Raw genomic sequence first — 57,162 nt, forward strand, 5'->3', positions numbered from 1 at the left:
GGGGGGGGGGGGGGGGGGGCGGGCGCCCCGCCCCCCCCCCACCGGCGCCTCCGTGCCCGGGCCGGGGAACCGCCCCTTGACGGCATTCGCCCAACGCCCGCCTCCGGGACGACCAGGACCCGGCCGACGGTCTCGGCCGGGGGAACGGCCGGCACAGGACGTGATCGCCGCCCCCGGTCCCGCCGGCCCGGCGGAATCCACGGCCGGGCGGTCGACCGCCCGCCCGGCATCCACCCGGACCCGCACCGGGTCGTACGTCCTTGTCGAACTCCCCGCTCCACTCACATCCCGATCCCGAGCGGCCCTCTACCGAAGCCAGGGCTCCGGCTGTGCGCGTTTTCCACACGGGCACCAAAGAGCCGGTGCGGCTACGCACCGCACCACCGGGTGCAAGGGCCCGGCCTTCATCCACAGCGGCACAGTCGATGGCGGACTCCCGGGAGGCCGGATGTACCCGACCGGCACCACGCCTCGGATCCGAGCGGCCGTGCCCGAAGAGCCCTCGGGCACGGCAACGGATCAGGAGGCGCGACGGGCCGCACTCCAGAGGACCCGGCGGACGTCCCACACGTCCTCAGTCCAGGTGGCTGCGCACCGCGGCACGGATCGCGTCGGCGTGGAGGTAGATCTCGTCCAACGATCCCAGGAGGTGGCGGGTCTCGTTCTTGTCCGCGTCGAAGGTGCCCAGGTACTTCTTGGACCTCGCGTTGAAGTGCAGGCGTGCGATCGGCCTGCGGTTGTTGTCGTCGAGCAGGATGGCGAAGTAGCTCTTGGAGTCACGGTGCGTGATCCGCTGGGGCTTGACCTCGCTGCACGCGATCGCCTTGACGACCTGGTATCCCTCCAGCTCCTCCAGAGTGGTCTCGATCCCCGTCCCCCGCTCCAAGTCCTCTTCGGCCACCTCTCCGCTGTCGACCAGGGCTTCCTCCTCCGTCCGGGGCCGGGTGGTCTCCAGGGCCTTCTTCAGCCGGATGTTGACCTGGTCGTCGAGGAAGGCGGAGGCGGCCTCGCGCACGAGCGGGGTGAACTGCTCACGCGCGCGCTTGCTGAAGGTGCCGTCGTAGACGCGGCCTGCGAGGGACTTGACCCATGCCTCGTCGGGCTCGGCGAACTGCTCGGCGAGCACGCGTTTGATGGCGCCGAGGTACTTGAGCTTCTCTGCGGCGCTGATGACGGAGTCGAGGTTGAAGGCGTCCTTGGTGAGCTTGCGGAGCTCGGGCAGCAGGCTCTCGTCGACGTCCCCCAGGTCGAGCACCATGAACGGCTTGGAGTCCATGAGGTTGGGGGCTTCCAGGTCGGTGAAGAACTGGTATTCCACGCCGTTGGTGAGGACGGCGATCCGCGCGTTGGTGACGGAGAAGTACCGGAAGAGCTGGGAGGCGTGCTCGACCTTCAGCGGACCGTTGGCCTTCTTGCACTCGATGAGGATCTGCACCTCGTTGTCGCGCATGATGGCGTAGTCGACCTTCTCGCCCTTCTTCACCCCGACGTCGGCGGTGAACTCGGGGACGACCTCGCGCGGGTCGAAGACGTCGTATCCCAGGACCGTGGCGATGAAGGGCATCACGAAGGCGTTCTTGGCCGCCTCCTCGGTCTGGGTCAGGTCGCGCTGCTTCTGCGCCTTGGAGCTGAGCGCTGCCACCTTCTCCGTGAACTCCATACCGGGGGGCCTCCTCCATCACCTGGGCAGGGAGTTCCGACCGAGGGTCCTCCCCGCACTTCTTCCAGCGGTTCTCTCGTCGCGGCTCGGAGCGCGCGGACTGTGAGGTCAGCCCATCGCACCGCACTCGCCCATGCCCTGACATTCGCCTAATCGGATGACGAATCGTGACACGGCCTCACACGCCCCGCGAATAGGAACGAAGTCCTCCACACGGCGGTCCTCTCCGCGGTAAACCCGGAGAGAGCCCCTGCCGTCTCCTTTGAAGAGGACGCAGTTCCGATTCTGAAACAACCATACACAGAAGGCCGTGAATCCAGTTAACAATTAAATCTCGCCTTCCGAGACCCGCCAGGACAAGCCTGAGGAGGCCGTGCCCGAGCGGCTGGAAGCTGTGTGGACCCTCGGCATCAGAAGCCGCCGACCGCTTGCGGGCGCGGGCATCGGGCGAGTACCCCGAACGAGACCGCCAAGCCGAATGCCCCGTCCACGCGAGCGCAGCGCACCGGTCCAGGTCTGGAGAGGGGAATACGGAGAAGGCAGGCGCAGGGCAATGCCGGGTACGCACCACCGGAACCCGTGAAGGTCGGTGGGCGCTGTGCGTCGAGCACGCCGGTCAGGGACAAGGCCGACAGGATGGACCTGCTGGAAGCGGGTGTGGGCGGTTTATCGACGACGTCCTTCTCGACCGGGGAAACGAGCAGCGGCCAAGAAGTGCGGGGACCGCCTTCGGCGAGCGGGGCATGGAGACACTGCGTCCCGAAAGGCTCTCCGCCCTGTGTGCGCTCCGTCAGCCGCGGGCGTCCCTTTCGATCTGGCCCAAGGCCCCGTCCCACACGTCCTTTCCCTCCACCCAGGTCCACAGCCAATGGCGCAGGGACGGCGCCGCGTAGCGCAGGCCGTCGTGGGGGCTCTGGCCCCGGTCCGGTTCCCAGCCATCGGCGTCCCAGAGGAGCACCGGGTGGTCGACCGCGATCAGGGAGACGTACCACTCCATGGTGCAGCCGCCGCAGATCAGGAAGAACCACGACGCCGGTGGTGCCCATCCCGGGCGCTGTTCCCGGATGGAGGTCGCGCAAGGCCACTCCCGCACGTGCCGGGACGGAACACCGCGCGGTGTCAATGAGGCGAGACCTCCCTCCGGCCCGAACCCTCCGTCACCGATCTCGGTGTACATGCGCCGGAGCAGCGCGGGCAGCCTGTACCCCAGCCTGCGTTCCGCCTGTTCGACCGCGGCCATCGTGAGAGGCGGAAAGGGTTCGTCCGGGAGGTGCCCGGGAGAAGGAATCGTGCCTCCCCTGCCCCACGCACATGCGTGCAGCCTCTCCAGGAGCTCCTCATCGTCCGCGGCGGTGTGATGGGGGGAGTCCGTCATGGGTCGGAACTGTAGTGAGGGGCGCGGCGGGACCGCGCTCCGGGGCGAGAGGCAGCGCAGGACCACAGGCGGGGCGGATCGCCCCCACCGGAGTGGGAATGGCCATAGGGGCCATGGCGGGGACGCGGCCAGGTGGTGGGCGGGGGCGCAGGCGGTACGGCTGCGCCTTCGGGGTCCCCGGGGGCTGTGCGGACACCGGGGACGGCACGGCAGCGGTGGGGGCTCCGGGCGCGGGTGTGGCCGGGCCGGCCCTCCGTCCGGGGCATGGGACCGGGGCGGTCGGACCTGACGGAGGAGGAGCCGGGGCGGGCGCGGGGGCGGCTGGAGCAGTTCGGGTACCGGTTCTCGGGTGAGTAGGCGCGGGCGCCCCCTCCCGGACCCCACCCCCCATAGACCGGTTGCCGGGCGGGTAGGGGGCGGGCCGGCCCCGGCGGGGTCCGCCGCCGGGGCCGGCGGCCCGCCCGGCCGTGGGGCGGCAGGACACGGCCGGGCGGGGGTCGGGGCGGGGTCAGGGCCAGTTCTTGTGGTCGATGTCCCAGTCGGTGTCGCACAGGCCGCAGTCGGCGCCGAGGAACTCGGCGCGGGCGGCGGCGTCGTCCTTGAGGTGCCAGCGCAGCCAGGCGGTGCCGACGCGGCCGTACTCGCCGCCGTTGGGTTCGGCGAAGGTGCCGTAGTGGCCGACGTCGAGGTGGCCGATGAAGGCGGGCAGCCCGGCGGGGAGCTTGGAGTAGTCGTCCAGGGCGTTGGGGTGGGCGATGTCGCTCGGGCCGCCGGTGAAGTAGGCGATCGGGGCGTGCAGGTCGTCGAGGAGGTCGTCGTCGCGGTCGGTCAGCAGGCCGCTGTTCCAGAGCACGGTGGTGGTGACGCGGGGGTCGTCGGCGACCTCGTAGGCCTCCAGGCCGCCGCAGGACTGGCCCATGACGGCGATGCGGTCGGTGTCGATGTGCCCGCGGTACTCGCTGAACAGGCGGGTGTTCTCGTCGACCGCCCAGTCGACGGCCTCCGTCAGCATCTCCGGGTCGGTGCTTCCGCTGCCGCCGGGGCGGCCGTTGGCGATGACGAGGAAGCCGTGGGAGGCGAACTCGGTGAGGATGTTCTCGAACCAGGTGCCGTCGGCGCGGCAGGCGCCGTTGCCCCACACGACGATGGGCAGGGGCTCGTCGTCGGGCAGGTCGACGGGGCGGTAGATCGTGTGGTCGCGCAGGCGCCAGGTGGTGGTGTACTCCGCGTCGTAGGGGCCGGTACCGCCCGCGGCACCGGCGGTGTCGGCGGTGTCGGCGGTGGCGGGCGCAGCGGGGGCGAGGGCGAGGACGGTGAGCACTCCCAGGAGCAGGGCGGTGGGGCGGGCCGATCGTCGTCGGTGCATGGGGGGTTCCTCTGGGGGTGGAGTGACCTTCGTTCAGCGCGCTGCACCCGAATATCGGCCCCTGGTGAGGAGCCGTCAACGGGGTGTGACCGAGGACGGGTCGTTTCCCTGATCCGGCGGGCGGCGGCATCCGCGGGGAGGCGGGGCGGGGCCGGTGGTCTCCCCGATGGGAAGGGGCGGCGGGAGGGGAACCGGGCGGACGCCGGAAGGATCGGAGTCCGGTGGAGGTGGCCGGATGGGCGGGCGTGGGCGGCGGAACGTGCGAAGGCGGCGGGCGGAGCACCGGGGGGCGCCGGGGGCGCCTCGGCCGGAGTCCTCCGGGCGGGTTCCGAGGGCTCCGGTCGGGTCGCCGGCCCGGCGGCTGGGGCTGGTGGCGGTGAGCGGCCTGCTCGCGTACTTCTTCCTCGCGGTGGGGGTGCAGTTCGGCGGTCACGAGGTGCGGGCGCTCGGGGCCGCCTACGGGTGGGCCGGGGAGGCCGGCCGGGTGACCGTGACCCACGAGGCCCAGGTGCGCCGGGAGATGCGGTGTTACGGGACCTTCGACCCCGGCGACGGCCCCGCGCGGGAGGGGGTGTGGTTCCACTCCTCGCACGGGTGCACGCCCGGCAGGGTCGTCGGCGCCCGTCTCGTGGACGGTGAGGAGACATGGGTGTCGACGACCCTGGAGGACCGGGCCTACGAGGTCGGGGCGCCCGGGGGTGTGTTCGGCTCGGTGCTGTTGCTGCTGGTCATCGGGCTGCTGTGTTTCGGCTTGGGCGGGCTGTTCGGGCTGGGGGCGGCGGCCGTGGGAGGCGGGCTCGCGCTGGAGGCGGTGCGCCGCCTCCGCGGGGGTCAGTCGAAGTGACAGCGGGGGTGGGGGACGCGCCGCCGGCGCGGGCGGCGGGCATGGGGCACCGCGACCGGGGCGGACGGGAGCGCCGGGGCGGGCGGCGGGGGCGGGGTGAGGAGGAGGTGTGCGCCGGTCGTGGTCAGGGACAGGGCGAGGAGGCCGGAGAGGATGCGTGCCATGGCCACAGCCTGACAAGCATCACTCTCCGGCGCGACACGATCACACGAAGAAGAGTGTCCGGTTTCGGACCCCGAATGCGTGTGTGGGTCCGGTCGTGCCCGGGTAGCCGGTTCTCCCGTCAGGGGGTCGGAGCGGACTCGTCCTTCGGGGCGCGGCGGGCCCAGTAGGTGGCCAGCGCCGAGCCGGACAGGTTGTGCCAGACGGAGAAGAGGGCGCCCGGCAGCGCGGCGAGCGGGGAGAAGTGGGCGGTGGCCAGGGCGACGGCCAGGCCGGAGTTCTGCATCCCGACCTCGACGCTGACGGCGCGGCGGGCGCTGTCGGGAAGGCGGCCGACGACGCCGACCAGGTAGCCCAGCCCCAGGCCCAGGCCGTTGTGCAGGACGACGGCGAGAGCCAGCAGCAGGCCGGTGCCCAGGACGGCGTCGGCGTTGGCGCCGACGATCCCCGCGACGACGACCACGATGCCGGTCACCGAGACGAGCGGCAGCGCCGGCAGCAGGCGTTCGACCAGGTTCGGGGCGGCCATGCGCAGCAGGAGGCCGGCGATGACCGGCCCCAGGACGATCTGCAGGATCGACAGGAACAGGTCGCCGGCGGCCACCGGCAGGGTGGACCCGGCCAGGCCCAGGACGAGCAGGGGTGTCAGGACGGGGGCGAGCATCGTGGAGATGGAGGTCATCGCCACCGACAGGGCGACGTCGCCGCGGGCCAGGTAGACGATCACGTTGGAGGCGGTGCCGCCCGGGGAGGCGCCGACCAGGATCATGCCGACGACGAGCAGCGGCGGCAGGCCGAGCAGGTGGGCGATGCCCCAGCCCAGGACGGGCATGACCGTGTACTGCGCCAGGACGCCGAGCAGGACGGCCCTGGGGTGGCGGACGACGATCGTGAAGTCGGCCGGGCGCATGGTCAGGCCCATTCCGAACATGATGATGCCGAGCAGCAGCGAGATGTACGGGGTGACGGGCGCGGTGGCCGCGGGCAGCAGGAGGCCGAGCACGGCTCCGCCCAGGACCAGGAGCGCGAACCACCGGCCGGTGAAGTCCGCGATGTTCTTGATGGTGTTCATCTGGTTATTGGGTGTGGAGACCCCGTCCTTCAGGACGAGAAGGACACACCCGCCTCCTCCTACAGCTCGTGTTCTCGTTCATGTTTTCGATGACTTCCCCGGTTTTCCCACATTGGGGTGACCGGCTCGCTACAGTGCGGAGCATGGCCAGGAGAACCGTGAAGCGGGCGTTCAAGTACCGCTTCCATCCCACCGGTGCGCAGGCGGCGGAGCTGTCGCGCACGTTCGGGTGCGTCCGCCTGGTCTACAACAAGGCACTGGCCGCCCGTACCGAGGCCTGGGACCGGCGCCGGGAGCGGGTGAACTACAACGCGACCTCGGCGATGCTCACCGGCTGGAAGAAGACCGACGACCTCGCCTTCCTGACAGAGGTGTCCTCGGTGCCGTTGCAGCAGACCCTGCGGCATTTGCAGCAGGGGTTCGCCAACTTCTTCGCCGGACGGGCGAAGTACCCGCGCTTCAAGTCGCGCAAAAAGTCCCGCGCCTCGGCGGAGTACACCCGGTCGGGGTTCACGTACCGCGACGGGAAACTCACCCTGGCGAAGATGTCCGAGCCGTTGGACATCGTCTGGTCGCGTCCGCTCCCGGCAGGTGCGGTCCCGTCCACGGTCACGGTGTCCCGGGACGGTGCGGGGCGGTGGTTCGTGTCGCTGCTGTGCGAGGACACCGTCGAATCCTCCCCGGCACCGAACGACGTCGTGGGGATCGACGCGGGGATCACGTCGCTGGTCACCCTGTCCACGGGTGAGAAGGTCACCAACCCCCGGCACGAGCGGGCCGACCGGGCCCGGCTTGCCCGGGCGCAGCGGGCGCTGTCGCGCAAGCGGACGGGGTCGGCCAACCGGGCCAGGGCCCGCACCAGGGTCGCCCGGGTGCACGCCCGGATCGCCGACCGGCGCAAGGATTTCCTGCACAAGCTCACCACTCGTCTCGTCCGCGAAAACCAAGTGGTCGTGATCGAGGACCTGACCGTGCGCACCATGGTCAGGAACCGCAGCCTGGCCCGCGCCATCTCCGACGCCGCGTGGTCGGAGCTGCGGGCGATGCTGGAGTACAAGGCCGCCTGGTACGGGCGGGAGCTGGTCGTAGTGGACCGGTTCTTCCCCTCCACCCGGCTGTGCTCGGTGCCCGGGTGCGGGCACGTGCACGAGCGGCTGCCGCTGGACGTGCGGGAGTGGACCTGCCCCGAGTGCGGGAGCGTCCACGACCGCGACGTGAACGCGGCGAACAACCTCAGGGCCGCCGGGCTGGCGGTGTCCGCCTGTGGAGCCGGTGTGAGACCTCAACGGGAGTCCTCCCGGACGGGGCGGTCGGTGTCGAAGCAGGAAGGCCGCGGGGCGACCCGCGACGGGGCGAACGCCCCGAACCACCGGTAGGTGGTTCCGCAATCCCCCTCTTTCAGGCGGGGGAGGAAGTCAACCGTGGCTTTCCCGAAGAGTTCCCCCCGGGCGGTCACCGCCCTGTGGGGGTCGACGCCGCCCGGCCAGGGTAGTCCTTCCGCCTCGGCGCGGAAGCGGCCGGGTGTACGTCCGTGCCGTGCTCCCGGGGTGCGCCGCTCGGGAGGTCGGGCCCGGACTGGTCACTCCGCGTCCCCCGGGCGGGACGGGGTCGCGGCCGGGTCGGGGGCCAGGTCCCGCAAGAGGTCCTCGTCGACGGACTCCTCGTGGACGGCGCGCCCGTGCCGGGCCATGGCCTCGGCGAGCTCCGGGTCCCACGGGGTGGGGCCGGTGCCGGTGAGCGCAGGGAACGCGTCGTCGACGTGGGCGGTGTAGTCGGCTGCCGACATGCGCCACGGTGAGGCACCGTGGCGGTCGATCGCGTACCGGGCCATCGCCACCCCGGCGGCGTCGAAGTCACCGTGGTAGCGCAGTCGGCCCCCGCCCGCGCGGACCGCGGTGGCCAGGCGGTGGAAGGCCGCCGAGGGCCAGCCCTCGGTGCACAGCAGCGGGGCGCAGGCCGCACCGAGCCCGGCGGCGGCGCGGCGCAGGACAGCGGGATTCTCGCAGACGTGCACGACCGGGGCGGTCACGGTGATCGGCAGGGTGACGAGCTGGTGCAGCGTGACCTGGAAGGGGATGCCCCGGGCGGCGGCGTCGGTGAGCCACTCCCCCAGTCCGGCTCCGGCGGCGGGCAGGCCCAGGACCAGGACGCGGCTGGCCAGGTCGTCGCCGATGACGCCGTGTGCCTCCCACAGGGCGCGGGCAGCCTCGGCGGTGTCGGCCCGGGGCAGGCCGGTGCGTTCGGTGAGGGCGCCTAGGACGAGGGTGGCCAGCGGGGTGCGGTGTTCCAGGGCCTTGGTGTCCCCGGTGGTCGTGGCGGCCAGGGACGGCAGGGGCAGCGGCGGCGCCGTGTCGGTGCGGGGGTCGACGATCTCCAGGATCCGCACGGCCCGGCGCAGCCGGTCGGTGTCGCCCAGGTTCACGAGTTTGGTGACGGTGCCGTTGCCGCCGATGCGCTCCAGCCAGGTCCGGTACCAGGCGTCGGCGGTCAGGGGGCTGTCCCGGGCGGGGGCGAGGATGTCCTCGCGGAGCCGCCGCCGGGCCGACTCCTCGTCGCGGGGGCGGCGCAGGGGCGGGCCGAGGGTCTCCAGGAGCTCGATGAGCCCCTGGCCGGTGGACCGGCGCACGCAGGCGTCCAGGCGGTCCAGCTGCACGCTGATGCTCCGGGCGCCGGGCAGGTGGTCGCTGCCCAGGAGGCCGCTGACGGCCGCGCACTCGTCGTCGGTGGGGGCGGGGACGGTGGCCCTGCCGCCGAGCACGGCGTTGCGGCGTTCCAGGGTACGCCGGGCCGACTCCAGGAGGCGGGCGTACCCGGGGCGGCCCAGGGGGTGGGACGGCATGGGGCTCCTCGGGGTCAGACGGGGTCGAGGACGTCGGAGGCGTCGTCGGTGCCGACGGGGAGGGTGCCCTCGGTGGCCAGGGGGACGAACCGGCTCGGGGTGATGCCGAGCAGGTGGGAGGACAGGGCGTCGTTGCCGGAGAACCCGGCGTCGGCGTCGACGACCTGGGCGCCGTCCCACAGCATGAACATGGCGGAGACGGTGTGGGACGCCTTGTCGTGGTGCATGTCGTAGTGGGCGGCCATGGGGACGCTGTCGTAGTGCACCCACAGGTCGTGCCCGGTCATGAACACGTCGAGGTCGAAGGTGACGGTGAGCCCCATCAGCTCGGGCTTGTAGCGGTCGTCGATGCCGGCGAACGCCTCGTCCAGGGCGATCAGGCGCGGGCAGGTGGCGCGCGCGGAGGAGTACAGGGCGTTGGCGGCGGCGAACAGGGGCAGGTGGATGGCGGCGGACTTCTCGCCGCCGGACATCTCCTCGTGCTTGGCCTTGGTGAGGCGGACCTCGTCCTGGCCGGGGACGGCCTTGCGCAGCTCGAACCGGTACCACTCGCGGTAGTCCAGGACGGCGGCCAGGACCTGCTTGTAGGTGGCGCGCGGGTGGGCGGCGTGGTACTCGCGGATCAGGTCGCGCAGCAGGCCGCGCAGTTCGGTCAGGCCGTCCTGCCCCAGGCCGGCGGAGTCGCGGCGCAGCAGGTCGGCGACGGCGCGGCGGCGGTCGGTGAGGTGGTCGGCGCGGGTCCAGCGGATGCCGATCCGGGTGCCGGAGGTCATCGGCCGCGAGCGGGTGTCGGAGTCCATGCTGCGGACCAGGTCGCGGGCGGTGCGGACGCGTTCGTGGATCTGCTGGGCGACGGCGGAGAGGAGCTCGTCCTCCAGGACGCCGCGCTCCTCGCGGCGGAGCAGGGCGTCCTGCTCCTCGACGCGTTCGGCGACCAGGCGCGCGAAGGCCGGGAGGGGGTTGCGCCCGGCCTCGTCGTTGACGTGGACGACGACGAGGCCGCTGGGGTCGGCCTCGTGGTCCACCTGGTGGCCGTCGGCGGTGGCGGCGAGGGCGTCGGTGAACACCCGCAGCGCCTCGGACATGCGGGTGCCCGCGGTCTTGAGGGCGGACTCGGTGACGGGTGCGGTGCCGACGGTCGCGGTGAAGGCGTCCAGGGTGTCGGCCGCGCCCGGTGGCAGGACCGAGCGCAGGGCCTCGGCGGGGTCGGTGCCGCCGGTGACGGCGGCGGTCACCCGGTCGGCGGCCTCCTCGGCGCCGGGCCACAGGGCCGGGGCGGGCCAGGCGCGGTCGCCGTCGATGCCCAGCAGGGTCCGGGTGCCGGGGCGGGTGAGCGGGGCCAGTCCCGCGCAGTGCTCGAACACGGCCTCCAGGGCGAGCAGGAGGGAGGAGCGGCCGTTCTCGATCCCGGCCTCGGCACGGACGGCGTCCTCGCGGGCGGAGGTGGCGCGCCGGCGCAGGTCGGCGAGGACCGAGCGGGTGCGGGCGAGGTCCTCCTCGGTGCGGCGCAGCCGGTCGATGACCTCGCGGGCGGGGGCGTCGACGCTCTCCTGGCGGACCTGGAGCCGCGTGACGGTCTCGGCGTGCTCGGCGGCGCGCTCCTCGTGGGAGCGGGTGTCGGCGGTGTGGGCCCGGGTAAGGCGTTCGATGGTGGCGGTGCGCTCGGCGAGGTCGTGCTCGGCGCGGTCGACGTCGGCGCGGGTCTGGACCAGGGCGCGGTGGGCGGCGCGGAACGCCTCCAGGGCCGCGGCCACGGCGTCGAGGTCGGCGGGAGCGGTGGGCAGGGAGCGCTCGGCGGCGGCCGCGCGCAGCCGGGTGCGGTGGGCGTCGACGTCGGCGGTGGCGGAGTCCAGGCGCAGGCGGGCCCGGTCGAGGGCGGCGCGGGCCCCGGCGACGAGGGTGGCGTGGTGCTCGACGGTCTTGAGGGCGCGGGCGACGGGCGCGGTGTCGGGCAGGTCGGTGCGGGCCAGCGCGAACGCCTTGACCCGGTCGGCCGCGGCCGCCAGGCGCTCCTCCAGGTCGGAGAGTTCGGCGGTGAACGCCTGGATGCGGGCGTCGAGGTCGGCCAGGCGCTCGCGTCGGCGGGCGGCGCGGTTGGTGGCGCCGATGAACTCTGGGGCGGCCTTGGGTCCGGCGCCCGCCAGCACCCCGAGGGAGAAGTGGCCCGCGGTGCTGATGTGGGCAGCGGGGAGATCGGAGCTGCCCGGAGTGGTGGAGGCTCCCGGTGCCGCGGTGCCGCCAGAGGAGGCGGCGACCGCGGAGATCCCAGGTGCAGTGGTGCCGCCGGAGACCATGGGGATTCCAGAGGCCACGGGGTCGTCGGGGGCGTCCGCCAGGGCGACGGAGGCGAGGAGGCGGTCGATCACGTCCGCGGGGACGTGGTCCTGCTCCTCGGCGACCAGGACGTCGGCCAGGGTGGGGCCCGCGGGGGCGTCCTCCCGCGGGGTCGGGACCAGGTGGGCGTCGGCGGCGCGGCCGTCCAGGGCGGCGCGGGCGGCGTCCGGGTCGGGGTGGACCCAGGCGGTGAGCAGCCCGGCGGCGTCCAGGGCGCCCTCGATCCCGGCGGCGCGGGCCGGGTCCAGGCCGTCGGCGAACCGGACCAGCCGCCACAGCGGGGCGCCCGGCCGCCCCTCCCGCGGGGCGGTCCGCGCCCGGTCGGCGGGCGGGGCGTCGTCGCGCTCGGCGGCGACCTCGGCGCGTTCGGCGCGCGCCGCCGCCAGGTCGGCGGTGATCCGCTCGCGGTCGGCGGCCAGGCGGTGCTCGTGGCGGATCGCGTCGGTGCGCGCGGGGTCGGTGAGGTCGGTGAAGACCTCCGGGAGGGTGGGCGCGCCGGGCTGGCCGCAGGTGTCCAGGGCGGCGTCGAGCGCGGGCAGGGACGCCCGGTCGCAGACCGCGCCCGGCCCCCGGGCCCAGCGGCCGGACCAGGCCGCGAGCGCGTCGGCGACGTCGGCGCGGGCGGCCTCCAGGCCGGCCTCGGCGCCGGCGCAGGCCTCCTCGGCCTCCGTCAGGGCGGTCAGGGCGCGGGCGGCGTCGGCGTCGGCGCGGGCGCGCTCGGCCTCGACCCGGTGCAGGTCGGCCAGGTGCGCGCGGACCCCGTCGAGGTCGGCGGCGCGGGCGGCGGCCCGGGCCCGGGCGGTCTCGGGGTCGGTGTCGGCGGGGCCCTCGCCGTCGCCGGTGATCCCGGCCAGGTCGGCGGACTCCTCCAGTTCGGCGAGCAGGTCGGCGATGGCGGACCGCCGCTGCTCCAGGTGCCGGGCGACCCCCTCGGCCTCCTCGCGCAGGCGGGCGATCTCCTCGCCCTGGCGGTGCAGGCGGCGCTCGGTCTCGGCGAGTTCGCGGCCGCGGTCGTCGCTGTGCCGCAGCTCGACCTCCAGGGCCCGGGCGTCGCGCAGCGCCTCGCTCTCGGACAGGCCCCGGCGGACCGCGTCCAGCCCGGCGGCCTCCTCGTCGGCCCGGGCGACCTCCGCGGCCAGGCGCTCCCCCTCGGCGGTGGCGTCGGCCAGCGCGGCGGTGTGCCCGGCGAGGGCGGAGATGTACTCCTGGGCCCGGGCCAGGGAGGCGGCGACGCCGGAGGTCCGGTGGCGGGCGTGGGCGGTGAGGTAGGCGGTGTAGGAGGCGGTGAAGGCCCCGACGGCGGCGTGGGCGGCGGTGGCGTCGTCGAACCGGCGCTGGACCGCGGACAGGTTGGCGAAGTCGCGGGCGGCCTGGTCGATGAGCTCCTCGTCCACGGGGCTGAGCCCGGCGGTGAGGGTGTCGGAGACCTTCTCGGGGTCCAGGTCCTTGGCCAGCAGCGGGCGGCGCAGGGCCAGCAGCAGGTCGAGGAGCTGGATGTAGCGGTCTCCCAGGCCGAACAGGCGGGCGTCGACCGCGGCCCGGTAGTCGGCCGCGGAGGTGTGGTGGGCGCCCTCGCCCAGGGCCGCCTTGAGCTGGCGCTCGGTGAGGGGGCGGTTGTCGGTGGCCAGCAGGCCGAAGTCGACGCCCAGGCGCTTGTCGGTGACGAAGAAGGAGGTGGCGACGCCGTCGCGGTGCTGCTGGGCGCGCAGGCCGATGACGAGGGTGACGGTCTCGGGCCGGGGCCCCTCGCCCGGGCGGGCGAACTCCATCCACACGAACCCGTACTCGGCGTCCTGCCCCCGGTAGAGGAGGTTGGACTTCATGGTGCGGTTCTGGCCGCTGAAGGGGTCCAGGCGGCGCGGGTCGGTGTGGCCGTCCAGGATGAACGGGAACAGCACCTCCAGGGCCTTGGTCTTGCCGGAACCGTTGTGGCCGCGCAGGACCAGGCGCCCGTCGGCGAAGGTGAACTCCTCGTCGACGTAGTCCCAGACGTTGATCACCCCGGCCCGGGTGGGCTTGAAGCGGGCGGCGGACATCAGGTTCCTTCCGGTTCGAGGCCCAGGGGCAGCATGCCGGTGTCGGGGCGCTGGGGCAGCGCGCCCTGGATGTTGCGGTAGCGCAGGGCGGCGGGCAGGACGAGGACGCCGCCGGGGACGGGGCGCAGCAGGGACAGGTCGGTGAGCAGCTCGAGGGCGGCGTCGAGCAGACCGCGGGGATCGCGCTGCCAGGCGGCGGTGAAGGAGGCGGCGCCGAACTCGGCGAACAGGTCCTCGACCATCGCCTCCAGGCGGCCCTGCTCGATCAGCGGCGCGGTCGCGGGCTCGGGGGCCGCGGCGGCGGTGGCGGGAGGGGTCCAGGCCAGGGCGCCGACGACGCCCTCGCGCGGCAGGGCGGAGTCGATGCGGGCGACGAGGTCGGCGTGGGCGTCCGGGGCCGCGGGCAGCGGCAGGTGGGTGAGAGCGGCCCGGGCGGTCTCCATGCGGTCGGCGATCTTGGCCAGCAGGAGTCCGGCGGTGCGGTTGACGGCGCTGCCGCGCCCGGGGAAGGGGCGGTCGGTGAACAGCCCCCCGGAGTCGGCGAGCAGGACGCCCTCGGCACGGCGCTCGACGGTCAGGCCGGTGAGGCGGGCGACCTCCTCGGCGACGCCGGGGGTGCGCAGGGCGTCGGCGACGTCGGGGGTGACGTCGGCGTAGTGGACGACGGGGTGTTCGACGAGGAGCCGGCGGGCACGGCGGGCGGTCTGCTCGCGGGTGGGCTCGTCGGGGTGGTGGACGAGCAGGCCGGTGACGCCGGTGACGTGCTGGACGGGGCGCACGGGGCGGAACAGCACCTCGCACACCTCGTGGTCGATGTCGAAGAGGGCGTCGGCCTGGCCGTGGCCGCCGGCCCACGCCTCCAGGGAGCCGTCGGAGACGTGCAGGGCTCCGTGGTCGACCAGCCAGGAGCAGACGTCGACGAGGGCGGCCTTGTGGGTGCCGTCGGTGGGGTCGTAGCCCAGGCCGTCGACGGCGTTGGCGGAGGGGGTGAAGTGGCGGATGAGGTCGGCGAGGCTCACCTCGACCTGGGAGCGCTGGAAGGAGGCGAGCAGCAGGCAGAGGTAGGCCAGGCGGCGCCGGTCGAAGGGGCGGCCGGCGCGCGCGAAGACCTGGCGCTGGGTGGGGTCCAGGGTGTCGGGGGCGCGGACCAGGCGGACGTGTTCGGTGGTGGCGATGAGGGTGTGGCCGAACAGCTCGCGCAGGTCCTCGGACAGCTCGTCGGCCCAGCGCAGGACGTTGGCGAGCACGCCGGGGCGGGGCCGGTCGCGGGTGATGATGTCGCAGGTCAGGACACGGCGCATCGCCTGCTGGTAGGCCCCCAGGTCGGCGGGGTCGATCCGCTGCGCGGGGCGGCGCCGGCGGCTCATCGCCCCTCCCCCGGGCAGGCGGCCGGGCCGGGTGCGACGGGGCGGGGCGGGCGGCTCATCGGGCGGCTCCACGGGCGCGGGGGGCCAGCTCCAGGCGCATGCCGGGCAGGTGGAGCAGGCCACGGGTGGTGCGGACGGTGCTGCCGGTGTCGCTGGGGACCAGCCGGACCAGGGTGCCCTCGTCGGTGCCGGTGGCCGAGGACAGCCGCCCGGCGACGACGGCGCGCGACTCCAGGGCCCGGGTGATCAGGCGCAGCAGTACGCGGGTGTCGACCTCGTCCAGGACCCGGTCGTGGGCCCCCTCCTCGGCCAGGCGGGCGGCGGCCTGGCGGTCGGCGGAGCGGTCGGCCGCCTGGCGGCGGCGCAGCTCGGCGCGGGCGTTCGGGTTGCGGCGCACCGGCTTGGGCACCCCGGCGGTGGGCGCCTTGCCGCTGCGGAACAGCGTCACCGACACCTCCACTCCGGGGGCGTCCCACCAGGTGGCGTTCGGGGAGATCTGCTCGTCGTCCTCGTGGGCGACGCCCAGGTGGCGGGCGGAGCGGACGTTGAACGCGGCGCCCATGAGGGCGTGCGCGGCCCCCTCGTCGGGGGTGTCGAAGACCCACTGCGCCAGGTGGCGCAGCTGGGTGGCCCGGTTGACCCCGCCGCGCCGGGCCTCGGTGAGCTGGCGCAGCAGCGCGATGACCCCGGAGGTCGCAGAGCGGGTGGCGGCGTGCAGTTCGGCGGCGCGGGTGGGCGCGCCGCCCTCGGTGGTGAACCAGCCGCGCAGCGCCGACCAGCGCCGGCGCCAGTCGTCGAGGCGCTCGTCGCGGTCCATGAAGAGCCGCTCGTCGGTGTCGGCGGCGCGGGCCAGCAGCGTGGTCAGGCCGGTGTCCTCCACCTCGCGCACCGCGCGCTCCAGGCGGGGCTGGTGGCGGTCGAGCTCGGCCATGAACTCGGTCATGTGGACCAGCAGGGCGTTCTTGTACCTGAGGAAGGTGTCCGGGGAGGCGTCGGTGGAGCGCAGGATCTCGCCCAGGGTGACGTGGAACTGGGCGGAGCGGCGGCCCATGTCCTCCATCACGGTGTCCAGGCGCGACAGCCGGCGGTAGACGTGCTCGGCGCGGCCGGTGCGGTTGGCGTCGGCCAGGGCGCGCAGGTCCTCCAGGACGTCGGAGAAGACCAGGCGGGACAGGTTGACGTCCTCGCTGCGGGCACCCAGGACGCCCTCGACCGCCCGGTAGGCGCGGTAGCCGAGCTCGCTGAACTGGTAGACGGACTGGCGGTTGCGGTAGCGGGCGAGGTTCCCGGCCCGGGAGGCGTCGTCGAAGCGGTGGACGACCCGGTCGGCGTACAGCTCGTCGAGGCGGTAGCGCAGGTCGGCGGTGTCCAGGGCGGGCACCCCGTCGTGGGCGGCGGCCAGCTCGCGCAGGGTGGCGGCCAGGTCCTCGGCGCCGGCCTGCACCCGGTGGACCTCGCGCAGCCGGTCCAGGGCGCGCAGGATCCACAGGTAGGTGACGTGGTCGTCGCGGCGGGTGAAGTTGAACAGCTGGAAGCGGTCGCTGATCGTGAGCGCGTCCAGGTCGAGAGCGCTGCGCTCGGCCACCCGTGGTTCCCCGTTCCCCTGTGTGCTGCCGGTACGTCGCGGCCGCGCGGCGGCGGCCCTCCCCCGCGGCCGCCCGTCTCCCCCGTCCGGCCGTCGGGCACTGGCCATTATCGCAGCGCGCGACGACGGTCCGTCCCGGAACGGCGACGCCTGTGGACGGCGGTACCGGAAGCGGCGCGCACGCGGGCGGGGCGGAAGCGGACCACGGCCCGGGGGCGAACGGCACGGTGACCGGCCGTACCCGAACGGACGGTGCGGGCGGGCGGGGCCGGGGCGGATCACGGCACGGAGGCGGGCGGCCGCGGGGCGAAAACCCGTTGCCGGGCGGTTCGGGGGCGTGGCAGCCTGCCGGGAGGCGCGCGGGCCGGGCCGGGCGCCCGGACCTGTCGCCGACCCCGGTGGAGTACGGCCGTGGGCCACATCGATGTCAACCGGGTGTCCCACACCCTGCCGGACGGGCGGGTGCTGCTGGACGAGGTGTCCTTCCGGGTCGGCGAGGGCTCGGTCACGGCCCTGATCGGGGCGAACGGCGCGGGCAAGAGCACCCTGCTGCGGATCGTCCGCGGAGCGGAGCGCCCGCAGTCGGGGGCGGTCACCCTGGACGGCGCCCTGGCGGTGATGGACCAGTTCGTCGGGCACGTGCGCGACGAGACCACGGTGCACGAGCTGCTGGTGTCGGTGTCGCCGCCCGCGGTGCGCGAAGCGCACGCCGACCTGGAGGCGGCCGAGGCCGCGATGATGGTCGACGACGGCGAGAAGACCCAGATGCGCTACGCCGGGGCGATCGCCCGGTACGGGGACGCCGGCGGCTACGAGGCCGAGGTGGTGTGGGACCAGTGCTGCACGGCGGCGCTGGGCGTGCCCTACGAGCGGTGCCGGTGGCGCGAGGTGCGCACCCTGTCGGGCGGCGAGCAGAAGCGGCTGGTGCTGGAGGCCCTGCTGCGGGGCCCGGCCCCCCTGCTGCTGCTGGACGAGCCCGACAACTACCTGGACGTGCCGGGCAAGCGCTGGCTGGAGGAGGCGCTGCTCGCCACCCCCAAGACGGTGCTGCTGGTGTCCCACGACCGCGAGCTGCTGAGCCGGGTGCCGGACCGGATCGTCACCCTGGAGCTGGGGGCGGCCGGGAACACGGCGTGGACGCACGCCGGCGCGTTCGGCACCTACCACGAGGCGCGGCGGGAGCGGTTCGCGCGCCTGGACGAGCTGCGCAGGCGGTGGGACGAGGAGCACGCCAAGCTCAAGGCCCTGGTGTCGATGTACAAGCAGAAGGCGGCGTACAACTCCGACATGGCGTCGCGGTACCAGTCGGCGCAGACCCGGCTGCGCCGGTTCGAGGAGGCGGGGCCGCCGGAGAAGCTGCCCCGGGACCAGAGCCTGCGGATGCGGCTGCGCGGCGGGCGCACCGGCAAGCGCGCCCTGGTGTGCGGCGGCCTGGAGCTGACCGGGCTGATGCGCCCGTTCGACCTGGAGGTCCACTACGGGGAGCGGGTCGCGGTCCTGGGGTCCAACGGTTCGGGCAAGTCGCACTTCCTGCGGCTGCTGGCCGGGGGAGGCTCTGATCCCGAGGGGACGCCGCTGTCGGAGGAGGAGCGGGCCAGGGTGGCGCCGGTGCCGCATGAGGGCCGGGCCCGGCTGGGGGCGCGGGTGCTGCCGGGGTGGTTCGCGCAGACGCACGAGCACCCGGAGTTCGCGGGCCGGACGCTGCTGGACATCCTGCACCGGGGCGAGGGCTCCCGGAAGGGGGTGCCGCGGGACGAGGCGGGCCGGGCGCTGGACCGCTACGAGCTGGCGCGGGCGGCGGAGCAGACCTTCGACACGCTGTCGGGCGGGCAGCAGGCGCGGTTCCAGATCCTGCTGCTGGAGCTGTCGGGGGCGACGATGCTGCTGCTGGACGAGCCGACCGACAACCTGGACGTGGTGTCGGCGGAGGCGTTGGAGGCGGCGCTGGACGCCTACGAGGGGACGATCCTGGCGGTGACGCACGACCGGTGGTTCGCCCGGGGGTTCGACCGTTTCCTGGTGTTCGGCGCGGACGGGAACGTGTACGAGTCGGACGAGCCGGTGTGGGACGAGGGCCGCGTGCAGCGCGCCAGGTGAGGGCGCCGGGCCGGGGCGCGGCCGCCGGGCCCTTGTCCTCCGCCCGGGACGGGGGTAGGGTCGATTTATCTCGACATCAAGATAAATGTGAGCGGCGAAACCCCCACCCCCTGGAAGGTCCGCGCATGCAAGCCCTGGAGATCTCCGGCCTCACCCGCACCTACCGGCGCAGGGGAGGTGAGGAGTTCCACGCGCTGCGCGGCCTGGACCTGGACGTCCCCCGCGGCGAGGTGCACGGCCTGCTCGGCCCCAACGGCGCCGGCAAGACCACCCTGTGCAAGATCGTCTCCACGGTGCTGCTGCCGACGGCGGGCACCGTCCGGGTCCTCGGACACGACGTCGTCACCGACACCGCCCGGGTCAAGGAGCGCCTCGGTATCGTCTTCGGCGGTGAGAAGGGCCTGTACGAACGGCTCACCGCCCGGCAGAACCTCACCTTCTGGGCGTCGCTGTACGGCCTGGGCCGGGCCGCCCGCCGCCGCAGGGTCGACGAGCTCCTGGAACGGGTCGGGCTCGCCGACCGGGCCGACGAGCGCGCCGGGGACTTCTCCCGCGGCATGAAGCAGCGCCTGCACCTGGCCCGCGGGCTGGTCTCCGACCCCGGGGTGCTCATACTGGACGAGCCCACCGTGGGCATGGACCCCGTCGCCGCCCGCGACTTCCGCGCCCTGGTCGGCGAGCTGCGCGGCCGGGGCACCACCGTCCTGATGACCACGCACGACATGGCCGAGGCGGCGGCGCTCTCCGACCGGGTCTCCCTCATCGACCGGGGGACCCTGGTCATGACCGAGTCCCCCGCCGCCGTCGGCGACCTCGTCTCCGCCTACGAGCGGGTGGACGCCCGCGGCGTCCCCGACCGGGTCCGCGAGTCCCTGGCCGGCCTGCCCGGGGTGGTGTCGGTGACCTCCCCCGAGGAGGGGCTGACCCGGGTGGAGACCTCCTCCCCCGACGCGACCCTGGCGGTGCAGCGCGCCCTGGTCGAGGCCCGGGTGCGCGACGTGGCCCGCAGCCGCCCCGACCTGGAGGAGGTCTACCTCCACCTGGTGGGCGAGCGGGGCATGGCGGTGGGCGAGTGAGGACGGCGCTCACCGGATTCGCGCTGGGATCCGGTTTCCAGGCACGGACCATGGCGCGCAATGTGGACACCTACTTCACGCTGGCCACGGTCCCGATGACCACCGCGGTGCTGCTGTCGATGATGCTGTACAGCGGGCGCACCGACCTGGCCTCCTACGCGGTGGTGGCGCCCACCCTCATGGCGCTGTGGACCGCGGCGCTGATGTTCGCCGGGGAGATGATCGCCGAGGACCGCGAGAACGGACGGCTGGAGCTGCTGGTCGCCTCCCCGGTGTCGCCGACCGCCCTGGTGTTCGGGCGGCTGTGCGGGGCGATGCTGGTGTCCCTGCCCGCGTTCGGGCTGGCCATCGCCACCGCGGGGCTGCTGTTCGGGCACTGGGTCACCGTGCACCACCCGGTGGTGTTCGTGCTCTCGGCCCTGGCCACCGCACTGGCCACCGCCGCCACGGCCACCGCCCTGTCGGCGCTGTTCATCGCCGCGCCGGGGGCGCGCATCGTCCAGAACACGCTGTCGATGCCGGTGTTCCTGCTGTCGGGGGTCGTGGTGCCGCTGGCGTTCCTGCCCCTGTGGGCGGCGGCGCCGGGCCGCCTGCTGTACCTGTCCTGGGGCGCGGACCTGTTCCGCGACGCCCTGACGCCGGGACCGGTGGAGCACGCGGCGGCGCGGCTGGCCGCGGTGCTGCTGCTGGGGGCGCTGGCGCTGGCCTTCGGCACGCACACCATGGACCGTTTCCTGCGCCGCGCCCGGGCCGAGGGGAGCCTGTCCCGTGTCTGACCTGCTCGCGCCGGTGGCGCGCACCGTGCGCCAGGGGGCCGTCGTCTCCCGCGCCGACTTCCGGGCGTTCTACACCTGGAAGACCTGGCTGTTCGGCTGGCTGGTGCGGCTGCTGTGCCAGGTGCTGTTCTACTCCACGGTGGGGGTGCTGGTCGGCGATCCGGAGTACACCCGGTACATCGTGCTGGGGGCGGCGGTGACGGTCTGCGTGGCCGAGGCGATGCTGGCGGTGGCCTCCACCTGCTGGGACCACCACCGGGGCACGATGGGGCTGCTGGCCGCCTCGCCGGTGTCCCCCGGGTGGTTCTACTTCGGCCGCAGCCTGCAGTGGCCCGCCTCGTCGGTGGCGACCACATCGGTGGCGCTGCTGGCCCTGCCGCCGTTCTTCGGGGTCCAGTGGACCTGGTGGCAGGTGCCGGTGCTGGTCGGGATCGTGGCGCTGACCTGCCTGTCCACCTACTGCATGACGCTGCTCGTCGCCTCGGTGGCGCTGGTGTTCCCCGAGGCGCGCAACGTCATCGGCAACATCGCGTCGTCGCTGGTGGTCGTGGTCAGCGGGGCGATGGTGCCAGTGGAGTACTGGCCCGTCCCGGTGCAGTGGGCCGCCCAGACACTGCCCGCGGTCCACGGGCTGGCGGCGGTGCGGCTGCTGGAGGCGGGCGCCCCGGCCGCCGCCGTGGCCGCCGAGACGGGATGGATGCTGCTGGCCGCGGCGTGCTGGCTGGCGGCCGCCCTGGCGGCCTTCCGGTGGATCTTCGCCCGGGCCCGGATCGACGGCTCCCTCCTGGGCTGAGCCGGTCAGCCGACGGGGAGGGAGAGGTCGACGAGGGCGGAGCACTCGGCGAGGCAGCCGCCGACGGAGAGCTCGCCGCCCGGCAGGGCGTCGGGGAAGTGGAAGACGGCGTGGGTGGCGGTCCCCGCGGTGAGTTCGCGGCGGCCCGCGGCGTCCTCGGCGCGCTGCCCGGTGCCGTCGGCGGCGCGGTAGACGGCGCCGTCCAAATCCAGGGACACGGCGTCGACGGCGGCGAACTCCACCGTCACCACCAGGGTGTGGTCGACGACGGACCGGTAGGCGGTGACCAGGGTCGCGCCGACGCCCTGGGAGTCGGCGGTGGCGCCGTCGCCGACGATGAGGGAGGGGCCCGGGTCGGAGCCGTTGATGTGCAGCCCCGTCACCAGCCCGTCCCGGCCGGTGAAGTCGGTGTACTCGCCGCAGTCGGGGTCGTTGCCCTCGACCGGGCACAGCCGGGCGCCGTCGGCGGTGGGGGTGAGCCCGGCGGCCTCGGGCGCCCGGCCGCCGTCGGCGCGGGCGCGGGCGACGGAGGCGGCGTGCAGGAGCAGGTCGTGGGCGGCGGAGTCGTCCGCCGCCAGGTTGAGCCCCTCGCGCATGCGGTCGGGGTCGTCGGTGGCGGCCAGTGCCTCCAGGTAGCCGGTGACGGCCTCCTTCGGCGGTTCGCCCTCGGGCCGGTCGCCGGGCCCGTCGGATGCGCCGGATGCGCCGGACCCGGAGGGTTCCGCGGTGGCCTGGGCCGGGCCGCCCGACGGGGACGGGTCCGCGGGGGACGGTGCGGCCGGCGCCGGTCCCGGAGCCGGGCTCGGAATGGGGGCCGGGCCCGGGGCGGACGGGGCACCGGTGGCCTGCGGCGCCTCCCCGCCGGCCGGGGAGGCCGTCCCCGGACCGCCGCAGCCGGCGAGGAGGACGGCCAGGGCCAGCGCACAGCTCCTCGTCACGACCATGTCCCCGCCCCTCCCCGCCGGTGGCCTGCGGGGATCGTACGGTCGTAGTCAGCAAAAAGGGGGTTTCGTCCCGGCAAGGTTCTCCCCGGGGGCCGTCACGCCGTCGGTCCCCGGGGAGGGCGCGGGCTACGGACGCAGCACGACCGGGAACTCCTTGAGGCTGTTGACCGACAGGGCCGAGGCCACCACCAGCTCCTCGTCCGGGACCGCGAGCCTCAGGTCGGGGAAGCGCTCGAACAGCATCGGCAGGATGATCCCCGCCTCCAGCCGCGACAGCGGCGCACCCGGGCAGATGTGCGGGCCGTACCCGAAGGAGATGTGCCGCCCCTTACTGCGGTCGGGGTCGAACACCTCCGGGTCGTCGCCGAACTCGGCGCGGTCGCGCGAGGCCGCCCCGTAGTGGGTGAGCAGCGCCTCGCCCTTCTTGATGGTCTGTCCCTCGATCTCGATGTCCTCGGTGGCGAACCGGAACATCATGAGGTTGTTGGGCGGGTCGTAGCGCAGGGTCTCCTCCACGACCGCGTCCCAGGTGACCTCGCCCTTGCGCAGCCGCTCCAGCTGCTCGGGGTACCTGAGCAGCGCCCGCACCACGTTGGTGAGCAGGTTGACCGTGGTCTCGTGCCCGGCGGCGACCACCGTCAGCAGGGTGAGGGTGATCTCCATGTCGGTGAGGCCCTCGCCGTCCTCGCTCGCGCGGATGAGGTCGGCGGTGAAGTCGTCGTGCTCGTCCAGGGTGGCCCGCTTGCGGGCGACCAGCTCCCCGAAGTACTGGAACAGCGTGTGGTAGATCCGGAGGTGCTCGCCCTCCTCCGTGGTGCCGGAGAACAGCTTGGCGTACATCTCGCCGAGGTTCTCGTACTCGGCCTCGGACACCCCGTACAGCTCGCCGATGACGGCCATCGGCACCCGGAACGTGAACTCCGACTTCAGGTCCAGGGTCTGGGACGCCCGGGGCTCCAGCGCGTCCAGCGCCCGGGCGGTGATCCGCTCGATGCGCGGGCGCAGCCGCTCGACCCGGCGCGCCGAGAACGGGCTCGCGGTGAGCTGGCGCAGGCGCCGGTGGGGGGCGCCGTCCAGGGCCAGCATGTTGGTGTTGTCGGTGGGGATGGTGCCCAGCAGCGGCCAGCCCTCGGGGACGCGGCCCTCCTGGTAGTCGGCCCAGTGGTCGACGCTCTTGACGAACCGGGGGTCGTTCAGCGTCGCCTTGCTGACCTCGTGGTGGGTGGTGGCCCAGGCGCGCACGCCGCCGGGCAGCTCCACCCGGGTCAGCGGGCCCTCCTGGTACAGGCGCTCGCGGTCGGCCTGGACGTCCTCGGGGACGGCGTGGATGAGGGGGACGCCGTCGGCCGCGTGGTAGGGGCAGGACATCAATGGACTCCTTGCGGGGTTGCGGGAGTGAAGGAGACCGGGAGCGCGGTGACGCCCCGGATCCAGGGGGACGGCCGCCAGCGGACCTCGTCTGCGGGGACGGAGAGCTCGATGTCGGGCAGCCGGTCGAGGAGGACCTCGATCGCGGTGACCGCCATCGTCTCGGCGAGGCCCTGGGCGGCGTGCGGGCAGCTGTGCTCTCCGTGGGAGAACGACAGGTGGGCGTGGTTGGCCCCGTGGCCGGGGCCGGCGGCGCCGGTCCGCAGGGCGGGGTCCTGGTTGGCGGCGGCGTAGCCGAGCAGCAGCAGGTCGCCCTTGCGGATGATGCGGCCGCCCAGCTCGACGTCGTGGGCGGCGAACCGGCCGGCGTTCATCTGGGAGGGCGAGTCCTCCCACAGCACCTCGACGAGGGCCTCGCGGGCGCTGCTGCGGGCGCCGAAGAGGGAGGTCCCGAACCGGTCGTCGGTGAGCATCAGCCGCAGCGCGTTGCCGATCCACTCGCCGGTGGTCTGGTGGCCGCCGGCCAGGACCGCGAGCAGGTCGGCGTTGAGGTCGTCGTCGGTGTAGTCCGCGGCGTGGGCGATCATCCGGGACACGATGTCGGGGCCGGGCACGGCCCGGCGGGAGGCGATCAGCTCCGCGAAGGCCCCGACCATGCGCTGGTGGGCGGCGATGGCGTCGGGGCCGGCGTTGAACAGCACGTTCATGTCGGAGGTGATGGCGTCGCCGGTGGCGTCGTCCAGGCCGTACATGCGGCACAGCACCAGGGCGGGGACGCGTTCGGCGTAGCCGGCGCGCAGGTCGGCCCCACCCGAGCCGCAGAACGCGTCGATCAGCCGGTCGGCGATCCGCGAGACGAGGATGCGCAGCTCGTGCGGGTCGGCGCCGTTGATGGCGTCGTTGATGGCGCGGGTGCGCCGCCGGTGCTCCTCGCCCTCCGCGCACAGCACGTTGGGCAGCGGGGCGAGCATCGGCAGCAGCGGCCAGTTCTCGGGCACCCGGTCCCAGGCGTTCCAGCGGCTGGGGTGGCGGGCGAAGGTGTCGGAGTCGCCGAGCACCCCGTGCAGTTCGCGGTAGCCGATGACCAGCCAGGCCGGGACGTCGCCGTCCATGAGGACGGGCACCACGGGGCCGTGTTCGGCGCGCATCTTCCGGTAGAAGCCGCGGGGGTCGGTGTTGAATTCGGGGTCGTAGAGCCGGACCGGGGTCGTCGTGTCCACCGGGCACCTCGTGTGTCGGTTGTGGATGGCGGCATGGGGCGGGCCGCCCCGGCCGGAGCGGCCCGGTGGCCGGGTCAGGGACCCGGCGGGACGGGGGGTCGCGCAGGCCGGGGGCGGCGGGCGGTGCTCACCGGGGGGCCTGGGCGATGAGGGTGCGGATGTGCTCGACCAGGGCGATGAGGACGTGCTTGGCCGAGCCGCGGTCGCGGGCGTCGCAGCGCAGCAGGGGCACCTGCGGGTCCAGGTCCAGGGCGGCGCGGATCTCCTCCAGGCTGTGGGTGCCCTCGCCGAAGTCGTTGTGGGCGACGACGAACGGGGTGCCCTGGGCCTCCAGCCGGTCGATGGCGAAGAAGGAGTCGTCCAGGCGGCGGGTGTCGACCAGGACGACCGCTCCCAGGGCGCCGCTGAACAGGCGGTCCCACAGGAACCAGAAGCGCTGCTGGCCGGGGGCCCCGAACAGGTACAGCACCGAGGTGGCGTCCAGGGTGATGCGGCCGAAGTCGAAGGCGACGGTGGTGGTGCGCTTGTCCTCCACGCCGTTCAGGTCGTCGATGCCGGTCCCGGCCCGGGTCATCGTCTCCTCGGTGTTGAGGGGGCGGATCTCGCTGACCGAGCGCACCAGGGTGGTCTTGCCGACGCCGAAGCCGCCGACGACGGCGATCTTCAGGGCCTGGTCCACGGTCGGGGGCAGGGACCGGGGCGGGTCGGCGGTGGGGGTTTCAGAGGTTGTGGAGTGCAACGAGGACCTTCTCCAACACGTCCGGGGAGGCGAGGGGGTGGGCGGGAGAGGGGGCGGGCCGGGGGTGGCGCGCGGTGATCCGGCCGCCGTCCAAAAGGTCGGTGAGCAGGATGCGGGTGACCGCCAGGGGCAGGCCCAGGTGGGCGGAGACCTCCACCACCGCCATGGGCCCGCGGCACATCCGCAGGATGGCCGCGTGTTCGGACTGCATGTCGGGGGTGGGCTCGCTCTCGGCGACGACGAGCGTCACCGCGTCCAGTGCTTCGTCGGCCCCGTCGCTGCGCCCGGAGGTGATGACGTAGAGGCGGTCGGGGCTCTCGTCGCGGTGCGAGCGGCTCATGCGGTTCCGGTGGCGGCCCGGGGCGGCGTGGACAGGTGCTCGCCCAGCTGTTCGACCAGTTCGTTCATGTTGTGGCCGACCAGGCCCGGGTCGGCCTCGGGCGAGGTGATCACCGCCAGGTGGGCCCCGGCGCCGGCCTCGACGATGAAGAGCAGGCCGCCGTAGAACTCGGCCATGGCCTGGCGGACGCCCCCGGCGCCGTCGCCGAACTCGACGGAGGCGCTGTGGGCCAGGCTCTGCACCCCGGCGGCGATCGCGGCGAGGTGGTCGGCGCTGTCCTTGCCCAGGCCCGGGGTGTGGCACAGCTTGAGGCCGTCGCGGGAGAGCACGAGGGCGTGCCGGGCTCCGGGGGTGCGCTCCAGGAGGCCTTCGAGGAGCCAGGTCGAATGTTCGAGGTCCATCATGCGTCCTTCGGTGTTCCGTTCTGGTCCTGGCCGCTCACCGCCGCGCGGAACGCCCCGAAGCCACGTGGCGACGTGGCCGGGCCGGCGTCCTTTGCGGGTCGGGAGTCGGCGGTCTGCTGCTGCACGGCCGCGAGGGTCTTGCCGCGGCGGCGCTGGGGCAGCCCGCCGGTCTCGGCGGCGGTGTCCCGCGGCGGGGCCGACGCGGGCGCGGCCGCCTCGGGGGCGGCCGCCGGGGAGGCGGCCACGGCGGCCGGCTCCGGCCGCGCGGCGGGAGCGGGCGCCGCGGGCAGGGGCTTGACGAGCTTGTTCGGGAGCAGCAGGACCACGGCGGTCCCGCCGCGGGAGGAGGACCGGAAGGACACCGTCAGGTCGTAGCGGCGGGCGATGCGGCCGACGACGGACAGGCCGAGGCGGCTCCCGGAGATGGTGGTGATGTCCGCGTCGCCGGCGACGGACTCGCGGGCGCGGCGCAGCGCCTCCTCCCCCATGACCAGGCCGCTGTCCTCGACCATGACGGCGATGCCGGCCTGGACCTCCTCCACGTGGACGTGGACCTCGGAGGTGGGCGGGGAGAACTTGGCGGCGTTGTCGAGGAGCTCGGCCACGGCGTGGATGACGCCCTCGGCGGCGAATCCGGCGATGGCCTGGCGCGGGACGTTGTGCAGGCGCACCCGGCGGTAGGCGCCGATGCGGGCCATGGCGCCGCGCAGGATGCTCTCGATCCCGATGGCGCGGCTCCACCGGCGCCCGGAGCGGGCCCCGGTGAGGACGGCGATGCTGTCGGCGATACGGCCGGCCTGGGCGGTGCTGTGGTCCAGGTGCATGAGGTCGCCGAGGATGCCGGAGTCGGTGTCGCCGTCCCCGTAGCGCTCCTGCATGCGGCGCAGGTCGGCGAGCATGGCGGTGGTGAGGGCCTGCATGCGTCCTGCGGCGGTGGCGCAGGCGGCCATGGCGGCGGAGCGGCGGCGCTCGGAGACGGCGATCTCGGCGGCGATCGAGCGCACGACGGCCGCGCGGGCGGCGTCGGGCGGCAGCGGGATGCGGTGCAGGGCGGTCTCCGCGGAGTCGCCCTCGCGCAGCCGCTCGACCAGGCGCGGCAGGTGGTCGCGGGCCAGGAGCTCGGTGCTGGTGCGCAGCTCGTCGAGTTCGGCGCGCAGGGCCCGCACGGTGCGCTCGCGCCGTTCCACGACCAGCGCCAGGACCGTGAGCAGGACGAGGCCGGTGATCGCGGTGCCCAGCGGCCAGGGCTGGCGGGCGGCGGGGAAGGCCAGGAGCGCGCCGCCCCACAGGAGCAGCGGCACCGCCGGGAGGTACGCCCAGCGGAAGGCGGGGCGCGGCTGGGAGACCGCGCCCCGGGGGGTGGTGGTTGTCATGGCTCACGTCCGGCGGCGGCATGTCCCCTGGTCGCACCGGCTTCGGCCGGGCTGGGGACCGGGGGGTGGGATCGGGGTGCGCAGTGGATACGAGAAGGGGATGTTTTTCCACAACACGCACTTTTCAGCGCACAGCGAGTCAACATATCACCAGATTCACACAAACGGTATTGCCGCACAGTGAACACACGAGAAAGGGACCGCCCGGAACCGGATCCCACCGGGCTCCGCCCGAGCCATTCCCGGCCCGGGGGAAGGGGTCGCGAGGGGTGGGGGAAACCCCTGTGAGAGCACGGGAGGAAAACCACCGGCACCCGAAGCGAACAGCGGAAATGGTGTTTCCCGCAGGACTTATGGGGAGAGTGCGGCTGCGGGAGAGGGGATCTGTACAGGCACGGGAACTCGGTTCCGCGGAAGCCCCCAACGTCGCGAGTCCGTGCAAGGATGGTGCTCCCTCGCCCTCCCCGGTCCCGGGCGACGCGGTAGGCCCGGGGCGGGTCGGACGGGCCACGTCCTCCTCCCCCCGGAGCCGGTATGCCCCATTCCCCGAACACCAGCCCGCACGACGCACCGAACCCCGACGAACCCGCCCCGGACGACCTGTCGGCCCGGCTGGAACACCTGACCGCGATCTTCGCCGAGGCGTCCGCCGCGGCCGAGGAGGTGCTGGCCGCCCTGCGCGCGGGCCGCCGCCCTCAGGACCGGCACCTGGAGCCGCTGCACCGCACGGCGCTGGAGTTCGACGAGGTCGTGCGCGCCGTGACCGCCCTGGGCCCCGCCGACTCCGCGCCCGTGGAGGACCTCGGCGGGATCGCCTCGGCGCTGGAGCGGTTCACGGCCGAACGGGCCGAGCGGGAGGCCCTGTGCGCCCGTTTCACCCGCACCGCGCTTCCCGGGCACCTCGAGGAAATCGTGGAGCCCGTCCGCACCGCGGCACGCGAGGGTGAGCAGACCGAACACCTGGCCGAGCTGGCCGCGTTGGCCGACGCCCTGGCCCGGGACCGCTTCCACCCCGCCAACGCGGAACTCTTCACCCGGACGATCGCCAGTCTGCCCGAGCCGTGGCACGGGACCGCCGTGGCGATCTTCCAGGGCGAGCCGGTCGTGGCTACCCCCGGCACACCCGACCCCCCTCCCCCTGCGGCGGCCCCCTCGGAGCTGGACCTGCTGGACGAGCGCATCGCCCGCGACACCGCGGAGCAGGAGGGCCCCGTCGACCTCGCACCGGAGGCCACCGGGGTCGACGGCGCTGAGCAGCCCTCCCCGCCGGACCAGCCCCTCCCTCAGGAGCCGCGGGAACAGCCCGACGGGCGCGCGGAGCCGCAGGCCGTCCCCCGCGCCCGGCCGGAGGTCCCCGAGCCGACCGGAAAGGACCGGGCCGCGGCGGCGGGCGCCCCCGAGCCGGCGGCGGAAGCTTCCATCGCCCCCGCCGGGGAACCCGAGCGCACCGCACCCGCCGCCCACCGTCCGCCCCTGTCCCCCGACCTCATCGAACTGGACCGCACAGCCGTCGGCCAGGGGCGGGTGGCCCTGAGCGGCTGGCTGTACGCGGCCGCGGGGCTGCCGGAGGTGGCCGAGGGACGGTTCCTGGCGGCCCTGGCGGGCGAGGTGACCGTGCCCGACGGCGAGCAGTCCCTGAAGTTCGTGGAGCGGGCCTCCCGGCTGATCGGCCACCTGCCCGATGCCCGGGGGGAGCGGATCCTGCTGTGGGCCGCCGCCCTGCGCGCCGGACTGGTCAGCCCCTCCCTGGACGCCTACCACCTCATGGAGCGCTGCTCGCTCGCCCTCAACGGGCGCCCCGCGCTCACCGCCGTGCACGAGGCGTTCGGCGACGCCGCCCAGCGGGGTGTGCGCCTCAACGCGGCCGAGAGCAGCGCCCACCTGCACGACATCGGGGTCCTGCGCCGACGCCGTGAGGCCGCGGTGGCCCGGGCCCGCGACGACAGCGAGCACTCCGCCCGCCGCAAGCTCAACTACCAGAGCGCAAGCCGGGTGTGGCAGCGGATGGTGTCGCCCGACGGGGACCTGCGCCTGCTCATCGACATCCCCGCCTCGGACGACGCCTCCCGCGTCGAGGAGCTGCACGCCTTCGACCAGGCGATCGACGCCGCCCAGCTGATCGACGAGATCCACGGCCGCAGCCGCAAGCACACGCGTTCTTCCCGCAAGCACATCGAGGCCAAGGCGCGCCACTCCCTGCTGCGCTACATCGGTGAGCTGCGCGGCAACGCGCACACCTGGATTGACACCGTCCGGCGCCTCGCCGAGCTGGAGCTGGCCGAGACGGACGGCTCGTGGGAGCTGACCGGGCTCAACCGGCTCAGCTCGGTCGCCGAGAAGCACCTGCCGACCGCCCTGGCCGAGCTGGAGCCGTCCGAGCACGAGGCGGCCGCCCCCGCACTGTCCGCCGCGCGCGAGCTGCTGTCGGAGGTCGGCGACCTGCTGACGGGCTCCGCCTCGCCCTCCGCCGCCCCCGCGGACGGGCTGCTCCTGGTCCGCGACCTGCTGCGCATCCCGGAATGCCGCATCACCTCCGAGAGCGAATGCTCTCCGCAGCCCGCGGTGGACGACATCCGCAGGGTGCTCACCGGGGGCGAGGACTGGCCCGCGGCCTTCGCGTCCCGGGTGGAGCGGGGCGACCTGGTCGGCGCCGCCCTGGTGGCCAAGACGGTCCGCCCCGGCGACCCGGCCCTGGCTGACCGCATGGACACCGAGATCGAGACGCGGACCGCACAGGAGCGCACGCGGCTGGTGGAGGACGTGCGCTCCTTCCAGCGGTCTGTGAGCCTGCACCGGCTGTACGGCTCGCTCTCCGAGGACGAGGCAAACAGCCTGTACGAGCGGGCCGAGCAGACGGCCGCCTCATTCGAGCGGCGCGACTTCGATGTACTGCACGACCGCATCGCCGCCCTGGAGGAGCAGTCCGCCGAGCTGCGCAAGCGACGCGTGGACGAGCGGCGGGCCGAGGTCGGCAGGCTGGCCCGGGAGCACGACGCGGTCGCCCTGCACGAAAAGCGGCTGTACGAGTACCTGGACCACGGGCGCATCACCACCTCCGACGAGATCATCGCCCACCTGGTGCGGGGCCAGGCCATCCCCGAGGAGAACCCCGAGCCGGACCACTTCACGCTCTTCTTCCCGCGCTACCCGCAGGTGATGGAGAGCGCCGAGCGCAACCACCGGCTCCCGGAGCTGCACGTCCAGCTGCGGTCCCTGATCGAGAAGAAGGACCTCTCGTCCGTGCACCCCGACTTCCGGGAACTGGTCGAGAGCGGGCTGGTGGACCGGCCCGCCGGGGAGAAGCCGGGGCGCTCCAGCGCCTACCAGGGCATCCGGCAGTGGAACACCCTCGCCCAGGGGCCGCGCAGCGGCGGCAACCGGATCTCCGCCCTGAGCCGGATCCTGGAACTGCTCGGAATCGCGGGCGACCTGGAGGACGTCGGCGAGGGGGTCGACCGTCGCGGCCGGAACCAGTTCGTGGGGATGGACCTGCGGAACGTGGCGCTGTCCGGCGAGGCCCTGCTGCCCGACTTCGGCTCCCGGATGAGCCCGGGCGGCGCGCGGCTGCGCGTCCAGCTGATGTGGGGACGCCCCTCACCCCTGGAGCTCACCGAGTGGTCCCGGTCGGACGCCTCCGACGACCGCACCGTGCTGGTGCTGTACTTCGGCCTGCTCACCGCCAAGCAGCGGCTGGAACTACTGGAGCTGGCCCGGACCCGCGGCGGCCCGGTGATCTCCGTGGTCGACACCGCCGTGCTCGCCTACCTGGCGGTGCTGGCCGCCCCGGACTGGGCGACCACCGTGCGCCTGACCGCGCCCTTCACCGTCTCGCACCCGTTCCAGGCCGAGCAGATGATCCCCGAGGAGATGTTCTACGGGCGCAGGGAGGCCCTGGAGGCGGTACGCGCCCCCTCCGGCGCGCACTTCGTCTACGGCGGCCGCCAGCTCGGCAAGTCGGTGCTGCTCAAGGAGGCGGAACGGCTGCTGCGCAAGGACAGCAGCGGGACCACGGTGATCATGCGTGACATCCGGTCGGTGTCGCAGGCCAGCGAGGTGTGGCGCATCCTCGGCACCGCCCTGGAGGAGGAGGGGATCCGGCAGCGGGGGACGCTGAACCCGGCGACCCGGGAATCGGTGTGCGCCGCGGTGCGCGAGTGGTCCCGGCGCAACCCCGACCGTCGGCTGATGCTCTTCCTGGACGAGGCCGACTCCTTCCTGACCATCGACGCCGACGAGCACGGCTTCGAGAACATGGTCGCCTTCCGGGAGCTGATGAATGCCACCGACAACCGGTTCAAGGTGGTGTTCGCCGGTCTGCACAACACCTCGCGCTTCCGGTCGCTGCCCAACCAGCCCTTCGCGAACCTGGGCGAGCCGGTGAGCATCGGCCCGCTGGCCTCGCCCGACGCCTTCGACCTGCTGGTGCGCCCGCTTCGCACGCTGGGCCTGCACCTGCCCGACGAGCTCGCGGTCAGCATCATCGCGCTGGCCAACAACGCCCCGGCGCTGGTGCAGTACTTCGGGCAGGAGCTGCTGCGGCGACTGCGCTCCGCACCGCGCACCGAGCTGCCCTACACCATCACCGCCGAGGACGTGGACGCGGTGCAGACCGGCCAGAACATGGTGACGGCGTTCCGCAACCGGTTCGACTGGACCCTGAACCTGGACCACCGCTACAAGGTCATCGCTTACGTGGTCGCCCTGCACACCATCAACGACCGCGAGACGGTGCTCTCGGAGAAGTTCCTCCTCCAGGAGTGCCAGGTGTGGTGGCCCGACGAGTTCGAGGAGTGCCCCTGGGACGAGTTCACCTCCCTGGTGGAGGAGTGCGTGGACCTGGGGGTGCTGACCCGGCAGGAGCGGGAGCACGACGTCGACGGGTACCGGCTGCGCACCCCGCACATCCTCACCCTGCTGGGTGGGTCGCAACGGGTGGAGCAGGAGCTGCTCCAGGCACAGGAGACCTACGACAAGCCCGGTGTCTTCGACGCCGCCTCCTATCGCCGCCCGCGGGAGGGACGGTCGGTGCTGTCCCCGCTCACCGCGGGGCAGGTCTCCCTGCTCAGCCGGAGCGACCGGCGGGTGCGGCTGGTGGTCGGCTCGCAGGGGACCCTTGTCGACCAGGTCCCGGCGGCGCTCCACCAGGTCAAGGACGAGTGGGGGGCGACCGTCTGGGAGGTGGGCGGCAACCGGCAGCCGATCCAGGGGGCCTTCTCCCGGTTCACCGAGTCCGGGCGGCACCTCGTGCTCGTGCACCTGCCGCAGACGGCGAAGTCGGCCCTGCGCGAGCTGGCCGAGGCGGACTCCCTGCTCCAGGAGAGCCCGTCCCCGGCCAGTGTCATCGCCCTGGCCAGGCCCGAGCTCGCCGAGGTGATCTCCGGGGCCATGGACCACCCGTTCCCCGATCTGGACCACCCGGTGCTGGAACGGTGCGAGGTTGTGGAACTGCGCCGCTTCGGCACCTCGGGGCTGCGCCAGTGGCGGCTGCTCGACCACTTCTCGGGGCTGATCGACGAGGCGGTGCAGACCCGCCTGCTCCAGGTCACCGGCGGGTGGCCCGCCCTGGTCAACCGGGTGATCGAGGAGGTCGCCGAGAAGGGGCGCAACCCCGAACAGGTACTGGACGAACTGGAGCGGTGGCTGACCGCCCCCGGCAACGCCGCCGAGTTCGTGCGTACCACCGGGGTGCTGCAGTCCCCGGTGCTGGAGCGGACGTGGCAGCTGATCAGCGCCTACGAGACTCCGGAGAGGACCGACCAGCTCGCGCAGCTGATCGACATGGGGGCCGAGGAGGATCCCGGGTTGAAGGCCCGGCTGGGGGCCTCGCCGACCACCCGGTTCGGCCTGGTGGAGGTCCTGCGCGCACTGGGCGCCCTGGTCCCCGAGCTCCAGCCCGCCCAGGACGGAAGGCGGCACGTGCACCTGCACCCCGAACCGGTGCTCACCCGGGCGTTCCGGCTCTCCCGCGAGGGAGGGGACCGATGAGCGCGCCCGGCACTCTGGAGCTGGCGGCCCGCGCCGTCATGGACAGGCCCGGGTTCGGCGGCCCCGAGTCCTCACCGGACAAGCTGGCCGCCGCCCGGGCCGACTGGCTGCTCGACCTGCTCACCGAGTTCCCGTCCCTGGGGGCGCTGGTGCGATCGCACTTCCCACGGGAGCACGCCCTGGCCTGCGAACAGCCGGCGCGGGACCCGCGGGAGGCGTTCGCTGTCCTGCTGTCGCACCCCGACCCGCGGGTGCGCGCCTGCGCCGCCGCCGTGCGCGGCGCCTCCCCGGCCGCGGAGGCGCCGCACCCCGTGGCCGAGGAGACCCCGCCCGGCGCCGGGAAGAAGGTGCAGTCCTTGGAGCGGCGGCTGGCTGAGGCCCTTGAACGCCGAAGACGGGCGGAGGGAAAGCTGCGGCACCTGCGCCAGGAGCGTGACGCCGCGCAGGCCGAGGTGCGCCGCGGGGAGTCCTGGCGGGAGGAGGCCGCCGAGGAGGCGTCCCGGCTGCGGGAGGAGATCGCCGCGCTGCGCGCCGAGCGGCGCGACCCGCGCGTGCTGGGGCGCAGGCTGCTGTCCCTGTGGGACGCGTCCGTGTCCCGGGACTCCCGGGATCCCCGCAGCCGCGAGGAGGAGCGGGGGCTGTCGGCGGTGCGGGAAGCGGCGGTCGCCTCCGGCGTCGAGGTCCCCCTGTTCGTCCGGGTGCTGCGGGCGCTGGCCGACCCCGGGTCGCTGGTACGGGCCCCTGCCCCCCGGGCCGCCGCTTCGGAGGTGCGCGACCGGTCGCCCAGGGTCGTGCAGTTGGGCGGCGGCACCGAGATCGGCGGGTCGTGCGTCCTGGTGGAGGCAGGGGCGACCCGACTGCTGGTGGACGCGGGCCGCCGCCCGGGCGACTCCCCGGCGCCGCCGGGCCTGGCCGACCTGGCCCCCGGCCCGTTGGACGCGGTGATCGTCACCCACGCCCACAACGACCACGCCGGATACGTGCCCGCGCTGCTGGCCGAACGCGGCCCGTGCCCGGTGGTCTGCACCCCGGAGACGGCCGAGCTGCTGCCGGTGATGTGGGAGGACACCGCCAAGGTGACGAGGATGCACGGCCCGGCCCCGGGCGGGTTCGGCCCCGAGGACGTGCGGCGCGCCGTGAGGGCGCTGACCCCCGTGGCGACGGGCGTCGAGCACGGGATCGGGGACCTGGTCGTGGAGCTCTTCCCGTCCGGTCACATCGTCGGCGCGGCCGGGGCCGTGGTGCGGGCCGGTGAGCACCGGACCGTGGTGAGCGGGGACATCGCCGACTTCCCCCAGGAGAGCGTGGGCGCCTGCGAACTGCCCGAGAGCGCGCAGGGGGCCGACCTGCTGGTGCTGGAGTCCACCTGCTGCGACCGCTCGGCGGACCGGCGGTCCGCGACGGTGGAACGCATGTTGGCCACGGTGGCCGAGGTGTGCCGGGTGGGCGGCCGGGTGCTGGTCCCCGCGATGGCGTTGGGGCGCGCCCAGGAGGTGGCGCTCATCGTCAAGCGCGGGCTGCCCGACGTACCGGTGCTGGTGGACGGGATGGCCCGGACCGTGGCCGAGCGGATCGAGCAGGCCACCCTCGGGTACGAGGAGCCGGTGCGGGTCCTGGGCGACGGCGTGCGCGCCGTCGGCTGGTCGGAGCGGGGCTCCCTGGTGGAGTCGTTCCGCGGCGGGGTGGTGATCAGCCCGGCCGGGAACCTGAGCGCCGGCCCGGTGGTCGAGTGGGCCCGTTCGGTCCTGCCGGACCCGCGCGACGCGATCCTGGTCGCCGGACGCCAGGACGAGGACGCCGCGGGCGGTCGGCTGCTGGACACGGTGCACGGCGGTGACCACGCGTTCGTGCTGCGCGGGCGGTCGGGTCCCGAGGAACTGACCGTGCGCGCCCGGGTGGTGGACACCCGTCTGTCGGCGCACGCCGACCGCGAGGGGCTGCTGCGGATCGTGGACCGGCTGCGGCCGGGCCGGGTGCGGCTGGTGCACGGAGTGGAGTCGCGACAGCGCGGGTTCGGTCGGCTGCTGAAGGAGCGCGGCCACGCGTGGGAGGTAGGTGCGCACGGGGTCTGAGGCCGGGGCCGACCGGCGGCGGCCCCGCCCGGCGGCCCCGACCGACCCCACCGGTCGGGGCCGGCGGGCGGGGGTCAGGGCGCGGGACGGTCGGTGAGGCCGCACTTGTCGAGGGCCCTGCGGAAGGCGTAGGCGGGCGAGGCCGACACGTGCGCCCACAGGGAGCCCGGGGGGATCACGCGCCCGGCGTGGGCCAGGGCGCGGGCGGCGCGTTCGAGGTCTCCCCCGTAGTACAGGGCGGCGCCGAACAGGTGGGCGACGTTCGCGTGCTCGGGGTCGGAGGCGACGTCCCCGGCCAGCCACCGGTCGGCGGCCCCGGCCAGCTCGCCGTGGACGCCCGGGTCGGAGAGGTAGCCCCCGACGAACTCCTTGGCGTCGGCGACGGTGGCGATCTCGGCCTCGTCCCGGACGGTGAGCATGATGAGCTCCCTGTGGGCGGCGGGCAGCAGCCCCAGGCAGGCGTCGCCGGGCCCGGCCAGGGCGGCGGTCTCCCGGGCGAAGGAGAACATCTCCTCGTGGGAGCCGCTCCACTTGCGGCACAGGACCTGGAGCCGGGAGTAGCGGCCGCGGTGGTGCCAGGAGTCCCGGGCGCACAGCTCCAGCCATATCCGGTCGAGGTCCTCGCGGCGGACGCCCATGCCCAGGCAGTACCACTGGAGGTTGTTCCAGGGGCGGGGGTCCTCGGGGGCGAGTTCCGCGGCGCGCATCAGGGCACCGGCCGCCGGTTCCAAGAATGCGAGGAAGGCGCGCGCCCGGTCCGCGCCCACCGAGGCGGCCCAGCCCCCGCCGCGGATCTCCCAGGCCGCCTTCATGCGGGTGGACCCGCCGAGCAGGAGCAGGAGGGGGTCGTCGTCGCCGTAGCGTTCCTCCAATACGGACAGGTGCGGGGTGCACTCGTCCGAGAGCACGTGCAGGCGCAGATCGGCCCGCTGGGGGTCGTCGACGGTCAGCAGCTCGCGGGCCGTCGCGATGTCGCCGGCGCGGACGGCGGGCAGCGCCGCCGCGAGATCGGGGTCGCGCCAGATGTCGCCGAAGGTGATGCCCGCCTTCCTGACCTGGCGTTCCGTGATCTTGTCAATGCTCTTCTCGAGGAGCTTCAGGAGAACCACGGAGAACTTATATCGGATATACAGGCAATTTCTTCTTGTTCCTCGATATCAATAGCGAAACACGCGGAAAGCCTCTCGAAGAACAATGGCCACTCGTGTCCCGACCCGGCCACGGAACGTCACCGGACGGGTTTTCCGCAGTCCGTACCGGCGTCGGGGTGTGCATCCGGAAAAGAGCGGGAAGGAGTGCGACAGGTCACACGCACGGCGTCCTGCCGCTCCGGGCCGCCCGCTCCACAGGGCCCGGGGCCCGTGGTTCGACCACGGGACGGCGGGGAATCTTGACGTGTACCCGCGTGTTACAACCCCGCGAGACCGCACAAGCGCCTGGGAGGCACCCACACGATGGCCGAGCGAGCACTGCGCGGCACCCGACTCGGGGCGACGAGCTACGAGAACGACCGCAACACCGACCTGGCTCCGCGGCAGGAGGTCACCTACGACTGCAGCCGGGGCCACCGCTTCTCGGTCACCTTCGCGACCGAGGCCGAGATCCCCGCCGAGTGGGAGTGCCGCTTCTGCGGCGACCGCGCTCTGCGCCGCGACGGCTCCGGGGAGGAGCCCAAGGCGGCCAAGCCGACGCGCACCCACTGGGACATGCTGCTGGAGCGCAGGAGCATGGAGGACCTGGAGGAGGTCCTCGCCGAGCGCCTGGAACTGCTCCGCTCGCGCCGCCGCGAAGAGGCGGCGAAGGTGGAGGAGATCGCCAAGCAGCGGCAGAGCGCCTGACGCACCGCATCCGGCAGGGGCGGCGGACACGGGAGTGTCCGCCGCCCCTGTCCGTGTGTCCGGGCCCTACTCGGCGCCGCGGCCGAACGGGTCGCCGGTGGAGCCGACCAGCTCCTTCACCGACTCGATGACGCGGGTGGGGCGGTAGGGGAACTCCTCGGCGGTCTCCCGGCCGGAGATGCCCGACAGCACCAGGATCGTCTGCAGCCCCGCCTCCAGGCCGCTGAGCACGTCGGTGTCCATGCGGTCGCCGACCATCAGCGTGTTCTCGGAGTGGGCGCCGATCCGGCGCAGGGCCGAGCGCATCATCAGCGGGTTGGGCTTGCCCACGAAGTACGGGCTGCGCCCGGTGGCCTTCTCGATGAGCGCGGCGACCGCGCCGGTGGCGGGCAGCGGGCCCTCCGCGCTGGGGCCGGTCTCGTCCGGGTTGGTGGCGATGAACCGGGCGCCGGCGCGGACCAGGCGGATCGCCCGCGTGATGGCCTCGAAGCTGTAGGTGCGGGTCTCCCCCAGCACCACGTAGTCGGGGTTCCGCTCGGTCATGACGTAGCCCACGTTGTGCAGGGCGGTGGTCAGGCCGGACTCGCCGACCACGTACGCCGACCCGTTGGGGCGCTGGGTCTGGAGGAACTGGGCGGTGGCCAGCGCCGAGGTCCAGATGGACTCCTCGGGGATGTCCAGGCCCGTGTTGAGCAACCGCGCCCGCAGGTCGCGCGGGGTGTAGATGGAGTTGTTGGTCAACACCATGAACGGGGTGCCGTGCTCGCGCAGCTCGGCGATGACTTCGTCGGCCCCGGGGACGAGGTGTTCCTCACGGACGAGCACGCCGTCCATGTCGAAGAGGTAGTTCCATTCGTTGCTCACGGGCCCATTGTGCCGGTAGCCGCGCCCGGCACGCCATTCCTACTCCCCGGTAGTCGATTCTCCTCACACCCGGGGCGCGTCTCCGGACCCCTCCGCCAGCAGGGCGCCCAGGCGTTCGCGGGCGGCCGTGCGCAGCAGGTGCGCGTCGGCCCCGGCGGCCCCGCACACCAGGGTGCTCCCGTCGCGGTGCTCCAGCACCAGGGTGGCGCGGTGCCCCTCGTCGGAGAGCCGGGCCCCGGCCAGCCCCGCGTACGAGTACGAGCGGCCGCCCTCCTCCACGGTGCGCCGCCGCGGCTTCTCGCCGTCCCCGTCGCCGGAGGGCAGGGCCGCGCCCACCCGGCGGCGCACCGCCGGGACGAGCAGCAGCGGGAAGTAGAGCGGGAACAGGATGACGAGCAGAAAGACCGTCAGGTACCCCAGGAGCTCCCCGGCGACCTCCTTCCAGGCGAAGGCCAGGCCCGTGATCAGCACCCCCGCCAGGCCGATCCCGACGGGCGCCAGGTGGAGGCCGGTGGGCTCGCCGCCGGTGGCCTGGAGCCAGATCAGCGGGATCCAGCCCACCCCGAACAGGATCAGCGACGCGGTCCCGAGCACGGCGGGCACCCGCTCCCAGCGGGACGGGCGCGCGAAGGCCCGCAGCCGGTAGCCGGACCGGCCCAGCGCCAGCAGCGCCCGGCCGCCCGGGTCGACCCGGACCTTGATCTCGGTGGCCATACGTTTCTCCGCCTCTGTGGTGGTCCCCGGCGATTATGGGCCACGGCGGGGGCGGTGGGAACCGGGTGGCCGGATCAGGACGCGCCGCGGGTCAGACCGGCGGCCAGGGCACCGCGGGCCAGTCGGGCGCCGGGTAGGGGTGGATGCGGTGCTCCAGGAGCAGGTCGGTGCGGGCCCGCACCGCGTAGACCTCGGGGCCGGTCAGGCGCAGCCCCAGCTCCCTGGTCAGGGCGTCCCGGGGGTCGGCCAGCCGGTCGCGCAGGCGCGCCAGCCCGGCCAGCGCCTCCTCGGGCAGCGCCAGCCCCTGCCACTGCCACAGCACCGTGCGGAGCTTGTAGTCTTCGGCGAAGGTCACCCCGTGGTCGCAGCCGTACAGATGGCCCTGCGGGGTGGGCAGCAGGTGGCCGATCTTGCGGTCGGAGTTGTTGATGACCGCGTCGAACACGGCCATGCGGCGCAGGGCGGCGTTGTCGGTCTCCCGGGACAGGGCGATCAGGTCCACGGTGGTGTCGCCGTGCACCCACAGCTGGACCATGCCCTCGCCGAAGGGCCCGTCCCGGTGGACGGTGGGCGGCACGATCTCCCAGCCGAGGGCGTCGGAGACGGCGTGGGCGGCGACCTCGCGCCCGGCCAGGGTGCCGTCGGGGAAGTCCCACAGCGGCCGCTCCCCCGCCACCGGCTTGTACACGCAGTTCGCCGAGAGGGTGCCGTCGGAGACGGTGCAGTACAGGGTGGTGTTGGAGGCGGCGGTGAGGCGCCCCTCGACGGTGATCTCGCCGGTCCGCAGCAGTTCCAGGCCCGCTGCGGGGGTGAGGCCGTCGAAGGGGCCGTCGAGCGCGGTGTCGTCGTGCGTCAAGGCGTGATCAGACCAGGCGGTCGGGCCGGTAGCCGTTCTGGCGCACGCAGATGTGGCCGGCGGGGTCCAGGGGACGCCCGCACAGCGGGCAGTCCGGGCGGCCCGCGGCGACCACCTTCAGGGCGCGGCCGGCGAAGGCGCGGGCGGCCCCGGGGGTGAGGTAGACGCGCAGGACGTCGCGGTGGGCCGGGCCCTCCTCGGTGAAGACCTCCAGCTCCTCCTCGTCCTCGGTGAACTCCTCGGCCGCGGTCTCGTCGATCTCCTGGGCCTCGACGATGACGCGGGAGGCCTCGGCGTCCCAGGCCAGGGCCAGGGTCCCGACGCGGAAGTCCTGCTCGATGGGCTGCTCGAGGGGGCCCTCGTCCTCGGGGACGGCGCTGTCGTCCGGCGGCGCGCCGAAGCGTCGGTGCACCTCTTCCAGCAGCTCCTCGATACGGGTGGCCAGCGCCTCGACCTGCGCCTTCTCCAGGACGACGCTGGTGATACGGCCTTCCCCCACCGCTTGGAGGAAGAACGTGCGCTCCCCCGGCTGGCCCACGGTCCCGGCGACGAAGCGCTCCGGCGGATTGAACTGAAAGACGGGCATGCCTAGAACCTTAAGGGATCTCGGTGACGGTGTGCTCGGCCCCGGCGCCGCCGCCCACGGCGGCGTCCCCGGTGGCCTCGGCCGGGGTGGGCAGGACGGGCCCGGCCCCCTGGCCGGTGTCGTTGAGGACGTTGAGGAAGGGGCGGGTGCGCGTGTAGGTGATGGAGGTGACCGAGCAGGGGTCCACCCGCAGCCGCTGGAAGAGGTCCAGGTGCAGGCCCAGGGCGTCGGCGACGACGGCCTTGATGATGTCGCCGTGGCTGCACGCCACGTACACCGGGGGCGTCTCCCCGGGGGTGAGCAGCAGCCGGGAGTTCCAGTCGCGGACGGCCTCGACGGCGCGGGCGGAGGCCGCGGCCAGGGCCTCGCCGCCGGGGAAGCGGACGGCGGAGGGGTGGTCCTGCACGACCCGCCACAGGGGCTCCTCGGCCAGGTCCTTCAGGGCGCGCCCGGTCCAGGACCCGTAGTCGCACTCGATGAGGCGGTCGTCGGTGGTGACGGGGACGCCCAGCACCCCGGAGACGGCCTCCGCGGTCTCCTGGCAGCGTTCCAGGGGGCTGGAGAGCAGCACCGCGGGGCGCAGCCCGGTCAGCCGGCGGGCCAGGTCGGCCGCCTGGCCGCGCCCGGTGTCGTTGAGGTGGACCCCGGGGGCGCGGCCGGCCAGCCGGGGCCCGGTGGCGTCGGTCATCCCGTGCCGGACGAGGATGAGCGTGACCGCCTGCGGGAGGGTGTCCTGGGATGGTGGTGTCGCCATGGCCACCACCCTAGGGCGGTGTGCGCCGGGAGGGGACCGGGGACACGGGCGGGCCCGGCCCCCGCGGGGGCCGGGCCCGCGGCGGGGCGGGTCAGCCGACCCCGGCTCCGCCCTCCGGGTCGAGCACGCCGGAGAAGACGAGCACGAGGATGAGGACGCCGAGCGCGATGCGGTAGTACACGAACGGCATGAAGCTGTGGGTGGAGATGAACCTCATCAGCCAGGCGATGACGATGTAGCCGATGACGAACGCCACGACGGTGCCGACGATGGTCGCGCCCCAGCCCGCGTACTCGCCGCCGCCGATGTCCAGCATCTTGTACAGGCCGGAGGCGAACACCGCGGGCAGCGCGATGAGGAACGCGAACTCGGCGGCGGCCGGGCGGTCGAAGCCCAGCAGGCGGCCGCCGGTGATGGTGGCGCCCGAGCGGGAGACCCCCGGGATCAGCGCCAGGGTCTGGAACAGGCCGAACGTGATGCCCCGGCCCAGCGTGAGGTCCTCCAGCTGCCGCTCGCGGCGGGCGAAGTGGTCCACGGCGCCCAGGATGACGCCGAAGACGATGAGGGTGAGCGCGATCAGGCGCAGGTCGCGGAAGACGCTGTCGATCTGCTCTTCCAGGAGCAGGCCCAGCACGCCGATGGGGATGGTGGCCAGGATGACGTACCAGCCGATGCGGGCGTTGACGTCGCCGCGCAGGTCGCGGTCGAACAGGGAGCGCAGCCAGGTGGAGATGACCGCCCAGATCCGCTTGCGGAAGTAGACCACCACCGCCAGCTCGGTGCCGATCTGGGTGACGGCGGTGAAGGCCGCACCGGGGTCGGGCCACTGGAAGAAGGCCGCGAACACGCGCAGGTGGGCGCTGGAGGACACGGGCAGGAACTCGGTGAGCCCCTGGATGAGGCCGAGGACGACCGCCTCGAAGATGGACACTCGGTTTCGGCTTTCCTTGACGGTCCGGCATGGGGGGCACCGGAGGGCGGCTGCGGGCTTTCCCCTGGGAACCGGGAGCCGGACCGGAGGGGGTCCGGGGGGCGGGGGACCGCTCCGGCCCGCGCGGACGGCGCGGTGGACGTCTCCGGCCGGGGCCTGACGAGGGTACGCCGTGGGGATGGACGGCGGGCCGACTTCGGATGAACACGGTACCCTCCGCCGCATGGAACAGCGACAGGTGGGCCGATCGGGACTCTGGGTGTCCCGCACCGCCCTCGGCACGATGACCTGGGGCCAGGACACCTCCGAAGAGGAGGCCGGGCAGCAGCTCGCCGCGTTCGTCGACGCGGGCGGCACGCTCGTGGACACCGCGGACATCTACACGGGCGGGCAGAGCGAACGGATCCTGGGCCGGCTGCTGCGCACCGCGGTGCGCCGCGAGGACGTGGTGGTGGCCACCAAGAGCGGCCACACCCCGGAGGGGTACCGGCCGGTGGACGCCTCGCGCCGCCACCTGCTGGCGTCCCTGGACGCCTCGCTGCGGCGGCTGCAGACCGAGTACGTGGACCTGTGGCAGCTGCACGTGTTCGACCCGGCGACGCCGCCGGAGGAGACGCTGGCGGCGATGGAGGCGGCGGTCGCCGCGGGCAAGGCCCGCTACGTGGGGACCGGCGACCTGGACGCCTGGCAGTTCGCCACGCTGGCGACCTGGCAGCGGGCGCGGCCGGGCCGGGTGCCGCTGGTGAGCGCGGGCGCCGAGTACTCGCTGCTCAACCGGCGCGCGGACGACGACCTGCGGCCCGCTGCGGCGTCCGCCGGGGCGCACCTGCTGGCGTGGGCGCCGCTGGGCCGGGGGGTGCTCAGCGCCAAGTACCGGACCGGCACCCCGGCGAGCTCGCGGGCGGCGTTCCCGCACATGGCGTCGTACGTGGAGCCGTACCTGGACGAGCGCAGCCGCCGGGTGGTGGAGTCGGTGTGCACCGCGGCGGAGGGGCTGGGGGTGCCGCCGCTGGCGGTGGCGCTGAGCTGGGCGCGCGACCAGCAGGGGGTGGCGGCCGCCGTGGTGGGGCCGCGCACCCTGGCGCAGCTGGAGCAGGTCCTGGGCGTGGAGGGCGTGGAGCTGCCTCCGGAGATCCGCGACGCGCTGGACGACGCGACGGCGAGGCGCCGCTGAGGCGCCCGGCCGCCGCGGCGATCAGTCCCCGGCCGGTTCGATCGGGAAGTTCTGGTCGAACACGTTGTGCGGGTCGTACTGGGCCTTGATCCCGCGCAGCCGGGAGAGGGCGGGCTCGGGGAAGGCCAGGGAGAGCACCCCGGGCCCGGTGCGGGTGTCGAAGCTCAGGTACATCCCGTCGATCGCGCCGTCCAGCTCCGCCCACCGCTCGTCGAGGCGGGCCGCGGTGCGCGGCGAGGCCAGCGCCGCCAGGGACTGGGCCTGGTGGCGGTGGGCGTAGGCGGTCGCGTCGGCGGGGACGTCGTTGACCGCCCCGCCGACCTGGCGCAGCTGCATGAAGTAGGTGGCGCCGGAGGCGAGCATGCCCGCCAGGGTCCGCGCGGTGTCCTCGGAGACCTCGGAGAGCAGTCCGGAGCGGCTCGCGGGGACGCCGGCCCCCGTGTGGGGCCCCTCGCCCCGGGGCAGGATCGCCGGGTAGGGCGCGAGCTGCGCGCTCTGGTCCAGGACCGGGCCCGCCTTGAGGAAGGGCTCCAGCGCCGCCACGGCGGCGTCGGTGTCGTCCCCCGCGTGGACGACCATCGCCCGGGCGACCGGCCCCGATCCGCCCCGGCCCGGGGCTGCGATGAGGAAGGCCGTGACCTCGCGGGGCGCGGCGGCGGTGATCTCCCCCCAGGCGCGCAGGAACCCGGCGGTGCGGGAGGCGTCGTAGGCGAACTGGGCGAGGACGACGTCGCCGACCGGTGCGGCGACGGCCTCCACGGAGGTGAGCACGCCGAAGTTGGCCCCGGCTCCGCGCATGGCCCAGAACAGGTCGGGGTTCTCGTCCGCGGCGGCGCGCAGGACCCGGCCGTCGGCGGTGACGACCTCCATCGCGGTGATGTGGTCGATCGTCAGGCCGTGGGCGCGGCCCAGGTAGCCGATGCCCCCGGTGGTGGCGATGCCGCCGACGCCGACGCCGCCGTGGTCGCCCGAGCTGACGGCCAGCCCGTGCGGGTGCAGGGCGGCGGCGACCTCGCTCCAGCGGGCCCCGGCGCCCAGGCGCACCCGGCGGGCGGCGGGGTCGAGGACCTCGACGCGGTTCATCCGGGACAGGTCGACGACGACGCCGCCGTCGTTGGTGGAGCGGCCGCTGATGCCGTGGCCGCCGCTGCGCACGTTGAGCGGGACGTCCTGGTCCAGGGCGTAGCCCAGGGCCTCGGCGACCTGGCCGGCGCTCTCCGGCCGCAGCACCAGGCCCGGCCTGCCGCTCTGCATGTAGCCGTGGCGGAGCCGGGTGTAGGCGCGGTCGCCGGGTTCGACGGCGTGGCCGCGCAGGTCCTCGGGGACGGCGTCGTAGTCGATGCCGGGACGGCGGGCGGCCAGGGCCGCGGCGGCGCGGGCCGGGCCGGTGGCGGTGCCGGCGGAGGCGCGTTCCTTCTCGACGGCCTCGCGCAGGGCGGGCGCGACCTCGGCGCCGAACGCCTCGATGGTGCGCGGGTCGTCGCCGCCGAGGATGAACGTGCTGAACCCGTGTTCCAGGACCAGCGGCAACAGGTCGTCGACCCACTGGTCGACGGGGCCCTGGAGGAAGCCGCGGCCGGCGGGCAGCAGGGCGCCCCCGGGGAGGTTGAGCATGCGCCGGACCATGCGCGGGTCGCGCCCGGCCTCCTGCGCGGCCTCGTCGATGATCCGGTTGGCGCCGGGCGCGTCGGCGATCTCCAGGTAGCCCAGGCTGGGCAGCCAGCCGTCGGCCTTGGCGCCGGTGAGGCGGAGCATGCGGGGTTTGTAGGCGCCCAGGTGGATGCCGATGTCGTGGGCGGGTGCGGGTCCGCGTTTCATGCCCGAGACGCGGTGGTGCTCGCCGTTCACGCGGACGCCGCCGCGGGCGTCGGTGTCCCAGGCCTGGCGGATGACGTCGATGCCCTCGGAGAGGGCGGCCACGCTCTGGCCGGGGGTGAGCCGGGGCCCGCCCATGGCGGCGATGCCGTCCCAGAAGGCGCCGGCGCCCAGGCCGAGCTCGAAGCGGCCGCCGGAGAGCAGGTCGAGGGAGGCCGCCTGGCGGGCGAGCATGGCCGGTCCGCGCAGCGGGAGGTTGAGGACGTTGCCGGAGACCGAGATGCGGCCGGTCCTGGCGGCGACCCAGGTCATCAGGGTCCAGGTGTCCAGGAAGCCCGGGTTGTAGGGGTGGTCCTGGAAGGTGGCCAGGTCGAGCCCGGCGGCCTCGGTGAGCTCGCCCAGGGCGACGGCGCGCTCGTGGTCGTCGGCCGAGGGCGTGATGAAGGTGCCGAACCGCAGCGGGTGTCCGTAGTCGGGCATGGTGCTGTGTCTCCTCGGAGGGACGGTCGGAGGTCCGTGGCCCGGACGCCCGCAAAGTAGTTTGTGGAATCAATGATGTTCTGTGCAACTCATCGTACAGAAAACCTATTCCTGGTAGTCTCGGGGTATGACGACACCGAGCCCCGAGAGCGCGCGGGAACCGCGGGGGCGCACCGACGGCCCGGCGCCCGACCTTGGCTGGTCGCTGGCCGTGGTGCTGCAGCGCTGGCACGAGCGGGTGGAGGAGTCGCTCGCCGACGTCCCGCACGGCAGCCGCGGCTACCACGTGCTGGTCGCCTGCGCCGCCGCCGAGGTCCCCACCCAGGCCGCGCTCGCCGAGCGCCTGCTCATCGACCGCAGCGTGATGACCTACCTGCTCGACGACCTGGAGGCCGCCGACCTGGTGCGCCGCCGGGTGGACGACGACGACCGCCGGGTGCGGCGGGTGTGCGTCACCGCGCACGGCCGCGAGGTGCTGGCCGACCTGGCCGCGCGGGTGGCCCACGTGGAGGAGCGCGTCCTGGCCGGACTGGACGAGGGCACCCGCGCCCTGTTCTGCGCCGCCGCCCGCACCGCGGCCGTCGCCATCCAGGAGTCCTCGCCCGACCTGGACCCCTGCGCCGCGGTGCGCACGGTGGTCGGCGACCCGTCGGCCGCGCGCCGGACCCCGCGCCGCCGCCCCCGCGCCCGCTCCTGAACGCCCCGCGCGCCCCGGGTCCGCACGGGGCCGCCCCGGACGTCGTCACCTCTCGGTAGGCTCGTCGCGAGAGCAGGAGCACGAGATCGAGGGGGACCGGCCCAGGTGTCCGAGGCAGTCGAACAGGTCAGCGCCGTCCTACAGGGCATGCAGGCCCCGCCCTCCCTGGCGCCGCGGCTGGTGGCCGCGCTGGGCCCGGCGGCCGCGTCGGAGCTGGCCGCCGACCCGTGGCTGCTGCTGCGGCTGCCGCAGGTGACCGCGGAGCAGGCCGACTACTGCGCCCGCCGCGCCCTGGGCGAGGCCGCCCGCCCCGACGACCCGCGCCGCCTGGCCGCCCTGACCGCGCACACGCTGCGCACCGCCGCCGCCCGCGGGCACACCGCGGTGGAGGAGAAGCGGCTGGCCTCGCTGGTGGGCCGCCTGGGCGTCCCGGCCCCGGCCCGCGCTCTGGAGGCCGCCGTGGAGGCGGGCGCCTCGGCGGTGTTCGAGAGCACCGACGACTCCGACGACGACTTCGACTTCGAGGAGGGCGGGGTCCCGGACCTGCCCGAGCCCGAGCGGTTCCACGCCCTGCCCGACCTGGGCGAGGCCGAGCAGCGGCTGGGCGGGCACCTGGTGCGCCTCATCTCCGCCAACGACCCCGTCATGGACTCGGCCACCGCCGCCGAGACCGTCGACGCCGCCTGCGACAAGGGCGGGTTCACCGTCACCGAGCACACCCGCGCCGCGCTGGTCACGGTCGCCCTGCGGCCGGTGACGGTGCTCTGGCACGGCCCGGGGGACTCCGCCGAGACCGCGCGCGCCCTGCTGTGCCTGGCCGCGATCGCCGAGGACAGCCGGGTGGGGATCACCGTGGTGGCGCCCACCGCGCAGACGGCCGCCGCCGTGGCCGCCGACCTGGCCGCGGTGGCCCAGGGCGACCCGGGGGTGCGCGTGCTCTCCCTGGCCGCCGCGCTGCGGCAGGGCCCCATCCCGTCGGGCCTGGTGGTGCTGTGCGAGTCGATGGCGGTGGGCACCGCCCGCGCCGCCGACCTGGCCGCCGCCTGCGCCGACGGCGCGCACCTGGTGCTGCTCGCCGACCCGAGGCAGGCCCCGTCGGCCACCCCGGGCCGGGTCGCCGAGGACATCGTGCGCTCGCGCACCGCCCACACCGCCGAGATCGCCGGCCCCGAGGACGACGGGGCCCCGGGGCCCATCGCCGCCCTGGCGCTGGCCGTGTCCGAGGGCGAGGTCCCCGAGGTGGACGCCCCCGGCCGCGAGGTGGTGCGGGTCCCCGCCGCCACGGCGGAGGAGGCCGCCCACCGGGTCGTGCAGCTGGTCACCGACTCCATTCCGCGCGCGCTGGGCATCCCCGCCGGGGAGGTTCGGGTGGTCACCGCCCGCGAGGACGGCCCCGCCGGGGCCCGCGCGCTCAACGCCGCCTGCAAGGAGCGGCTGAACCCGGGCCCCGGCGCCCTGGGCGGGTTCGACCCCGGCGACGCGGTGCTGCTGGTGGCCGCGGGGCCCGGGTACGGCCCGGGCGACACCGGTGTCCTGCGCGGCCCCGTCGAGGGCGGCGTGGAGGTGGAGCTGGCCGACGGCGCGAAGGTCACCGTCGGCGACCCGGCGGCGCTGCGCCCGGGGTGGGCGCTCACCGTGGGCGCCGCCCACGGCGGCCGCTGGCCCGCCGTGGTGGGCGTGTTCCCGCCCGACGTGCCCGTGTCGCGGCCCCGGGTGTACACCGTGCTGACCCGCGCCCTGCGCCACGTGTCCCTGGTGGACGCCACCGGCGGCGGGCTGGAGACCGGGGTGCGCGAGACCCTGGCCCCCGACCGCGTCACCCGGCTGGTCCAGATCCTGCGCGAGGGCTGACCCGGGCGGGGTCAGCCCAGGACGCGCTGGACCTCCAGCATGCGCTCCACCACGCGGAACCCGAGGCGGTCGTTGACCGCCCGCATCGGGGCGTTGTCGGGGTCGACCCAGGTGCGGACCACCTTCGCGTCGGGGAACTCCCGGGCCAGCACCTCGAGGTTGCGGCGCTTGAGCGCGATGCCCAGACCGTGGCCGCGGTGGGCGCGCATGACCAGGGTGTCGTCCTGGTAGACCTCGCCCCCGCCCTCGGCGGGGACGAGCAGGAGGCTGTACCCGGCCCACTCCCCCGCCGCCGTGCGGGCGACGGACACGACGGCGGTGTACCCCTGGTCGACCCGGCGCGCGTCCTCCGCCCGGAGGCGCTCGGGGTCCCACACCTCCGGTTCGGTGTCCAGGTCGCCCGTGGGCACGTCGCGCTCCATGGCCGTGCGCATCCGCGCGTAGGCCTCCAGGTGCTCCTCCGGGCAGGGGCCGGTCCAGGTGTGCAGCCGGTGGCCGGCGGGCGCCCCGGGCGGCGCGGCCATCCTCTCCGGCGGCACCGGAAGGTCGAGGACCAGGTAGTCCTCCTCGTGCACCGTGGCGAACCCGTGGGCCCGGGCGAACCGGGCGCCGGGCCAGTCGTCGGGGGTGTGCCCGCCGGGCACGTAGACCTCTCCGGTGGCGGTGGTGCGGCCCTCCTCGGCCATGGCCTCCAGGGCCAGGCCCGCCAGGCGCGCTCCCAGGCCCCGGCCCCGGCGCTCGGGGACCACCGACACGTCCACCTCGGCCAGGTGCCGGTTCTCCCGGTCGGGCAGGTCCACCATGAGCGTTCCGACGGTGCGGCCGTCCTCCACCGCCGCGTACAGCCGGTGGTGCCGGTCGTCCCGGGGGGCGAGCATCCCCCTGAGGTCGGTGTAGCCCATGACGGCGGCCTCCGGCCGCCCGTGCGTCGCCGCCTCCACCAGGGCGGTGTGCCAGGCCCGCAGGGCGGACTCGTCGGCGGGGTCGATCGGGGTGATCATCGAAGGGTGTCCTCTCGTCCGGTCGATGGTACGGCCAGGGGTTCGCCGAACCCGCGCAGCCGCGAAGACGCCATGGCGGTCAGCGCCGCGACCAGGCCCAGGAGGCCCGCGGCGGCCAGGAAGAGGGCCGTGGCACCGGTCTTCCCGGTCCCCAGCAGCTCCGCCGGAGCTCCGCCCGCGTCCGCGAACAACGGTGTCAGTACGTGGTCCACGACGGGGCCGGCGACGAGCAGTCCCAGCGGCAGGGACGACTGCGCCAGCAGGCGGCGGGCCCCGAAGACCCGGCCCTGCGACTCCTCCGGGACACGGGACTGCCAGATCGCCTGGTAGGCGGAGTTGACCGCGGGGAGCACCGCCCCGGCCGCCAGCGCCGAGGCGATCCACAGCCAGGGGGTCCACGCCAGCCCCGTCAGGAGGGGGCCGGCGGCCGAACCGGCGGCCATGCCGGCCAGCACGAGCGTCATCCGGCGGACCCGGTCCCCCAGCGCGCTCACGGCCAGGGCCCCTAGGACGCCGCCCACACCGCCCGCGGCCAGGACCACGCCCAGGACGGTGTGGTCGTCCCCGCTGCGCAGCATGATGAGCGGGGTGGTCAGGGCGTAGGAGACCGCCCCGGAGAAGTTGAGCACGAAGAACAGGCAGAGCAGGACCGCCAGGGGGCGGCTGCGGGCGATGTAGGAGAAGCCGAACGCCAGGTCCGCGCGGAGGGCGGCCCACGAGCGCCGCTCCCGTATCTCCTCCCCGGCGGGGGCCGGGCGCGGGGTGGGCGTCGCCAGCAGGGCCGCCGCCGCGAACAGGAACGTCGCCAGGTCCAGGACCAGGACCACCGAAAGGTCGGTCGCCGCCAGCAGCACACCGCCCAGGGCCGGGGCGAGGATCTCAGCCCCGGGGTCGGCCAGGGAGACCATGCCGTTGGCGCGGACCAGCCGCTCCTGCTCCACCAGGAGCGGGATCAGCGCCATGTAGGCCACCAGGTGCAGGGACTCCATGACCCCCTCGACCACGGCGATGACGTACAGGTGCCAGATCTCCAGGTTCCCCGTGAGGTACAGCGTCAGGACGGTGGCCGACGTGACGGCGAGGGCGCCGTCGCCGATCAGGACGGCGGCCCGCGGGCCGATCCGGTCCACGAGCACGCCCGCCACCGGCGCCACGGCCAGCCCGGGCGCCAGGGACAGCAGGGTCAGCAGCGCGAACAGCGTCGCCGAGCCGGACTCGCCCCACACCCACAGGGTGACGGCGAACCAGGCCGTGCCCGATCCGATCGCGGAGAGGAACTGTCCCGACCACACCAGGGAGAAGCGTCGCATACCGCCCTAGACCGCCTCGTCGGGCAGGCCGCCGGCGCGGTGCGGCAGCGGGGGGATGGTCACCAGGGTGTAGCGCTCCTCGGAGGCGACCGGGTCGACCCAGTGCCAGGCCTGCGGGTCGTGGGCGATGAAGGTGCCCGCGCGGTCGGGGACGAACACCATGGTCCCGGCGTCGTGCTGGGCGTTGAGCCCGTCCGTCTCCGAGGTGGTGAGCATGTACAGGCCCTGCTGCAGCGAGTCCCGGTGCGGCAGCACGTAGTCCCCGCGGTCGTACCTGTTGACCTGTACGTAGTAGTCGGCCATCGGCGTCCCTTCCGGGGTGATGGCCGCGAAGATCGCCGCCCGGAGGTCGTCGGGCATCCGCGCCGACTGGAGGACGTGGTAGCGGTCGTCGTCCTCGTACTCGGAGTCCCGGTAGGGGTCGAAGGGGTCGGCTTCCGGGGGCCGCGGCGGGGCCGCGGGGTCGGGGTGGTCGGCGAACAGGTGCCGGTAGCGGCGGGCGAGGGCGACGATCCCCCCGCAGTCGGCGACCACGTCGGGGATCACGGTCAACGGCTTCATCGCACTCCCATCAGAACGCTGTACCGGGGCGCACCGCGCACCGGGCTCACCCACGTCCACGCCCCCGGCGGCAGGAGCAGTCCCGTGCCCGCCCGGTCCGGCAGGCGCTCGAAGCGCTCGCCCGTCCAGGCGGTGACCCCGTCGGTGTCGGAGTCCGCCAGGGGGAAGGTGAGGGCCCACGCCCCGGCCACGGTGTCGCCGACCCGGCGCGGCAGGGTGAAGTCGCCGACGTCGTGGCGGTGGACGCGGAGGGTCTCGGGGTCGGGAGTGACCGGCAGGCGGGCGGCGGCCGCGACCAGGCGCTCGCGCAGCCCCGGGTCGTCGACCGGCGCGTCGGTGTACCGGGAGCGGGCGCCGGTGAGGTCCTCCGGGGCCGTGGGCACCGTGCCCGCCAGGACCGCCCGCACCTCCTCCAGCAGGGTGGGGGCGACAGGGACGTCCGTCGTCCCGCCGGTGAGGGTCATCGCGTTCTCCTTCACTCCAGGTCGGTCAGGTCCACGGGGACGGCGTCGGGGTGGGCCCGGCGCAGGGAGTCGGCGTCGGGGTGTGCGGCCACCTCCAGCAGCAGTTCCAGTACCGCGGCGCGCCCCCAGCCCGCCCGGGCGCCCATGGCCACCTTGAACAGCCCCCGCCCCTCCTTCAGGGACGGGACGATGCACTCGAAGCGGTGGGCGCGGAACCCGAAGCTCGACCCGTGCGAGAAGGGCAGCCCCCGGCGGTGCGCCTCGGAGCGCAGCACGCCGAGCAGGAGCCCGTGGTGGTCGAGCCGGTCCTCACGCAGGTGGCACACGACGAAGGGGGCCTGGGCCCACGGCGCGCCCGCCCCGGAGGACAGCGCGGGGTGGGCGATCCGGGAGAAGAGCCGCCCCTCCCCCGCCGCGTCGGCGAGCAGCCGGGCGGCCAGGGCGTTGTTGCGCAGGACGGCGCGGGCGTGGTCGAGGGCGGCCGCCCGGTCCAGGACGAACGGGGCGCTGAGCACGGAGAGGGCCTCCAGGGAGAGCCCGGTCCCGGTGACGGTGCGCATCTTGCGCAGGTAGGCGGCCAGGTCGCCGGCCGGCGGCAGCACCGGATCGTCCCGGCGGGAGTACAGGGAGGCGACGCCCAGGTTTCCCAGTTCGAGCCCGCGCTGGTCGAGTTTGAGGCCGGAGCGGACCTCGACCACCAGGACGCCCGGGTCGCCGACCGCCTCGACGAACCGCTCCATCGGCCAGAGCGGTGAGACGAGGGTGGAGTCCACCACGACCAGACCGGGGCCGCCGCTCGGGCGGGCCCGCCAGGCGGACAGGAGCGCGGGCAGGTCCAGCGCCTCCAGCTCCCACTCGTAGCGGACGGGCTCGATGAGCAGGACGTCCACCCCGCCGGCGGCGAGTGCCGCGCGCAGCTCCTCCTGGGTGGCGGCGCGGCGCCGGCGCAGGCCGTCGTCGCCGAGCAGGTCGAGCAGCACCCCGGTCTCGTAGTAGGCGCCCCACATGAGGAGGTTCAGCGGGCGGTCCGAGGTCGGCCGGGTGAGGCCCCGGTAGCCCTGGAGGACCCCGGCGATGGCGGCCATACCGCTGGAGTGGACGACGTGGGCGGCGTCGTGGCGGGGAAGGCTTCCGTCCTGGGCCGCGAGGCGGTCCTCCAGCGCGTGGCACTCGATGTTGCGCTCGTAGCTGTGCGTGGAGGGGCGGCCGAACGGCAGGGCCGTCGGGGTGCCCAGGGGCGGGGACTTGTACAGCGGGTCGGTGAAGCCGTGGGCGTGGCGGAGCCACAGCGCGCGCAGCCCCGCCTCCGCCCGGTCCAGCGCCGCCTCGGCCTCGGGGCCCCGGTGCCCGGCCAGGGCGGCGACGCCGGCGCGCCACTGCGCCACCGGTTCCTCCCGGCTCCCGTCCCCGGCCGGGGGGAAGAGCGTGTCGGCGAGGGCCAGCAGGGCCGCGACCTCCGGGTCCCCGTGCTCCCGCGCGGTACCCGCGCCGCCGACGGCCTCCGTCGTCCCGGTCATGTGCTCCACCCCTCCCCGGTGCCCACCACGTCCTCGCGCGGTGGTCCCCAGCCGTGCAGGTCGCGCGCCATCGCGGCGGTGTAGGCCCCGGCCGCGTTGAACACGAGCCGGTCGCCGGGCCTGGGGTCGGCCAGCGCGACCTCCCGGGCCAGTACGTCGTTCTCGTAGCAGGTCACCCCGCCGACCAGGTAGGGGCCGGCCGGGCCGGGCCGTTCGGGCAGGCGGGCCACCACCCGGGGGTCCCCCCAGGTGAAGAGGTTCCAGCCCGAGGCGTCGGCCACGGCGTACCCCGGGCCGCCGGGGAACCGCCCGACGGAGCGCAGGGAGACCACGAGGTAGCCGGCCAGCGCGGTGGTCAGCATGCCGGGTTCGACGATGACCCGTACGGGGGTCCCGGCGAGCCGCGCGGCGACGCGTTTCCACGCCTGCCGGGCCCGGTCCCGGTCGGTGTACAGGGCGGTGAGCCCGCCGCCCAGGTTGAGTTCGCGGACGTCGGGGAAGACGCGCAGACAGGCGAGCAGCGCCGAGGCCAGCAGCTCGGCCCGGTCAGGCGTGGCGATCTCGCCGCTGTGGACGTGCAGGCGCACGACGCGCGCCCCTGCGTCCGCCAGGGTCCGGTGCAGTTCGCGGTCGGCGGGGTCGACGCCGAACCGGCTCGCGCGGCGGCCGGCGGTGCGGTCCTGTTCGGCCATCGGGACGCGCAGGCGCAGTCCGACCTCGGCCGGGGCGGGCCGGGCGGCGAGCAGTGCGCGGAGCTGGTCGACGTTGTCGGCGTCGACCAGTGCTCCGCGGGCCGCCATGTCCGCCAGTTCGGCGCCGGTCAGGCCCGGGCCGGTGGCGCTGATCGGGTCCATGCCCGCGTCCCGGGCGGCCCGCCATTCCGCCGGCGAGGCGACGTCGGCGCCCACGCCCAGTCCGGCCAGGTGGCGCAGCAGCGGCGGGAAGCGGTTGGCCTTGAGGGCGAGGAGCAGGACCGGGTCGGGGAGCACGGACAGGTCCTCGCGCAGTCCCCGGACGGTGGCGGTGACCGCGTCCAGGTCGTACAGGAGGGCGGGGGTGTCGGTGGTGCGGGCGGCGCGCAGGACCGCCTCGCCCGGGCCGGGCGGCACGATCGTCACGCGTCCCCTCCCCGGGCTCCGACGGCGGCGTCGAGGGCGCGCAGCAGCAGGTCCGCGACGATCAGCCCATCGGTCTCCCCCTCCTGCGGCAGGAACTCCACCACGTCGATCCCGACGATGCGCCGCGACGAGCACAGGCCGACCAGGAGTCCGGTCAGCTCCGCGTGGGTGAAGCCGCCGGGCAGGGGGGTGCCGGTGGCGGAGAGCACCGACGGGTCCAGGGCGTCCACGTCGACGGTCAGGTGGTAGGGCAGGTCCTCGGGGAGCTCGGCGAGGATGTCGGCGAGCGGGGTGCGCACGGCCGAGGTGCCGGGCCAGCGGCGCAGGGTGTCGTCGGGCAGCGCGGGCGGGTCCTCCAGCTGGCGGATGCCGAACTGGGCGAGGCGGGGCACCCGGGGGTCGCCCACCACCCAGTCCATGACGTTGCCGTGGTGGCAGTGGAGTTCCGCGTCGTCCGTGCGCGGGCGGGCGTAATCGCCGTGCGCGTCGATGTGCAGCACCCCGAGGGAGCCGTGCGCCCGGGCCAGGCCCCGCACCACGGGCAGGGTGATCGAGTGGTCGCCGCCCAGGACGACGGGGAGGCGGCCGTGCTCGGCGAGGCGGCGGACGACGTCCTCCAGGGCGGACCACGTGGGACCGGTGGAACGGTGGACCGCGGCCGTCACGTCGCCGATGTCGGCCAGCCGGACCCCGGCCAGCACGCGCCGTCCGGTCACCGGGTCCACGGCCCCGGGCGGCCCGTCGGCGGTGTCGCGGTAGCGGAACAGGGCTCCGCCGGTGCGCCGCAGTCCGGCGGGGCCGAAACGGCTCCCCGGGCGGTGGGAGGCGCCCAGGTCGTAGGGCATCCCGGCGAAGACGACGTCGCAGGCGTCGCCGCGCAGCGCCTCGGCCAGGCTCAGGACCGGGGCTCCGAACATCCCGCCGCGACCGCCGGGGGTGGGCACCCCGTCCGGGTCGTGCCTGCGCAGGAGACCGCGCTCCCCCAGGGCCCCGACCAGGGCCCGCAGGCGCGGCCGGTCGGCCCCGTCGCGGACGGGCAGGCTGGCGGGGGTGCGGGGGACGGCGAAGGCGGCCAGCAGGTCGGCGGTGGCGGGGCCGACCTCCACCTCCCACCCCTCGCGGGTGTGCCACACGGTGGTGCGGCCGTTCCGTGCCCCCCGCAGGGCCAGCAGGGGGTCGGTGACGAGCAGGGTGTCGTCGCCGTAGGGGGCGTCCTCGTCCGGACCGGTCGCGGCGTCGTTCACCGGGCGGCCCCGGCGGTGGCCGGCAGGGCGTCGGCCGCGGTCATCCGTTCGCCGTCGAAGAGGTGTTCGCGCGGCGGTGGGATGCGGTTGAACCACCGGGCGTTGGTCATGGTGTAGGCGCCGGTGGCGGTGACGACCAGGCGGTCGCCGCGGCGGCAGTGGGGCACCTCCAGGGCGGTGCGGGCCGCGCCGGGGACGGCGCCGAAGAAGTCGTTCTCGTAGAGGGTGCAGCCGGCCAGCAGCGCGGGTCCGGTGGGCGGGGCCCCGTGCAGGGCCAGGACCTGGGGCCGGTTGTGCCAGGGGGCGAGGTTCCAGGCGGAGGCGTCCAGGGTGACGACGCGGGTGCCGAACACCGGGTGGTGCTCCTCCACCGACCGCACCCGGGTGACGAGGTAGCCGTAGGGGGTGAGCAGCGCGCCGCCGGGCTCGAAGCGCAGGGCGACCGGGCGGCCGGTGCGCTCCCGCCAGTCGGCGACCTGGGAGGCGGCGTCGGTGAGGGCGGCGACGGCCTGTGCCCGGTCCCGGTACAGGTGGAAGAACCCGCCGCCGAGGTCGATGACGCGCACCTCGGGCAGGTGCTCCGCCACGGTGAGCAGGTAGCGGACCTTGTACCGCAGGGAGGCGGGGGTCATCTGCCCGGTGTGGACGTGCAGGCGGGTGACCCGCAGCCGGTGGCGCTCCAGGACCTCTCCCAGGCCGGGATCGGCGGGGGCGACGCCGAAGCGGCTGTCCCCGGCGAAGGTGGCCGTGTCCTCCAGGGAACGCGGCAGGGTGACGCGCACGCGCAGCCCCACCTCGGTGCCGGGGCGCCGGCCGCCGTAGTCGTCGAGCTGGTCGAGCGAGTCGCAGTCCAAGGTGATCCCGTGTCCGGCCAGGAGGTCGAAGTCGGCGCCGGCAAAGACCGGGCCCGTGGCGGAGACCTCGGTGAACCCGGCGGCCAGCGCCAGGTCGAGTTCGCCGGGCGAGGCGATGTCGCAGCCCAGGCCGAGGGCTGCCATCTCGCGGAGCAGGGCGGGGGTGTGGCAGGCCTTGAGGGCGAGGTTGAGCCGGGCGTCCGGGATCAGGGCGATGTCCCGTGCCATGGCGCGCACGCCCGCGCGGATGCCGGGCAGGTCGTAGACCAGCGCCGGGGTGGGCAGGTCCTCGGCGAGCGCGAAGAGGAGCTCGCTCGGCGGGGTGAACAGGGGGGCTGGAGGCATCGTCGGTCCTTCACCGGTGGAGGGACCCGCCGGGCCGGCGGCGCCGGCCCGGCGGGCGTGTTCCCTGGGACTCGGGGAGGGTCGGCTAGTTGGACCGCGGGCGGCTGCCGCCGAGGGTGCCGAGGTCCATGGTGATCTCGCGGACGTCGGAGCCGCCGATCTCACGGATGGACTCGTCGGCGGCCTGCTCGGTCCAGGCGTCGCCGGTGAAGGCGGCGTCGAACTCCTCCTCGAGTTCGGCGAGCCTCGTCTGCAGAGTGGGCATGGTTCGTCCTTTCGCCTAGGGGCGGGAATGCGGACGCACACCACCTCATGGCGCCTTACCGGTGGGCGGCGTCGAACGCGGTGCCCACTCTAGGAA

Annotated in this window: 45 protein-coding genes; 12 read left to right on the forward strand and 33 right to left on the reverse strand. The window is 74.5% G+C overall.

Annotated features, from left to right (window positions below; all coding sequences use genetic code 11):
- Nucleotides 1-574: 574 nt before the first annotated feature.
- From ACFVNO_RS26300 to ACFVNO_RS26310, 3 genes are all read right to left on the reverse strand, one after another.
- Nucleotides 575-1,660, reverse strand: a complete 1,086-nt coding sequence (locus ACFVNO_RS26300; protein WP_378896466.1) for a type I restriction endonuclease — start codon at nt 1,658-1,660, stop codon at nt 575-577.
- Between the two features lie 790 nt (nt 1,661-2,450).
- Nucleotides 2,451-2,900: a hypothetical protein gene (locus ACFVNO_RS26305; protein ID WP_378896469.1), complete on the reverse strand. Its 450-nt coding sequence runs from the start codon at nt 2,898-2,900 to the stop codon at nt 2,451-2,453.
- Between the two features lie 643 nt (nt 2,901-3,543).
- The gene (locus tag ACFVNO_RS26310; RefSeq protein ID WP_378896472.1) at nt 3,544-4,401 is read right to left on the reverse strand and encodes an alpha/beta hydrolase; all 858 of its coding nucleotides are present in this window, start codon (nt 4,399-4,401) and stop codon (nt 3,544-3,546) included.
- 376 nt (nt 4,402-4,777) lie between these two features.
- Here ACFVNO_RS26310 and ACFVNO_RS26315 point away from each other — a divergent pair, with 376 nt between their 5' ends.
- Nucleotides 4,778-5,245 carry a hypothetical protein gene (locus ACFVNO_RS26315; RefSeq protein ID WP_378896475.1) on the forward strand — a complete coding sequence of 156 codons (468 nt, stop codon included), beginning with the start codon at nt 4,778-4,780 and terminating at the stop codon, nt 5,243-5,245.
- Here ACFVNO_RS26315 and ACFVNO_RS26320 read toward each other — a convergent pair.
- Both ACFVNO_RS26320 and ACFVNO_RS26325 read right to left on the reverse strand, forming a co-directional pair.
- Complete coding sequence (locus ACFVNO_RS26320) at nt 5,233-5,409, reverse strand: hypothetical protein (RefSeq protein WP_378896478.1); 177 nt, start codon at nt 5,407-5,409, stop codon at nt 5,233-5,235. The two genes, ACFVNO_RS26315 and ACFVNO_RS26320, sit on opposite strands and share 13 nt — an antisense overlap.
- A 119-nt stretch (nt 5,410-5,528) precedes the next feature.
- A complete protein-coding gene (locus ACFVNO_RS26325; protein WP_355265141.1) occupies nt 5,529-6,479 on the reverse strand; it encodes a bile acid:sodium symporter family protein in 951 nt (316 codons plus the stop codon).
- 143 nt (nt 6,480-6,622) lie between these two features.
- Between ACFVNO_RS26325 and ACFVNO_RS26330 the strand changes: the two genes are divergently transcribed.
- Nucleotides 6,623-7,855: an RNA-guided endonuclease InsQ/TnpB family protein gene (locus ACFVNO_RS26330; protein ID WP_378896482.1), complete on the forward strand. Its 1,233-nt coding sequence runs from the start codon at nt 6,623-6,625 to the stop codon at nt 7,853-7,855.
- A gap of 203 nt (nt 7,856-8,058) precedes the next feature.
- On the opposite strand, the gene ACFVNO_RS26335 is transcribed toward ACFVNO_RS26330, so the two are convergent.
- From ACFVNO_RS26335 to ACFVNO_RS26350, 4 genes are read right to left on the reverse strand one after another with little or no spacing between them, the layout of a single operon-like run.
- Nucleotides 8,059-9,318, reverse strand: a complete 1,260-nt coding sequence (locus ACFVNO_RS26335; RefSeq protein WP_378896485.1) for a TIGR02679 family protein — start codon at nt 9,316-9,318, stop codon at nt 8,059-8,061.
- 14 nt (nt 9,319-9,332) lie between these two features.
- A complete protein-coding gene (locus tag ACFVNO_RS26340) occupies nt 9,333-13,688 on the reverse strand; it encodes an SbcC/MukB-like Walker B domain-containing protein (RefSeq protein ID WP_378896488.1) in 4,356 nt (1,451 codons plus the stop codon).
- Entirely contained in the window at nt 13,688-15,055 is a 1,368-nt protein-coding gene (locus ACFVNO_RS26345; protein WP_355265153.1) for a DUF2398 family protein, read from the reverse strand. The genes ACFVNO_RS26340 and ACFVNO_RS26345 overlap by 1 nt, the downstream gene beginning before the upstream one ends.
- A 55-nt stretch (nt 15,056-15,110) precedes the next feature.
- On the reverse strand, nt 15,111-16,640 hold the full coding sequence (locus ACFVNO_RS26350) for a TIGR02677 family protein (protein ID WP_355265156.1): 1,530 nt from the start codon (nt 16,638-16,640) through the stop codon (nt 15,111-15,113).
- A 411-nt stretch (nt 16,641-17,051) separates the two neighbouring features.
- On the opposite strand from ACFVNO_RS26350, the gene ACFVNO_RS26355 reads away from it, so the two are divergent.
- From ACFVNO_RS26355 to ACFVNO_RS26370, 4 genes are all read left to right on the forward strand, one after another.
- Entirely contained in the window at nt 17,052-18,737 is a 1,686-nt protein-coding gene (locus ACFVNO_RS26355) for an ATP-binding cassette domain-containing protein (protein ID WP_355265159.1), read from the forward strand.
- A 125-nt stretch (nt 18,738-18,862) separates the two neighbouring features.
- Nucleotides 18,863-19,813, forward strand: a complete 951-nt coding sequence (locus ACFVNO_RS26360) for an ABC transporter ATP-binding protein (protein ID WP_378896493.1) — start codon at nt 18,863-18,865, stop codon at nt 19,811-19,813.
- The gene (locus ACFVNO_RS26365) at nt 19,810-20,589 is read left to right on the forward strand and encodes an ABC transporter permease (protein WP_378896496.1); all 780 of its coding nucleotides are present in this window, start codon (nt 19,810-19,812) and stop codon (nt 20,587-20,589) included. Before ACFVNO_RS26360 ends, ACFVNO_RS26365 begins: the two co-directional genes overlap by 4 nt.
- Nucleotides 20,582-21,382, forward strand: a complete 801-nt coding sequence (locus tag ACFVNO_RS26370) for an ABC transporter permease (RefSeq protein WP_378896499.1) — start codon at nt 20,582-20,584, stop codon at nt 21,380-21,382. The genes ACFVNO_RS26365 and ACFVNO_RS26370 overlap by 8 nt, the downstream gene beginning before the upstream one ends.
- Nucleotides 21,383-21,387: 5 nt before the next feature.
- On the opposite strand, the gene ACFVNO_RS26375 is transcribed toward ACFVNO_RS26370, so the two are convergent.
- The 7 genes from ACFVNO_RS26375 to ACFVNO_RS26405 all read right to left on the reverse strand — a co-directional run bounded on the left by ACFVNO_RS26375 (nt 21,388) and on the right by ACFVNO_RS26405 (nt 27,770).
- Nucleotides 21,388-22,326 (reverse strand): hypothetical protein, encoded by a 939-nt coding sequence (locus tag ACFVNO_RS26375; protein WP_355265162.1) that lies wholly within the window; start codon nt 22,324-22,326, stop codon nt 21,388-21,390.
- A 126-nt stretch (nt 22,327-22,452) separates the two neighbouring features.
- On the reverse strand, nt 22,453-23,694 hold the full coding sequence (locus ACFVNO_RS26380) for a cytochrome P450 (protein WP_378896502.1): 1,242 nt from the start codon (nt 23,692-23,694) through the stop codon (nt 22,453-22,455).
- The gene (locus ACFVNO_RS26385; RefSeq protein WP_220560351.1) at nt 23,694-24,914 is read right to left on the reverse strand and encodes a cytochrome P450; all 1,221 of its coding nucleotides are present in this window, start codon (nt 24,912-24,914) and stop codon (nt 23,694-23,696) included. The genes ACFVNO_RS26380 and ACFVNO_RS26385 overlap by 1 nt, the downstream gene beginning before the upstream one ends.
- A 127-nt stretch (nt 24,915-25,041) precedes the next feature.
- On the reverse strand, nt 25,042-25,653 hold the full coding sequence (locus ACFVNO_RS26390; RefSeq protein ID WP_355265171.1) for an ATP/GTP-binding protein: 612 nt from the start codon (nt 25,651-25,653) through the stop codon (nt 25,042-25,044).
- Nucleotides 25,634-25,993: a DUF742 domain-containing protein gene (locus ACFVNO_RS26395; protein WP_220560349.1), complete on the reverse strand. Its 360-nt coding sequence runs from the start codon at nt 25,991-25,993 to the stop codon at nt 25,634-25,636. Before ACFVNO_RS26395 ends, ACFVNO_RS26390 begins: the two co-directional genes overlap by 20 nt.
- Nucleotides 25,990-26,394: a roadblock/LC7 domain-containing protein gene (locus tag ACFVNO_RS26400; RefSeq protein ID WP_220560348.1), complete on the reverse strand. Its 405-nt coding sequence runs from the start codon at nt 26,392-26,394 to the stop codon at nt 25,990-25,992. Before ACFVNO_RS26400 ends, ACFVNO_RS26395 begins: the two co-directional genes overlap by 4 nt.
- On the reverse strand, nt 26,394-27,770 hold the full coding sequence (locus tag ACFVNO_RS26405; protein WP_355265175.1) for an ATP-binding protein: 1,377 nt from the start codon (nt 27,768-27,770) through the stop codon (nt 26,394-26,396). The genes ACFVNO_RS26400 and ACFVNO_RS26405 overlap by 1 nt, the downstream gene beginning before the upstream one ends.
- Before the next feature lie 534 nt (nt 27,771-28,304).
- On the opposite strand from ACFVNO_RS26405, the gene ACFVNO_RS26410 reads away from it, so the two are divergent.
- Nucleotides 28,305-33,755 carry a hypothetical protein gene (locus tag ACFVNO_RS26410; protein WP_378896509.1) on the forward strand — a complete coding sequence of 1,817 codons (5,451 nt, stop codon included), beginning with the start codon at nt 28,305-28,307 and terminating at the stop codon, nt 33,753-33,755.
- Nucleotides 33,752-35,827, forward strand: a complete 2,076-nt coding sequence (locus ACFVNO_RS26415; RefSeq protein WP_355265181.1) for an MBL fold metallo-hydrolase — start codon at nt 33,752-33,754, stop codon at nt 35,825-35,827. The genes ACFVNO_RS26410 and ACFVNO_RS26415 overlap by 4 nt, the downstream gene beginning before the upstream one ends.
- A gap of 74 nt (nt 35,828-35,901) precedes the next feature.
- Here the strand turns inward: ACFVNO_RS26415 and ACFVNO_RS26420 are convergent, their stop codons facing one another.
- On the reverse strand, nt 35,902-36,936 hold the full coding sequence (locus ACFVNO_RS26420) for a hypothetical protein (protein ID WP_355265183.1): 1,035 nt from the start codon (nt 36,934-36,936) through the stop codon (nt 35,902-35,904).
- A 345-nt stretch (nt 36,937-37,281) separates the two neighbouring features.
- Here ACFVNO_RS26420 and ACFVNO_RS26425 point away from each other — a divergent pair, with 345 nt between their 5' ends.
- Complete coding sequence (locus ACFVNO_RS26425) at nt 37,282-37,665, forward strand: RNA polymerase-binding protein RbpA (protein WP_220560344.1); 384 nt, start codon at nt 37,282-37,284, stop codon at nt 37,663-37,665.
- Between the two features lie 66 nt (nt 37,666-37,731).
- Here the strand turns inward: ACFVNO_RS26425 and ACFVNO_RS26430 are convergent, their stop codons facing one another.
- The 6 genes from ACFVNO_RS26430 to ACFVNO_RS26455 all read right to left on the reverse strand — a co-directional run bounded on the left by ACFVNO_RS26430 (nt 37,732) and on the right by ACFVNO_RS26455 (nt 42,370).
- Nucleotides 37,732-38,529 (reverse strand): HAD-IIA family hydrolase, encoded by a 798-nt coding sequence (locus ACFVNO_RS26430; RefSeq protein ID WP_255646465.1) that lies wholly within the window; start codon nt 38,527-38,529, stop codon nt 37,732-37,734.
- A 63-nt stretch (nt 38,530-38,592) separates the two neighbouring features.
- Nucleotides 38,593-39,243, reverse strand: a complete 651-nt coding sequence (locus ACFVNO_RS26435) for a hypothetical protein (protein WP_355265187.1) — start codon at nt 39,241-39,243, stop codon at nt 38,593-38,595.
- 91 nt (nt 39,244-39,334) lie between these two features.
- Nucleotides 39,335-40,099 carry an SCO1664 family protein gene (locus ACFVNO_RS26440; protein ID WP_220560342.1) on the reverse strand — a complete coding sequence of 255 codons (765 nt, stop codon included), beginning with the start codon at nt 40,097-40,099 and terminating at the stop codon, nt 39,335-39,337.
- 7 nt (nt 40,100-40,106) lie between these two features.
- Nucleotides 40,107-40,685, reverse strand: a complete 579-nt coding sequence (locus ACFVNO_RS26445; RefSeq protein ID WP_220560341.1) for a DUF3090 domain-containing protein — start codon at nt 40,683-40,685, stop codon at nt 40,107-40,109.
- A 10-nt stretch (nt 40,686-40,695) separates the two neighbouring features.
- Nucleotides 40,696-41,439, reverse strand: a complete 744-nt coding sequence (locus ACFVNO_RS26450) for an MSMEG_4193 family putative phosphomutase (RefSeq protein ID WP_378896515.1) — start codon at nt 41,437-41,439, stop codon at nt 40,696-40,698.
- A 91-nt stretch (nt 41,440-41,530) separates the two neighbouring features.
- Nucleotides 41,531-42,370, reverse strand: coding sequence for an undecaprenyl-diphosphate phosphatase (locus ACFVNO_RS26455; RefSeq protein WP_378896518.1), 840 nt, complete (start codon nt 42,368-42,370; stop codon nt 41,531-41,533).
- Nucleotides 42,371-42,593: 223 nt separating this feature from the next.
- Between ACFVNO_RS26455 and ACFVNO_RS26460 the strand changes: the two genes are divergently transcribed.
- Nucleotides 42,594-43,544 carry an aldo/keto reductase gene (locus tag ACFVNO_RS26460; protein ID WP_378896520.1) on the forward strand — a complete coding sequence of 317 codons (951 nt, stop codon included), beginning with the start codon at nt 42,594-42,596 and terminating at the stop codon, nt 43,542-43,544.
- A gap of 21 nt (nt 43,545-43,565) precedes the next feature.
- On the opposite strand, the gene ACFVNO_RS26465 is transcribed toward ACFVNO_RS26460, so the two are convergent.
- Nucleotides 43,566-45,839, reverse strand: a complete 2,274-nt coding sequence (locus ACFVNO_RS26465) for an LLM class flavin-dependent oxidoreductase (RefSeq protein ID WP_378896523.1) — start codon at nt 45,837-45,839, stop codon at nt 43,566-43,568.
- A gap of 127 nt (nt 45,840-45,966) precedes the next feature.
- Here ACFVNO_RS26465 and ACFVNO_RS26470 point away from each other — a divergent pair, with 127 nt between their 5' ends.
- A complete protein-coding gene (locus ACFVNO_RS26470; RefSeq protein ID WP_355265203.1) occupies nt 45,967-46,536 on the forward strand; it encodes a MarR family winged helix-turn-helix transcriptional regulator in 570 nt (189 codons plus the stop codon).
- A 105-nt stretch (nt 46,537-46,641) separates the two neighbouring features.
- A complete protein-coding gene (locus tag ACFVNO_RS26475) occupies nt 46,642-48,387 on the forward strand; it encodes a helix-hairpin-helix domain-containing protein (RefSeq protein ID WP_378896527.1) in 1,746 nt (581 codons plus the stop codon).
- A gap of 11 nt (nt 48,388-48,398) precedes the next feature.
- Here the strand turns inward: ACFVNO_RS26475 and ACFVNO_RS26480 are convergent, their stop codons facing one another.
- The 9 genes from ACFVNO_RS26480 to ACFVNO_RS26520 all read right to left on the reverse strand — a co-directional run bounded on the left by ACFVNO_RS26480 (nt 48,399) and on the right by ACFVNO_RS26520 (nt 57,066).
- Nucleotides 48,399-49,388, reverse strand: a complete 990-nt coding sequence (locus ACFVNO_RS26480; RefSeq protein ID WP_378896530.1) for a GNAT family N-acetyltransferase — start codon at nt 49,386-49,388, stop codon at nt 48,399-48,401.
- Entirely contained in the window at nt 49,385-50,698 is a 1,314-nt protein-coding gene (locus ACFVNO_RS26485) for an MFS transporter (protein WP_378896533.1), read from the reverse strand. Before ACFVNO_RS26485 ends, ACFVNO_RS26480 begins: the two co-directional genes overlap by 4 nt.
- A 6-nt stretch (nt 50,699-50,704) precedes the next feature.
- On the reverse strand, nt 50,705-51,259 hold the full coding sequence (locus tag ACFVNO_RS26490; RefSeq protein ID WP_378896536.1) for a hypothetical protein: 555 nt from the start codon (nt 51,257-51,259) through the stop codon (nt 50,705-50,707).
- Complete coding sequence (locus tag ACFVNO_RS26495) at nt 51,256-51,723, reverse strand: hypothetical protein (RefSeq protein ID WP_378896539.1); 468 nt, start codon at nt 51,721-51,723, stop codon at nt 51,256-51,258. Before ACFVNO_RS26495 ends, ACFVNO_RS26490 begins: the two co-directional genes overlap by 4 nt.
- Before the next feature lie 11 nt (nt 51,724-51,734).
- Entirely contained in the window at nt 51,735-53,240 is a 1,506-nt protein-coding gene (locus tag ACFVNO_RS26500; protein WP_378896542.1) for a hypothetical protein, read from the reverse strand.
- A complete protein-coding gene (locus ACFVNO_RS26505; protein ID WP_378896544.1) occupies nt 53,237-54,358 on the reverse strand; it encodes a hypothetical protein in 1,122 nt (373 codons plus the stop codon). The genes ACFVNO_RS26500 and ACFVNO_RS26505 overlap by 4 nt, the downstream gene beginning before the upstream one ends.
- Nucleotides 54,355-55,602 (reverse strand): arginase family protein, encoded by a 1,248-nt coding sequence (locus tag ACFVNO_RS26510; RefSeq protein WP_378896547.1) that lies wholly within the window; start codon nt 55,600-55,602, stop codon nt 54,355-54,357. The genes ACFVNO_RS26505 and ACFVNO_RS26510 overlap by 4 nt, the downstream gene beginning before the upstream one ends.
- A complete protein-coding gene (locus tag ACFVNO_RS26515) occupies nt 55,599-56,801 on the reverse strand; it encodes a diaminopimelate decarboxylase family protein (protein ID WP_378896550.1) in 1,203 nt (400 codons plus the stop codon). The genes ACFVNO_RS26510 and ACFVNO_RS26515 overlap by 4 nt, the downstream gene beginning before the upstream one ends.
- Nucleotides 56,802-56,886: 85 nt before the next feature.
- Nucleotides 56,887-57,066, reverse strand: coding sequence for a hypothetical protein (locus tag ACFVNO_RS26520; RefSeq protein WP_378896553.1), 180 nt, complete (start codon nt 57,064-57,066; stop codon nt 56,887-56,889).
- Nucleotides 57,067-57,162: the final 96 nt, after the last annotated feature.

Origin of the sequence: Nocardiopsis sp. NPDC057823 (genome assembly GCF_042797335.1) — a bacterium.
Lineage (GTDB): Bacteria > Actinomycetota > Actinomycetes > Streptosporangiales > Streptosporangiaceae > Nocardiopsis > Nocardiopsis changdeensis.

Bases quoted from the DNA above. Each gene is read 5' to 3' on its own strand.
- ACFVNO_RS26300 (WP_378896466.1), bottom strand. From the start codon at position 1,660: ATGGAGTTCACGGAGAAGGTGGCAGCGCTCAGCTCCAAGGCGCAGAAG.
- ACFVNO_RS26305 (WP_378896469.1), bottom strand. From the start codon at position 2,900: ATGGCCGCGGTCGAACAGGCGGAACGCAGGCTGGGGTACAGGCTGCCC.
- ACFVNO_RS26310 (WP_378896472.1), bottom strand. From the start codon at position 4,401: ATGCACCGACGACGATCGGCCCGCCCCACCGCCCTGCTCCTGGGAGTG.
- ACFVNO_RS26320 (WP_378896478.1), bottom strand. From the start codon at position 5,409: ATGGCACGCATCCTCTCCGGCCTCCTCGCCCTGTCCCTGACCACGACC.
- ACFVNO_RS26325 (WP_355265141.1), bottom strand. From the start codon at position 6,479: ATGAACACCATCAAGAACATCGCGGACTTCACCGGCCGGTGGTTCGCG.
- ACFVNO_RS26330 (WP_378896482.1), top strand. From the start codon at position 6,623: ATGGCCAGGAGAACCGTGAAGCGGGCGTTCAAGTACCGCTTCCATCCC.
- ACFVNO_RS26335 (WP_378896485.1), bottom strand. From the start codon at position 9,318: ATGCCGTCCCACCCCCTGGGCCGCCCCGGGTACGCCCGCCTCCTGGAG.
- ACFVNO_RS26340 (WP_378896488.1), bottom strand. From the start codon at position 13,688: ATGTCCGCCGCCCGCTTCAAGCCCACCCGGGCCGGGGTGATCAACGTC.
- ACFVNO_RS26345 (WP_355265153.1), bottom strand. From the start codon at position 15,055: ATGAGCCGCCGGCGCCGCCCCGCGCAGCGGATCGACCCCGCCGACCTG.
- ACFVNO_RS26360 (WP_378896493.1), top strand. From the start codon at position 18,863: ATGCAAGCCCTGGAGATCTCCGGCCTCACCCGCACCTACCGGCGCAGG.
- ACFVNO_RS26375 (WP_355265162.1), bottom strand. From the start codon at position 22,326: ATGGTCGTGACGAGGAGCTGTGCGCTGGCCCTGGCCGTCCTCCTCGCC.
- ACFVNO_RS26380 (WP_378896502.1), bottom strand. From the start codon at position 23,694: ATGTCCTGCCCCTACCACGCGGCCGACGGCGTCCCCCTCATCCACGCC.
- ACFVNO_RS26395 (WP_220560349.1), bottom strand. From the start codon at position 25,993: ATGAGCCGCTCGCACCGCGACGAGAGCCCCGACCGCCTCTACGTCATC.
- ACFVNO_RS26400 (WP_220560348.1), bottom strand. From the start codon at position 26,394: ATGGACCTCGAACATTCGACCTGGCTCCTCGAAGGCCTCCTGGAGCGC.
- ACFVNO_RS26405 (WP_355265175.1), bottom strand. From the start codon at position 27,770: ATGACAACCACCACCCCCCGGGGCGCGGTCTCCCAGCCGCGCCCCGCC.
- ACFVNO_RS26410 (WP_378896509.1), top strand. From the start codon at position 28,305: ATGCCCCATTCCCCGAACACCAGCCCGCACGACGCACCGAACCCCGAC.
- ACFVNO_RS26415 (WP_355265181.1), top strand. From the start codon at position 33,752: ATGAGCGCGCCCGGCACTCTGGAGCTGGCGGCCCGCGCCGTCATGGAC.
- ACFVNO_RS26425 (WP_220560344.1), top strand. From the start codon at position 37,282: ATGGCCGAGCGAGCACTGCGCGGCACCCGACTCGGGGCGACGAGCTAC.
- ACFVNO_RS26435 (WP_355265187.1), bottom strand. From the start codon at position 39,243: ATGGCCACCGAGATCAAGGTCCGGGTCGACCCGGGCGGCCGGGCGCTG.
- ACFVNO_RS26445 (WP_220560341.1), bottom strand. From the start codon at position 40,685: ATGCCCGTCTTTCAGTTCAATCCGCCGGAGCGCTTCGTCGCCGGGACC.
- ACFVNO_RS26450 (WP_378896515.1), bottom strand. From the start codon at position 41,439: ATGGCGACACCACCATCCCAGGACACCCTCCCGCAGGCGGTCACGCTC.
- ACFVNO_RS26460 (WP_378896520.1), top strand. From the start codon at position 42,594: ATGGAACAGCGACAGGTGGGCCGATCGGGACTCTGGGTGTCCCGCACC.
- ACFVNO_RS26465 (WP_378896523.1), bottom strand. From the start codon at position 45,839: ATGCCCGACTACGGACACCCGCTGCGGTTCGGCACCTTCATCACGCCC.
- ACFVNO_RS26470 (WP_355265203.1), top strand. From the start codon at position 45,967: ATGACGACACCGAGCCCCGAGAGCGCGCGGGAACCGCGGGGGCGCACC.
- ACFVNO_RS26480 (WP_378896530.1), bottom strand. From the start codon at position 49,388: ATGATCACCCCGATCGACCCCGCCGACGAGTCCGCCCTGCGGGCCTGG.
- ACFVNO_RS26485 (WP_378896533.1), bottom strand. From the start codon at position 50,698: ATGCGACGCTTCTCCCTGGTGTGGTCGGGACAGTTCCTCTCCGCGATC.
- ACFVNO_RS26490 (WP_378896536.1), bottom strand. From the start codon at position 51,259: ATGAAGCCGTTGACCGTGATCCCCGACGTGGTCGCCGACTGCGGGGGG.
- ACFVNO_RS26495 (WP_378896539.1), bottom strand. From the start codon at position 51,723: ATGACCCTCACCGGCGGGACGACGGACGTCCCTGTCGCCCCCACCCTG.
- ACFVNO_RS26500 (WP_378896542.1), bottom strand. From the start codon at position 53,240: ATGACCGGGACGACGGAGGCCGTCGGCGGCGCGGGTACCGCGCGGGAG.
- ACFVNO_RS26515 (WP_378896550.1), bottom strand. From the start codon at position 56,801: ATGCCTCCAGCCCCCCTGTTCACCCCGCCGAGCGAGCTCCTCTTCGCG.
- ACFVNO_RS26520 (WP_378896553.1), bottom strand. From the start codon at position 57,066: ATGCCCACTCTGCAGACGAGGCTCGCCGAACTCGAGGAGGAGTTCGAC.